This window comes from Photobacterium sp. ABD4_091 (assembly GCF_056160145.1).
Genome location: NZ_JBSWWQ010000002.1, coordinates 57,672 through 115,342, shown reverse-complemented (window position 1 = coordinate 115,342; position 57,671 = coordinate 57,672). Strand labels below are relative to the sequence as shown.

The 57,671-nt window shown below is 47.9% G+C and carries 48 protein-coding genes, 1 tRNA gene and 1 pseudogene (1 of these 50 only partly in view); 13 read left to right on the top strand and 37 right to left on the bottom strand.

From position 1 onward, the window contains the following. Nucleotides 1–28: 28 nt before the first annotated feature. Entirely contained in the window at nucleotides 29–1,750 is a 1,722-nt protein-coding gene (locus tag ACXAGQ_RS14850) for an ABC transporter permease subunit (protein ID WP_475254876.1), read from the top strand. Nucleotides 1,751–1,841: 91 nt separating this feature from the next. On the opposite strand, the gene ACXAGQ_RS14845 is transcribed toward ACXAGQ_RS14850, so the two are convergent. From ACXAGQ_RS14845 to ACXAGQ_RS14800, 10 genes are all read right to left on the bottom strand, one after another. Next, on the bottom strand, nucleotides 1,842–2,366 hold the full coding sequence (locus ACXAGQ_RS14845) for a putative 4-hydroxy-4-methyl-2-oxoglutarate aldolase (RefSeq protein WP_475256590.1): 525 nt from the start codon (nucleotides 2,364–2,366) through the stop codon (nucleotides 1,842–1,844). Nucleotides 2,367–2,374: 8 nt separating this feature from the next. Beyond that, the gene (locus tag ACXAGQ_RS14840; protein ID WP_475254874.1) at nucleotides 2,375–3,658 is read right to left on the bottom strand and encodes an allantoate amidohydrolase; all 1,284 of its coding nucleotides are present in this window, start codon (nucleotides 3,656–3,658) and stop codon (nucleotides 2,375–2,377) included. Nucleotides 3,659–3,666: 8 nt separating this feature from the next. After that, the gene (locus tag ACXAGQ_RS14835; protein ID WP_475254873.1) at nucleotides 3,667–4,905 is read right to left on the bottom strand and encodes a pyridoxal-phosphate-dependent aminotransferase family protein; all 1,239 of its coding nucleotides are present in this window, start codon (nucleotides 4,903–4,905) and stop codon (nucleotides 3,667–3,669) included. Nucleotides 4,906–4,907: 2 nt separating this feature from the next. Next, nucleotides 4,908–6,479: a gamma-glutamyltransferase family protein gene (locus ACXAGQ_RS14830; RefSeq protein WP_475254871.1), complete on the bottom strand. Its 1,572-nt coding sequence runs from the start codon at nucleotides 6,477–6,479 to the stop codon at nucleotides 4,908–4,910. A gap of 68 nt (nucleotides 6,480–6,547) precedes the next feature. Then, nucleotides 6,548–7,765 carry an amidase gene (locus tag ACXAGQ_RS14825; RefSeq protein ID WP_475254869.1) on the bottom strand — a complete coding sequence of 406 codons (1,218 nt, stop codon included), beginning with the start codon at nucleotides 7,763–7,765 and terminating at the stop codon, nucleotides 6,548–6,550. Between the two features lie 8 nt (nucleotides 7,766–7,773). Next, on the bottom strand, nucleotides 7,774–8,502 hold the full coding sequence (locus tag ACXAGQ_RS14820) for an amino acid ABC transporter ATP-binding protein (protein ID WP_475254868.1): 729 nt from the start codon (nucleotides 8,500–8,502) through the stop codon (nucleotides 7,774–7,776). Then, nucleotides 8,489–9,139 carry an amino acid ABC transporter permease gene (locus ACXAGQ_RS14815; protein ID WP_475254866.1) on the bottom strand — a complete coding sequence of 217 codons (651 nt, stop codon included), beginning with the start codon at nucleotides 9,137–9,139 and terminating at the stop codon, nucleotides 8,489–8,491. The genes ACXAGQ_RS14820 and ACXAGQ_RS14815 overlap by 14 nt, the downstream gene beginning before the upstream one ends. Beyond that, entirely contained in the window at nucleotides 9,139–9,819 is a 681-nt protein-coding gene (locus ACXAGQ_RS14810) for an amino acid ABC transporter permease (protein WP_475254865.1), read from the bottom strand. The genes ACXAGQ_RS14815 and ACXAGQ_RS14810 overlap by 1 nt, the downstream gene beginning before the upstream one ends. Before the next feature lie 9 nt (nucleotides 9,820–9,828). After that, entirely contained in the window at nucleotides 9,829–10,626 is a 798-nt protein-coding gene (locus ACXAGQ_RS14805; RefSeq protein WP_475254863.1) for a transporter substrate-binding domain-containing protein, read from the bottom strand. 93 nt (nucleotides 10,627–10,719) lie between these two features. Then, nucleotides 10,720–12,177 (bottom strand): NCS1 family nucleobase:cation symporter-1, encoded by a 1,458-nt coding sequence (locus ACXAGQ_RS14800; RefSeq protein WP_475254861.1) that lies wholly within the window; start codon nucleotides 12,175–12,177, stop codon nucleotides 10,720–10,722. Nucleotides 12,178–12,451: 274 nt separating this feature from the next. On the opposite strand from ACXAGQ_RS14800, the gene ACXAGQ_RS14795 reads away from it, so the two are divergent. From ACXAGQ_RS14795 to puuE, 3 genes are read left to right on the top strand one after another with little or no spacing between them, the layout of a single operon-like run. After that, nucleotides 12,452–13,111: a GntR family transcriptional regulator gene (locus tag ACXAGQ_RS14795; RefSeq protein WP_475254859.1), complete on the top strand. Its 660-nt coding sequence runs from the start codon at nucleotides 12,452–12,454 to the stop codon at nucleotides 13,109–13,111. A 31-nt stretch (nucleotides 13,112–13,142) separates the two neighbouring features. After that, the gene (locus ACXAGQ_RS14790) at nucleotides 13,143–13,898 is read left to right on the top strand and encodes an aspartate/glutamate racemase family protein (RefSeq protein WP_475254857.1); all 756 of its coding nucleotides are present in this window, start codon (nucleotides 13,143–13,145) and stop codon (nucleotides 13,896–13,898) included. Nucleotides 13,899–13,900: 2 nt separating this feature from the next. Continuing rightward, nucleotides 13,901–14,854 (top strand): allantoinase PuuE, encoded by a 954-nt coding sequence (gene puuE / locus ACXAGQ_RS14785; protein ID WP_475254855.1) that lies wholly within the window; start codon nucleotides 13,901–13,903, stop codon nucleotides 14,852–14,854. A gap of 13 nt (nucleotides 14,855–14,867) precedes the next feature. On the opposite strand, the gene ACXAGQ_RS14780 is transcribed toward puuE, so the two are convergent. The 4 genes from ACXAGQ_RS14780 to ACXAGQ_RS14765 all read right to left on the bottom strand — a co-directional run bounded on the left by ACXAGQ_RS14780 (nucleotide 14,868) and on the right by ACXAGQ_RS14765 (nucleotide 18,899). Then, complete coding sequence (locus ACXAGQ_RS14780) at nucleotides 14,868–16,115, bottom strand: PGAP1-like alpha/beta domain-containing protein (protein ID WP_475254854.1); 1,248 nt, start codon at nucleotides 16,113–16,115, stop codon at nucleotides 14,868–14,870. 170 nt (nucleotides 16,116–16,285) lie between these two features. Further along, entirely contained in the window at nucleotides 16,286–17,299 is a 1,014-nt protein-coding gene (locus tag ACXAGQ_RS14775; protein WP_475254853.1) for a phosphotransferase, read from the bottom strand. Between the two features lie 200 nt (nucleotides 17,300–17,499). Next, entirely contained in the window at nucleotides 17,500–18,042 is a 543-nt protein-coding gene (gene sigZ, locus ACXAGQ_RS14770; protein ID WP_475256589.1) for an RNA polymerase sigma factor SigZ, read from the bottom strand. 158 nt (nucleotides 18,043–18,200) lie between these two features. Next, on the bottom strand, nucleotides 18,201–18,899 hold the full coding sequence (locus ACXAGQ_RS14765) for a glutathione S-transferase family protein (RefSeq protein ID WP_475256588.1): 699 nt from the start codon (nucleotides 18,897–18,899) through the stop codon (nucleotides 18,201–18,203). A gap of 154 nt (nucleotides 18,900–19,053) precedes the next feature. Here ACXAGQ_RS14765 and ACXAGQ_RS14760 point away from each other — a divergent pair, with 154 nt between their 5' ends. Then, nucleotides 19,054–20,028 carry a helix-turn-helix domain-containing protein gene (locus tag ACXAGQ_RS14760; RefSeq protein WP_475254851.1) on the top strand — a complete coding sequence of 325 codons (975 nt, stop codon included), beginning with the start codon at nucleotides 19,054–19,056 and terminating at the stop codon, nucleotides 20,026–20,028. A 173-nt stretch (nucleotides 20,029–20,201) separates the two neighbouring features. Here ACXAGQ_RS14760 and ACXAGQ_RS14755 read toward each other — a convergent pair. From ACXAGQ_RS14755 to ACXAGQ_RS14710, 10 genes and pseudogenes are all read right to left on the bottom strand, one after another. Continuing rightward, nucleotides 20,202–20,531: pseudogene (locus tag ACXAGQ_RS14755) on the bottom strand (DUF3332 family protein); the annotation flags it as partial. A 331-nt stretch (nucleotides 20,532–20,862) separates the two neighbouring features. Then, on the bottom strand, nucleotides 20,863–22,194 hold the full coding sequence (locus ACXAGQ_RS14750) for a hypothetical protein (protein WP_475254849.1): 1,332 nt from the start codon (nucleotides 22,192–22,194) through the stop codon (nucleotides 20,863–20,865). 267 nt (nucleotides 22,195–22,461) lie between these two features. After that, nucleotides 22,462–24,618: a glycoside hydrolase family 3 N-terminal domain-containing protein gene (locus tag ACXAGQ_RS14745; protein ID WP_475254848.1), complete on the bottom strand. Its 2,157-nt coding sequence runs from the start codon at nucleotides 24,616–24,618 to the stop codon at nucleotides 22,462–22,464. After that, nucleotides 24,618–25,151, bottom strand: coding sequence for a hypothetical protein (locus tag ACXAGQ_RS14740; RefSeq protein WP_475254846.1), 534 nt, complete (start codon nucleotides 25,149–25,151; stop codon nucleotides 24,618–24,620). Before ACXAGQ_RS14740 ends, ACXAGQ_RS14745 begins: the two co-directional genes overlap by 1 nt. Next, nucleotides 25,151–25,972, bottom strand: a complete 822-nt coding sequence (locus tag ACXAGQ_RS14735) for a carbohydrate ABC transporter permease (protein ID WP_222549399.1) — start codon at nucleotides 25,970–25,972, stop codon at nucleotides 25,151–25,153. Before ACXAGQ_RS14735 ends, ACXAGQ_RS14740 begins: the two co-directional genes overlap by 1 nt. Further along, nucleotides 25,969–26,850 (bottom strand): carbohydrate ABC transporter permease, encoded by an 882-nt coding sequence (locus tag ACXAGQ_RS14730; RefSeq protein ID WP_222549400.1) that lies wholly within the window; start codon nucleotides 26,848–26,850, stop codon nucleotides 25,969–25,971. The genes ACXAGQ_RS14735 and ACXAGQ_RS14730 overlap by 4 nt, the downstream gene beginning before the upstream one ends. Before the next feature lie 51 nt (nucleotides 26,851–26,901). Further along, nucleotides 26,902–28,143, bottom strand: a complete 1,242-nt coding sequence (locus ACXAGQ_RS14725) for an extracellular solute-binding protein (protein ID WP_475254845.1) — start codon at nucleotides 28,141–28,143, stop codon at nucleotides 26,902–26,904. Nucleotides 28,144–28,155: 12 nt separating this feature from the next. Next, nucleotides 28,156–29,157 carry a LacI family DNA-binding transcriptional regulator gene (locus ACXAGQ_RS14720; protein WP_475254843.1) on the bottom strand — a complete coding sequence of 334 codons (1,002 nt, stop codon included), beginning with the start codon at nucleotides 29,155–29,157 and terminating at the stop codon, nucleotides 28,156–28,158. A gap of 155 nt (nucleotides 29,158–29,312) precedes the next feature. Continuing rightward, entirely contained in the window at nucleotides 29,313–32,699 is a 3,387-nt protein-coding gene (locus ACXAGQ_RS14715; RefSeq protein WP_475254842.1) for a GH36-type glycosyl hydrolase domain-containing protein, read from the bottom strand. 34 nt (nucleotides 32,700–32,733) lie between these two features. Continuing rightward, nucleotides 32,734–33,852, bottom strand: coding sequence for an ABC transporter ATP-binding protein (locus tag ACXAGQ_RS14710; protein WP_475254841.1), 1,119 nt, complete (start codon nucleotides 33,850–33,852; stop codon nucleotides 32,734–32,736). Between the two features lie 504 nt (nucleotides 33,853–34,356). Between ACXAGQ_RS14710 and ACXAGQ_RS14705 the strand changes: the two genes are divergently transcribed. Together ACXAGQ_RS14705 and ACXAGQ_RS14700 are read left to right on the top strand one after the other, a co-directional pair. Further along, nucleotides 34,357–35,388: a hypothetical protein gene (locus tag ACXAGQ_RS14705; RefSeq protein ID WP_475254840.1), complete on the top strand. Its 1,032-nt coding sequence runs from the start codon at nucleotides 34,357–34,359 to the stop codon at nucleotides 35,386–35,388. 170 nt (nucleotides 35,389–35,558) lie between these two features. Beyond that, a complete protein-coding gene (locus ACXAGQ_RS14700) occupies nucleotides 35,559–37,283 on the top strand; it encodes a sodium:solute symporter family transporter (protein ID WP_475254838.1) in 1,725 nt (574 codons plus the stop codon). Here the strand turns inward: ACXAGQ_RS14700 and ACXAGQ_RS14695 are convergent. From ACXAGQ_RS14695 to ACXAGQ_RS14685, 3 genes are all read right to left on the bottom strand, one after another. After that, on the bottom strand, nucleotides 37,280–37,660 hold the full coding sequence (locus ACXAGQ_RS14695; protein ID WP_475254837.1) for a LysE family translocator: 381 nt from the start codon (nucleotides 37,658–37,660) through the stop codon (nucleotides 37,280–37,282). The two genes, ACXAGQ_RS14700 and ACXAGQ_RS14695, sit on opposite strands and share 4 nt — an antisense overlap. A 212-nt stretch (nucleotides 37,661–37,872) precedes the next feature. Then, nucleotides 37,873–38,364 carry a MazG-related protein gene (locus ACXAGQ_RS14690; RefSeq protein ID WP_475254835.1) on the bottom strand — a complete coding sequence of 164 codons (492 nt, stop codon included), beginning with the start codon at nucleotides 38,362–38,364 and terminating at the stop codon, nucleotides 37,873–37,875. 43 nt (nucleotides 38,365–38,407) lie between these two features. Beyond that, a complete protein-coding gene (locus ACXAGQ_RS14685; protein ID WP_475254834.1) occupies nucleotides 38,408–38,830 on the bottom strand; it encodes a GNAT family N-acetyltransferase in 423 nt (140 codons plus the stop codon). Nucleotides 38,831–39,079: 249 nt separating this feature from the next. Here ACXAGQ_RS14685 and ACXAGQ_RS14680 point away from each other — a divergent pair, with 249 nt between their 5' ends. Continuing rightward, nucleotides 39,080–39,493 carry a VF530 family protein gene (locus ACXAGQ_RS14680; RefSeq protein ID WP_475254833.1) on the top strand — a complete coding sequence of 138 codons (414 nt, stop codon included), beginning with the start codon at nucleotides 39,080–39,082 and terminating at the stop codon, nucleotides 39,491–39,493. An 88-nt stretch (nucleotides 39,494–39,581) separates the two neighbouring features. Here ACXAGQ_RS14680 and ACXAGQ_RS14675 read toward each other — a convergent pair whose 3' ends face one another. Beyond that, the gene (locus tag ACXAGQ_RS14675; RefSeq protein WP_475254831.1) at nucleotides 39,582–40,313 is read right to left on the bottom strand and encodes a glutathione peroxidase; all 732 of its coding nucleotides are present in this window, start codon (nucleotides 40,311–40,313) and stop codon (nucleotides 39,582–39,584) included. A 467-nt stretch (nucleotides 40,314–40,780) separates the two neighbouring features. On the opposite strand from ACXAGQ_RS14675, the gene ACXAGQ_RS14670 reads away from it, so the two are divergent. Then, nucleotides 40,781–43,096, top strand: a complete 2,316-nt coding sequence (locus ACXAGQ_RS14670) for an arylsulfatase (RefSeq protein ID WP_475254830.1) — start codon at nucleotides 40,781–40,783, stop codon at nucleotides 43,094–43,096. Here the strand turns inward: ACXAGQ_RS14670 and ACXAGQ_RS14665 are convergent. Beyond that, on the bottom strand, nucleotides 43,093–43,230 hold the full coding sequence (locus ACXAGQ_RS14665; protein WP_475254829.1) for a hypothetical protein: 138 nt from the start codon (nucleotides 43,228–43,230) through the stop codon (nucleotides 43,093–43,095). The genes ACXAGQ_RS14670 and ACXAGQ_RS14665 overlap by 4 nt on opposite strands. Here ACXAGQ_RS14665 and ACXAGQ_RS14660 point away from each other — a divergent pair. Next, nucleotides 43,229–44,545 carry an anaerobic sulfatase maturase gene (locus ACXAGQ_RS14660; RefSeq protein WP_475254828.1) on the top strand — a complete coding sequence of 439 codons (1,317 nt, stop codon included), beginning with the start codon at nucleotides 43,229–43,231 and terminating at the stop codon, nucleotides 44,543–44,545. The genes ACXAGQ_RS14665 and ACXAGQ_RS14660 overlap by 2 nt on opposite strands. A gap of 20 nt (nucleotides 44,546–44,565) precedes the next feature. On the opposite strand, the gene ACXAGQ_RS14655 is transcribed toward ACXAGQ_RS14660, so the two are convergent. The 4 genes from ACXAGQ_RS14655 to ACXAGQ_RS14640 all read right to left on the bottom strand — a co-directional run bounded on the left by ACXAGQ_RS14655 (nucleotide 44,566) and on the right by ACXAGQ_RS14640 (nucleotide 49,225). Next, nucleotides 44,566–45,417, bottom strand: a complete 852-nt coding sequence (locus ACXAGQ_RS14655; RefSeq protein WP_475254826.1) for a LysR family transcriptional regulator — start codon at nucleotides 45,415–45,417, stop codon at nucleotides 44,566–44,568. A 161-nt stretch (nucleotides 45,418–45,578) separates the two neighbouring features. After that, a tRNA-Ser gene (locus ACXAGQ_RS14650) sits at nucleotides 45,579–45,669 on the bottom strand. Nucleotides 45,670–45,776: 107 nt separating this feature from the next. Further along, nucleotides 45,777–46,970: a mannose-6-phosphate isomerase, class I gene (gene manA / locus ACXAGQ_RS14645; RefSeq protein ID WP_475254825.1), complete on the bottom strand. Its 1,194-nt coding sequence runs from the start codon at nucleotides 46,968–46,970 to the stop codon at nucleotides 45,777–45,779. A gap of 353 nt (nucleotides 46,971–47,323) precedes the next feature. Further along, nucleotides 47,324–49,225, bottom strand: coding sequence for a PTS fructose transporter subunit IIABC (locus ACXAGQ_RS14640; RefSeq protein WP_475254824.1), 1,902 nt, complete (start codon nucleotides 49,223–49,225; stop codon nucleotides 47,324–47,326). A 414-nt stretch (nucleotides 49,226–49,639) separates the two neighbouring features. On the opposite strand from ACXAGQ_RS14640, the gene ACXAGQ_RS14635 reads away from it, so the two are divergent. Further along, the gene (locus ACXAGQ_RS14635) at nucleotides 49,640–50,485 is read left to right on the top strand and encodes an AraC family transcriptional regulator (protein WP_475254822.1); all 846 of its coding nucleotides are present in this window, start codon (nucleotides 49,640–49,642) and stop codon (nucleotides 50,483–50,485) included. A 49-nt stretch (nucleotides 50,486–50,534) separates the two neighbouring features. On the opposite strand, the gene ACXAGQ_RS14630 is transcribed toward ACXAGQ_RS14635, so the two are convergent. Beyond that, nucleotides 50,535–51,326 carry a PTS sugar transporter subunit IIA gene (locus ACXAGQ_RS14630; protein ID WP_475254820.1) on the bottom strand — a complete coding sequence of 264 codons (792 nt, stop codon included), beginning with the start codon at nucleotides 51,324–51,326 and terminating at the stop codon, nucleotides 50,535–50,537. 41 nt (nucleotides 51,327–51,367) lie between these two features. Then, complete coding sequence (locus ACXAGQ_RS14625; protein ID WP_107297288.1) at nucleotides 51,368–51,670, bottom strand: PTS fructose transporter subunit IIB; 303 nt, start codon at nucleotides 51,668–51,670, stop codon at nucleotides 51,368–51,370. Between the two features lie 260 nt (nucleotides 51,671–51,930). Here ACXAGQ_RS14625 and ACXAGQ_RS14620 point away from each other — a divergent pair, with 260 nt between their 5' ends. Next, nucleotides 51,931–52,653: a YebC/PmpR family DNA-binding transcriptional regulator gene (locus ACXAGQ_RS14620; RefSeq protein ID WP_475254818.1), complete on the top strand. Its 723-nt coding sequence runs from the start codon at nucleotides 51,931–51,933 to the stop codon at nucleotides 52,651–52,653. Nucleotides 52,654–52,738: 85 nt separating this feature from the next. On the opposite strand, the gene ACXAGQ_RS14615 is transcribed toward ACXAGQ_RS14620, so the two are convergent. Continuing rightward, entirely contained in the window at nucleotides 52,739–53,509 is a 771-nt protein-coding gene (locus ACXAGQ_RS14615; RefSeq protein ID WP_475254817.1) for an ABC transporter permease, read from the bottom strand. Next, nucleotides 53,502–54,143 carry an ABC transporter ATP-binding protein gene (locus ACXAGQ_RS14610; protein WP_475254815.1) on the bottom strand — a complete coding sequence of 214 codons (642 nt, stop codon included), beginning with the start codon at nucleotides 54,141–54,143 and terminating at the stop codon, nucleotides 53,502–53,504. The genes ACXAGQ_RS14615 and ACXAGQ_RS14610 overlap by 8 nt, the downstream gene beginning before the upstream one ends. Nucleotides 54,144–54,475: 332 nt before the next feature. Here ACXAGQ_RS14610 and ACXAGQ_RS14605 point away from each other — a divergent pair, with 332 nt between their 5' ends. Continuing rightward, nucleotides 54,476–57,671: the 5' portion of an AsmA family protein gene (locus tag ACXAGQ_RS14605; protein WP_475254814.1), read on the top strand. 851 nt of this gene lie beyond the right edge of the window; only the first 3,196 of its 4,047 coding nucleotides appear in the window; its start codon is at nucleotides 54,476–54,478; its stop codon lies beyond the right edge, outside the window.

Sequence of the window (57,671 nt, the reverse complement as noted above, 5' to 3'; positions counted from 1 at the left end):
GCGATTTGCCAACCTATCAGGTTCTCCTATGCTAAATCGCTCGCTACCATGGCTGTCACGCGCAGGTGCGCTGTCGGCCATGGTCGTGCTGGTTGGCTTATTGCCGGACATTGCCGGCATTGATCCTACCCAGGCGATTCTGCGTGCCCGTTCGGGGCAACAGCGTATGATGACACCTGAGGCCTTAGAAGCAGTCCGCCAAGATCTGGGACTGCACCGAACTAGCTTGGAGCGACTTTGGGACTGGCTCACCTCATTATTTCAGGGTGACCTCGGTGCCTCCTGGATTGACGGCAGTCCTGTCAGTGAATCAATTATGAGTGCCGCTGGTACCTCGTTACTGTTGATGGGTTGTGCATTTGGCCTAACCTTGTTGTTCTGTGCTATCAGTGTCCAGCACACCATGTGGCAATGGCGACGGAACCGACTGGATAAGCTCAATGGTAGTATCAGTACGGTACTCATCACGCTGCCTGAGTACGTGATAGCCACCTTGCTGATCTTGTTTTTTGCCATTTGGCTCAATTTATTGCCGCCTTATGGCTGGCAGGGTTGGCAGAACATCTGGTTACCGAGCCTTGCACTGGCACTGCCAGCAACTGGCCTGTTTACCAAGCTGCTCAACGATAGCCTTCGTCGGGTGTTGGATGAACCTTGGGTTATCACCTGGCTCAGTGCCAATATAAGCTCAGTACATATTGGCCGCTATGCGCTGCGCCGTGCGCTGACTAACCTATTGCCTCAGATAGCGATGATCGTCATTGGCCTGACTGGCGGGGCGGTAACTGTTGAACACATATTCTCTATCCCGGGGATTGGCCGACTAACGCTAGGGGCAACCGCTGCGCAAGATCTACCAACCTTACAGGGGGGCTTGCTGTTCCTTCTGGTGCTGTCGATAGCCATCAGTAGTTTGACCATCCTTTTCCAGCATCTATGGCTAGGACAAGGGTTGAAAAGTGGCAAGTTGATCAGCAGTAACTCACCACTCGGCTTTACCAAAAGTCGTACTAAACGTGTAGTCAGTGCTTCAATCTTTATTTTGTTAGTTGGATTTGCCTTGTGGGCAGAAATGCGTGATCCCTACACCAGCCAGTTTGCCCGCTTGATCTCACCAAGTTTGGCTGCGCCATTAGGTTCTGATGCTGTCGGCCGTGACTTGTTGGCTCGAGTTGGACAAGGGATGCTCTCCACCCTGAGCATGGGTGTGCTAGCGACACTCCTTAGCTTACTGGTCGGGCTTATCATGGGTTTCAACACCAAGCTCAGCCAAGGCTTGATTGAAGTAACAAAAGGGACGCCGTATATCGTCGCGGGCCTGCTGGTTGCCGGGCTTTCAGGTATGCATCCCAACAGCGCGTTGATTGCGGTGGTCTTGGTATCCTGGGCGCCGTTGGCTTCCCATTGTTCCAGCCTATTGCTTGAGGCTAGGGCACAGCCACATATCCGGTTAGCGCCACTTTGGGGTGTAGGTCGTTGGCGAATGTTGAGGCACTATCAACTTCCTTATATTTTACCGCCGTTACTTAAGCACACGGTCATGCGTTTTCCGCCAATCACCTTAAGCCTGACGGCATTGAGCTTCATTGGCTTGGGCGCAAAGCCGCCTCATCCAGAATGGGGGTTATTGATTGCCGAAAGCCTGCCTTACATTGAACGTGCGCCACTGGCGGTTCTAGCGCCAATCCTTGGCTTGGTATTGGTGAGCATTGCCATCAACCTGCTGTTTGAAGACCAGCAGGAAAAATAAACGGGTATAAACGACAAACCCAGCGGCAATCATTGATTGCTGCTGGGTTTTCTTTTATCAAACTAAAAAATAGTAAGAAGCTTACATGAGCCTAAACGGCTTCTACTCCTTGGGGCTTGTCTACCAACTGACCTTTGTTCACTAACAGATCTGAGCTTACCAGTACCCCGTTGAGATCGGCATAGACATACTGCCCCGTCTCCACTTCCGTCCCAGCAAGCAACAAAGAAACATTCAACTCCCCTTTGCCATGCTTGTCAGCGCGGAACGGACAAGGGGCCAACGCTTTAATACCGATAGGCATTTGGGATAATTCGGCAACATCACGCACCGCACCGTTAATGACAATCCCTTCCCACCCATTGTCGATGGCCAACTGGGCAAACTGATCACCAATCAAGGCTCTTGCCAACGAACCGCCTCCGTCGACCACCAGCACTTTCCCTTTACCATCCAATTGCAAAGTCTCAATCAGCAACTGGTTATCATGGAAGCAGCGCAGGGTGACGACTTGGCCAAAGAATACCGGCTTTGCGCCAAAGTGCTGGAAAAGAATAGGAACCAACGTGACATCGTCACCATATGCATCACAGAGATCGGGCAGTAGATCCATCAGCTCACTCATCATTGGTTCCCTCCCAGCAAACTCTCTTTATCTAAAGCCAGACCAAGTACCGATTCACTTAGCACTTCCAGGCCAGCCGCAACATCATCAAGCAGTACCGCTTCGGCTGGGTGATGGCTGATCCCTTTATGGCACCGCACAAACACCATGCCTACCGGGCAGCAATGTGCCATAGCCATCGCGTCGTGGCCAGCGCCACTTGGCAAGCTCAAAGGACTCTTCCGGGTGATCTTTTCACAGGCTGCCGCAATAATCCCAGTTAACCCAGGCGAGCAATTAACACTGGGTGCCTTGTGGATTTCCTGATAGCTCGCAACCAAACCACGTCGGGCAGCAATTGCATCGACCTGCTGGAAGATCGCACGTTCGGCCTTAGTCAGTTCAGCTTCATCCAGACTGCGGATATCCAGGCTAAAACACGCCTTGCCCGCAATCACATTTATCGCCCCGGGCGCAGCAGAAACCTGCCCTACCGTGGCGACAACATCCTTGACACTGTTAGCAACCGTTTCAATTGCCAGTATCATTTCAGCCGTACCTGCTAGCGCATCTTGCCGCTGCGCCATTGGTACTGTGCCAGCGTGGCCTGCCATCCCTGTCACTTCAAACTGATACCTTTTGGCACCGGCAATGCCCGTCACCGCGCCAACCGGTAAGTCTTCAGCTTCTAATACTGGCCCCTGCTCAATATGAAGCTCCAAATAGGCAGTAACAGGTTCTTTAGCACAACTGGCTTTTGCAGCCTCAGTTGGCTCCAAGCCAAACTCGACCATCGCCTCTCTCAGGCTGACGCCATTACCATCAACCAACTCTAGCCAATTGGGGTTCCACTCACCGGCAACGGCCGATGAGCCAATCAATGTCTGGCCGAAGCGAGTCCCTTCCTCGTCACCGAAAGCCACGATATCGAGGTGAAAGGGTAAAGCCTTAGACTGGATCTTCGCTGCAACCGCAATGCCTGCTAACACCCCCAGCATGCCGTCATACTTACCGGCATTACGGACAGTATCAATGTGGGAGCCGATAATGACTCTGGGGATCAGAGAAGTGTCTTTTGCTTGGCTTTCTGAAGCAAGCAATCGTCCCCAGACGTTGCCCACTTCATCTGTCCATGTCTGCATTCCAGCATTATGCATCCATTCATGAACCACCTGATTAGCTTGCTGGTGTTGTTTGGTCAGGTAGCAACGGGTTAGTTCAGTTGGGAATTCACTCAGCGTAGCAAGGTGCTCAGCTTGAGCCATTACGGTTTCAGCCAGTTGGCGGAAGCTTATATCTGACATCCGCCCTCCTACAGTTCAAGTGCGGCATAACAGGCCATTGCTGCCTGTACACCCACACCGGTATTGATCGCAGCTTTATGCTTGACTAATACTGCTTCCAGCGCCGCCAGTGTCGACAACACCGCTTCCTGACGGGCGTTATATCCCATGGTGCCTATACGCCAGATTTTTCCGTGTAGAGGGCCGAATGAAGTGCCGATTTCAATACCGAACAGGTTCAGCAACTCACCGCGAACCGCTTCGCCATCAAGCTGCTGTGGAATATAAACGCCCACCACATTGTTCATCTTATATTTCTGGTTACCGAACAATTTGAGCCCCATTGCTTTCAAGCCAAGTGCCATTGCTTGACCAGCCACTTCATGGCGAGCAAGCACAGCCTCTTCACCTTCTTCTAAAAACAGGCGGGCACACTCACGGGCGGCATAGAGCATCGTCGTCGCTTCGGTGTGGTGGTTCAGCCGCTCTTCTCCCCAGTAATCGAGGATCATAGGCAAATCAAAATAGTTTGAGCAGATCATCGGTTCGCTTCCCGCACTGTGCTGATCGGTACGCAAACCTAATTCAATATGGCGGCGCTTGCTGATCTCGCTGACAAAGCCATCGCTCAGCGTGATCGGAGCGCTACCTGACGGTCCGCCCAGGCATTTTTGCAAGCCGACAGAGACCGCATCCAACTGCCATTCGTCCACCTTCAGCGCATTACCACCCACTGACGCGGTAGCATCGCAATAGAACAACACACCATGCTGACGGCATATCTCACCGATTTCAGCCAACGGCTGATTCATAGTGGTAGAGGTATCCCCCTGTACCGTCGCCAATAGCTTAGGCTGAAATGCTTTGATTTCTTGTTCGATCAAAGCAGGATCGCACACCTCTCCCCATTCCACATCGATAGTCCGGATCTCTGCGCCAACACGGTGGGCTATTTCACACAGCAAGTGGCCAAATCGGCCAATGACAGGAATAAGTACCTTGTCGCCCGGCTTCAGGGCAGAAACCAATACCGCTTCAATACCGGCACGAGCAGTACCATCGATCAATAACGTGGCTTCGTTGCTGGTATTAAAGACCCCGCGGTAAAGCTGCTGGACTTGCTGCATGTAACCGGTCATCACAGGATCATATTGGCCAATCAATTGATTGGACATCGACTGCAATACCCTTGGGTAGGCATTGATAGGGCCGGGCCCCATCAGTAGACGCTGTGGTGGATTCAAAGTTTCAAAAGTTGTGTTGGTCATGGTTACTTCCTTATAAAAAACTGTCCGTCACTGCGTGGATCGGTGGCTGCTTCAATCTGGCCATCAGGCTGGCACACAATCGCGCCGGCGTGGCCCATCAGCTCTGAAAGATCATCGATACAAGCAATTTGGTGGCCTCTTCCAGCTAACTGGCCTGAGGCTTGTTGGTATAGTGATTGTTCGAGGCGAAGATGGTGGTTGTCATCACCCCAAGTTCGACCCAATAACCAGCGGGGCTTGGCAATAGACTGCGCTAAGCTGTCACCTTGGTAGTGGTATCGGCTAAACAGGCAGGCCTGGGTTTGAGGCTGGCCTTCCCCGCCCATGGTGCCGTAAACCATCCTGCTGCCGTCACTAAGCTCGGCATAGGCTGGGTTCAAGGTATGAAAAGGTTTCTTCGCGGGTGCCAGTGCATTATGGTGCGAAGAGTCTGTACTGAAAGAAATGCCCCGGTTGTTCCAGACAATACCGGTCTGCGGTAATAAAATGCCCGAGCCAAATTCCCAGTACACACTCTGGATAAAACTCACCATGGTGCCGTACTGGTCAATTGCTCCCATCCACACGGTATCGCCAGGCACCGCTAGCTCAGGCCATGGGGCTGCAGTATCGAGAGAAACCTCAGCGGCTAGCTGGGCTATCTGATCGGCCTGAAGAAAATCGGCCAGCGGTTGTGACAAGCAGTGCGGATCCGTCACCACACGGTTGCGGATCTGAAACGCTTTTTTGGTCGCTTCCACCAGCAAGTGCATATGGTCAATGTCGGAGTTTGCCGACTCAGCCAGCAAGTCATAAATGGCCAATATCAACAATGAAGCCACGCCTTGGGTCGGCGCATCCATATTGTAAAGACGCCCTTTGGAGATATTCACAGACAAAGGCGCTACATACTCCGCCTTATGTTGTTGAAAGTCAGCCAGAGACAACACACTGCCCGCAGCGGCCAAGTCCTCGGCCAGCAAATCTGCCAACTGGCCATGGTAAAAGTCATCCAATCCAACATCAGCAAGCCGGCGAAGGGTATTAGCGAGCGCTGGGTTAGTCACTCTTTCCCCCGGCTCAAGGGGGCGGCCTTTAGGCAAGTAAGCAGCCGCAAAAGCTGAATTATTTTTATGGGATTCAAACGTTTTACGGCTCGCGGCAGCCAGGCTTCCTGTTACCTCAACACCAGACTCTGCGCCTTCAATCGCTACTTGGAGCAAATCAAATAGTGACGTTCCCGAGTTGTCTATCTCCAACGCTTTTTGCCAACCAGAGACCGTTCCAGCCATGGTCAGCGCAGCACCCGCACCTGAACTAGGCAAACCGTTTTTTTCAGCCTGTTGGCAATAAGCCGAATCAATACCCAGTGCGCTGCGGCCACATGCATCAATCGTGATTGGCTCCTGCCCCGCTTTAGCAACCAACCAAAAACTGTCTCCACCCAGACTATTCATATGCGGGTAGTAAACGGCCACCGCCGCTGCGGCGGCCACCATGGCTTCACAGGCAGTCCCGCCCGCTTCTAGCACCGCTTGCCCTGCTTCAGCTGCTTTAAAATGTGGCGCGGTAAAACTCACTCCTTGCTGACTCATGCCCTCTCCTTGTTATTTTCTTGATTGCCTGGTTTTCTCAATAGCTTTTATCTAAATGACCTTTTATCTCAATGATTTGGCTGACTACCAAGACAGGCCATCAGCCTTTTCCCTTGGTTTATCAGTGCCAAATCAGTTCCTGGTAACCCCAGCAATGACACTCCATAGGGCTTGCTATCCAGCGTTCCCAAAGGCAGGTGCAACTGAGGCAGGCCGCATAAACCTGCGATTGCAGTAAAGCCCAACAAGGTTTGCCGGTAAGTCGCCAAGCTTTCCGGGCTGGCATTTCGAAGAGGAGGCAAGCCCGGAGTCGTCGGGATCAACAACCAGCCACCTAAGCCAACTAGCTCTTTTAACAAGCGTTGCTTAAACGCGACAGCTTGCTCTTGCGCCTCACTGTATTGCTGGTCGGTAATGGCAAACGCCATCTCGACCCGCTCGGCAATGCTGTCACCCAGTGTGCCTTTATGGGACTTGAGCCAATCACGGTGCTCATCAATGATGCTTCTGCCTTGGATCAACCTAAACCACTCAGCTAACTGGCTGGTTGTCACGTCGCATTTTTCTAAAATGCTGGCATAACATTGATCACGGTAGCCATCTTCGAGCTTGTCCAATGACGATTGGATCTCGTCTGCGGCAGGCTGATCAACAAGATCAAACAAGCCACGGTCTATCGCTATGCCAAATACTGTCTTTTCATCAATCTCATCCGGGCTTTCCAGCTCCGGCAACAAGGTATGGACGACTTTATCCAGTACAGCAATATCCCGTGCGAGTATCCCAGCAGTATCAAAACAGGCTGCCAGCGAAAAGGCATTGTCCAATGACAACGCGCCGTATGTCGGGCGCAACCCGAATAATCCGCAGTAACTTGCTGGCACCCTGATAGAACCACCGGTGTCAGTCCCCAAAGCAAAGTGGGCATCACCGCGGGCAACGGCAACCGCCGAGCCACTGGATGAGCCTCCCGGCAAACACTGCGGTGCCACTGGATTAACAGGGGTGCCATAATGGGTATTTTGGCCATTGAGGCTGTAGGCCAGTTCATCCGTCTGCACCCTGCCGACACATTTGGCCCCGCTAGCCAATAAACTCAAAATAAGCGGCGATGTTTGCTTGGCAGGTTGATGGGTTGCCAGCCAAGCCGGATTTCCCGCCCCGGTGATATACCCTTCAACATCAAACAAGTCTTTGAAAACAAATTCATAGCCTTGCAAAACCCCACACTGCTTTAAAGGGGGTAATTGGCTCGGGCCTTGGCTGCAATAAACGCTTTGATCCATCACGCCTCCTACAATACCGATGACAAGAACTGCTGCAGCTCAGGTGTTTGAGGGTTGGCAAACACCGCTTCACTCGCGCCGGTTTCCCACACCTTGCCCTGGTGCATAAACACCACCCTGTCACCGACATCTCGGGCGAAATTCATCTCGTGGGTCACCAGAACCAGGGTCATGCCATCTTTGGCTAGGTCTTCGAGCACCTTGAGCACTTCACCGACCAACTCAGGGTCAAGCGCAGAGGTGATTTCATCGCAAAGCAATACACTCGGCGCCATAGCCAGCGAGCGGGCAATCGCCACCCGCTGCTGCTGGCCACCAGACATACTGGTCGGGTACTGATCAAACTTCTCAGCCATGCCGACCTTCTCCAGCATTGCCAAGGCCAGTTCACGGCACTCTTCAGGGCTTTTGCCCAACACCAGTTTAGGTGCCAGCATCACGTTTTCGCCTGCCGTCATGTGCGGAAACAGATTAAAGCCTTGGAAGATCATGCCGACCTTGCGGCTTAGTTGGCGCAGTTGGTACTCGTCGTCAGTCACCGCTTGGTTGGCAACGACAATCGCCCCTTCCTGATATTTCTCAAGACCATTGATACAACGTAGCAGCGTGCTTTTGCCTGATCCCGACTTACCGATGATGGATACCACTTCACCGGCCTTTACCTTGAGATCTACGCCTTTAAGGACATGGTTCTCACCATAGAATTTATGTACTTGATCGATACTAACCAGCGACATTGAGCTTCCTTTCTAAATATTTGCTGTAACGGGTAAGTGGGTAACAAATCGCAAAGTAAAACAGGGCAACAAGGGCAAAAACCTTGAACGGCTCGAAGGTGGCATTGTTGAGCATGGTGCCTGCCTTAGTGAGTTCGACAAATCCGATAATCGAAGCCAGCGCCGTATTCTTAATAACCTGAACCGAGAAACCGACAGTCGGGGCGGTCGCAACGCGAATAGACTGCGGCACAATCACATAACGCATGGTTTGGAAGTAATTGAGCCCCAATGTACGGCTTGCCTCCCACTGCCCTTTTGGCAGGGAGTCGAGACAGCCACGCCAGATTTCACAAAGATAGGCACTTGTGAATAAGGTCAACGCCAGGCTGGCAGCAGTCCATGCACCTAAATCAATGCCCAACAATGAAAGGCCAAAGAAAGCCAAAAACAGCTGCATAAGAAGAGGCGTGCCCTGGAATACTTCGGTATAAACCCGGACTAAGCCCACCAGCAGGACATTCTTGGTCATGCGCAACATCAGCATGATGCCTGCTACAATGCCGCCGCCGATGAAAGCAATAATAGAGAGCAATACTGTCCATCTTGCGGCAAGCGCTAGGTTTCGAAAGATATCCCAGTCAGTAAATTCAACCATCAAGCTACCCTCCCCATCACATGGGTCTTGAATAACTTGTTGCTGATTTGCACCAGCGCCCAGCGCATGACCAATGCCAGCCCAAGATATATTGCCGCCGTCACCAAATAAGATTCAAAGCTCAAAAAGTTACGTGACTGAATAAAGTTAGCGGTAAAGGTAAGCTCTTCGACCGAAATCTGTGACAGCACGGATGAGCCCAGCATCACGATGATGCACTGGCTGATCAGCGCCGGTGAAATCCGGTGGAAGGCTTGCGGCAAGATCACCCGGACAAATACCTGCACGGGTTTTAGGCCTAGGGTTTTCGCCGCTTCCCACTGTCCTTTAGGAATTACCTCAATACCAGCCCGGAGGATCTCGGTACTGTAGGCGCCAAGGTTAACCACCATGGCAATCATCCCAGCTTCCCAGGCGGAAAGTTTCATCCCGATAGCCGGTAGGCCGAAAAAGATAAAAAAGAGCTGAACAATAAAGGGGGTGTTACGCACTACTTCAACGTAAGCGCCGACAACTCGCTTAAGCATCCCTGCGGGGCGGATACGAACCGCCGCCCCGAGGATACCCACACCGACACCCAGCACCGTGGTGACAATGGCTAACTGCACAGTCAGCCAGATACCCTGAATCAAATCACCGTAGTATGGTGAAAGCCCTGAAAAATCGAGTTGGTAATCCATTGCCACCTCTTATGATGCTATATCGGTAGCTAGGTCAGTTAGCAATGGCGCTTTAAGCCAGTTAACAGACATATCATTGAGCTTGCCTTCTGTATGGGCTTGCTTGATAAGGCCGTTGACTTCGCTCAGCAAGGCTTCCTGGCCTTTGCGCACACCGATAAAGCATGGCGAATTCTTGATAGCAAACTTGGTTTCCGGGTGGCGTTTAGGGAACTTGGTGGCAATTTCACTGGCAATCACATTGCCGGTTGCAATCAAATCAACCTGGCCGGACACATAAGCCGAAATCGTCGTGTTGTTATCTTCAAAGCGGCGGATAGTGACATCCTTTCCAGTCAGTTTGCTGAGCTCAATGTCTTCTACCGAGCCACGGGTCACCCCGACTACCTGGCCTGACAAACCTTCTACTGAACTAACATCGCCCCCTTCCGTACCGAATACTCCCAAGAAGAACGGCGCATAAGCTTCGCTGAAATCAATTGCTCGCTGACGCTCAGCATTTTTACCCAGGCTAGAGATGATCAAGTCAACTTTGCGGGTTTGTAGGTAAGGCACCCGGTTGGCACTGGTAACCGGCACCAGCTCCAAGCGAACCCCCATCGACTTAGCAATATACTCGGCCATATCAATATCGTAGCCTTGCAAGCTCATATCACGGCTAACAAAACCAAAAGGAGGGAAGTCCTGCTGTACGGCGACTTTCAGCACGCCGCTTTTCTTTATATCTTCTAGTTGTGTCGCATTGGCAATAATAGAAGTGGAACACAATAACAGGCTGACGACACCGACTAACGCTTTCTTGAACATAGCTATTTCCTTTTTACGTTCATTGATACTTAACTTTCCATTCCAGCCAACAGGTTATTTCTGGAGTAGTTTGTAGATATTATTTTCTTATTCTTATGCTTCATTCATGCTTACATGATTGCGCTTTTTTACATTCAATTGCCACTCGTAGCTCATCAAGAACCAATAACTCACAGCACCAAGAATACCGCCAATAAACAGTGAGAAGTTGGCCAATTCAACCACAATAAACGAAGAGAACAGTGCCGCTACCGTTGAAGGAATCAACGCATACACCGCGTGTTTGTTTACGCCACCCTGATACCAATAACGGCTGGTTTTGTCTTCGGTATATAAAGCAGAAATATCAATTTCTTGTTTTCTGATTTTGAAGTAATCAATAATAATAATGCCGTATAGTGGACCAATAACTGCTGCCAGAACATCAACCGTGTAGTGAATAACTTCTGGGTTATTGAACAAGTTCCAAGGTGTAATTAATACCGAGCCGATAGCTGCAATAAAACCACCTGTTTTAAAGCTGATCTTTTGTGGTGAAACATTAGAGAAATCAAAGGCCGGGGCAACAAAGTTAGCCACTATATTGATACCAATCGTTGCCAGAATAAAGGTAAAGGCGCCAAGAATAATGACCAAGCCATTATCTAAACGGTGAACGGTTTCAATCGGGTCAGTAATGATTTCACCAAATACCGGCATAGACGCAGCGACAATAATGACACTGAATAGCGAAAACAACACAAAGTTAATCGGCAGGCCAAGGAAGTTACCGAACTTCAATGCTTTATAAGAACTGCAGTAACGGGAGAAATCACTGAAGTTCAAGGTAGGCCCGGCGAAGTAACCCGCTACCAGTGCTGTAGCTACCGCCATTTGAGTAAATGCATCCCACCCCGTAAGTGATGACTCACTTAAGTTGAAGTCGATGTTCTGCCAGCCTGCCTTGTAGACCATCCATCCGGTCAACAATGTCATTGCCAAATATATAGCCGGGCCAGACCAATCAATCAGTTTACGGATTGCACCCATACCGAACATAAAGACCATCGCCTGAGTGATCCACATAAAGATAAAACCAAACCAACCCAATGGCGATAAGCCTAAAAATGAGCCTTCGGTATAACGTCCATATTCCGGTGCAAAGTACAGGATAAGAACAATAAAGGCACTGGATGCTAAGAAAGTTTGAATACCATACCAAACGACAGCAATTAACCCGCGGATTACCGCTGGAATATTTGCCCCTAATACCCCAAATGACATTCGGCAAACAACCGGAAATGGAACCCCTGCTTTTTGCCCCGGTTTACCCATTAAATTTGCAAAATACTGGACAATCGAAATACCCAATATTAAGCAAACAAAGACTTGCCAACTGGCCAAACCCAATGCAAACAAACTGGCTGCAAATACATAGCCACCAACGGAATGAACATCTGACATCCAAAAAGCAAAAATACTGTACCATCCCCACTTCTGCTCTTTCTCCGGCGCCAGATCATCATTAATTAATCTGGGACTGACTGTAACACCTATAATTTCCTTATCCATAATAACTCCCTCTCACAATCGTATACAATCAGTGTATACAATCATCATGCCAACATTAGAAATCGTTTAAAACAAAGGAGCAAAGGGTTATATGAAGAAAAAATAAGGCATTAGCTGCATCAACATGATGCAGGCATGCTCCTTATTGGCGCGCAAGTATTGTGGTATCGCATTTTATTATTTGTTTAATTGCTTTTTTTGTGAAAACTAAATTATGCTAATTGTATACACTCTAACGTTATATTGTATTTAATGAGTTTAATGGATTACTACCATGATTCAATACGATGCTATTTACCTTAAAATTCGTGACGCGATTGTGGCCCAGCAATTAGAGCCAGGTGTTCGCCTACCAGAAGATAAGCTGGCTGAAAGGTTCAAGGTTAGCCGTACCGCAATTAGGAAAGTCCTCCAGCAACTAGCGATAGAAAACTTCATTACTATCCAGCCCAACAAAGGTGCTGAAGTCAGGACACCGTCAGCGACGGAGGCGCAAGAAGTCTTCGAAAGCCGTATCTTGGTCGAGACAGGCTTGATCTCAACGATTGCCAACTATTGGCAGCCACACCATGCAGAGGCCTTAAGAAAGGTTATTGAACAAGAGGACAAAGCCAAGGACAACAATGATTTTGCCGCCACTATCAAATATACCGCCTTGTTCCACATTGAATTGGCCAAGGTCGCGAATAACGACACCCTGACCCAGTTTGTCGAGCAGCTGGCCTTTCGATCTTCATTGATCATTGCCGTATTCGGCACAAAACACAGTGTCGGCTGTGATTGCGGCAGCCACATAGAATTAATTTCACTGCTGGACAAGGGCGAAGTGCAAGCCGCCACGATATGGATGAAGCACCATCTAGAAGTGATACAAGATAGCCTCCAATTCGACAGTGACAATAAGCCTGTCGATTTCGATGCCCTTTTTCATTAGACCCGAATTTTTATTTATTAGGAGCCCACGGATGCGGATCCAGCTTATCAACCCCAATACCTGCCAGGGAATGACAGATAAAATCGCCCTATGTGCCGAGCATATTGCCCTGCCAACAACCCAAGTTATCGCCTGCTCCCCACAGCATGGTCCAGAAACCATCGAATGTGCCCGTGATGAAGTATTGGCGTCCGCCGGGTTACTGGAAGTGATCAGGGAGTGCGAACAAGAGGCAACCAAACCTGATGCTTATATCGTGGCCTGTTTTGGCGATCCCGCACTCGATGCTGCCAAAGAGCTTACCGAAGCACCCGTGATCGGTATTGCCCAAGCGGCCTTTCATACTGCCAGCTTAGTTGCTCACCGTTTTTCTGTCGTCACCACCCTCGCGCGCACTATTCCAACAGCTGAGCATTTATTGCAACGCTATGGCTTGGCAGAACGCTGCAGTGCTATCCGAGCTATCGAGTTGCCGGTTATGGCATTGGAGCAAACTGACAATGCGACCTTCCAGCAGTTGTTAGCCGCTTGCCGGGAAACCCTGCACTACGATGGCGCGGAAGCGATTGTACTCGGCTGCGCGGGTATGTCTGATCTTGTGTCGGATTTACAAAGCGAACTAGGTGTCCCAGTCATCGACGGCGTCACTGCAGCCGTGAGCCTGGCAGAATCACTTCATCGGCTATCCTTATCTACACCCAAGATTGCAACCTATGCCCCACCGCCAGCTAAACATTTCACCGGGCGCTACCAGCATTGGTCAAATACTGTGGGCAAGGAGAAATAACCATGAGCAATGATGATGCACTACTGTCACGCAATGCCACCCTTAAGCCGCGTGACATGGCAGGCTATGCCGGAAAACCGCCGCACGCCAACTGGCCCAATAATGCAAAACTTGCGGTGCAGTTTGTGCTGAATTTCGAGGAAGGTGGTGAGAACTGTATCCTGCATGGTGATACCCACTCCGAGACATTTTTGTCTGAAATCGCCGGGGCGGAAGCCTACCCTGATCGCCATATGAGCATTGAATCTTTGTATGAATACGGCTCGCGCAGCGGGGTGTGGCGTATTTTCAACGAGTTTGAAAAACGTCAGTTGCCGTTAACTATCTTTGCTATCACCACTGCGCTAGAACGCAACCCTGCCGTTACCCAAGCCATTATCGACAATGGCTATGATGTGGTATGCCATGGCCTTAAATGGATCCACCACCAGAATATGCCGGTAGACGAAGAGCGTGAGCATATGGCACAAGCCTTAACCCGTTTGGAAGACCTGCTCGGAAAGCCTGTAGTTGGTTGGTATACCGGACGGGACTCGAAGCATACCCGCCAGTTACTTGCCGAGCACCCATCGATTCTGTTCGACTCTGACTACTATGGTGATGACCTGCCATTTTGGACTTCGCTTGATACCCCGTCTGGTGAAAAGCCACATTTAGTGGTGCCCTACACCCTGGATGTCAATGACATGCGCTTTTCCTCACCTTTCGGCTTTAGCCATGGCGAAGAGTTCTATCAATATTTGAAAGACACATTTGATTGCTTATACGAAGAAGGGGAAACCTCGCCAAAGATGATGTCGATAGGCATGCATTGCCGGATTTTGGGCAAGCCCGGGCGGATTCAGGCACTCAAGAAATTCCTCGATTACATTAATGGTTTTGACGATATCTGGGTGACCACCCGCACTGATATCGCCAAACATTGGATGGCCCATCACCCTGCTGATGGGAAGTGAAGCCAGTTAAGCCTTAGCGCAACCACATTTCAAGTTGTTGGGTGATCTGCGGATCGCTCAACAGCTGGTTGTGGTTCATGTCATGAAAGACTTTCTGGTTTGAGTCGGCAAACAGGAGATGTCGCTCTTTTACTGGATGCTCCCCCAACGCACTATTGAGTGGAACAAGACCATCCCCAATCAATCGCTCAGCTAACATACTTCTTTGACTGGCAGTTGTCGCTGCAATAGTGAAACAAGCGATATCCTGGGGCAAAGGCACACCTGTCCGTTCGTCGGGTTTATTATGAAAACGGTCAGTACCTTGCCAATCTTCATCAATGACATACCCATAACGGAGATCGGTGATCCCCGAGCTTCGAAGGTTACTAAGCAGATTAAAAGGCGCGGTATATGGCGTTTTGCTAAGGATAATGCCCAATTTATTGCCGTAACGCTCTAATGGCGCCCCATGGTGGGGAGTCCCCAGAAACACCATTTTTTTCAGCTTATCAGGCCAATTCATTTCCTGCTTCTGGCCATAATGAACGGCACTTCTAGCCACCAGCCCGCCCATACTATGAGCGACAATCGACAGCTCCTCTATAGGGACAGGCCATTTTTGGACGAATTGCTCAATGAGCTCAGAGAGTTGCCGTCCATTTTGCGAGGTATGCAAGCCGGTATTATAGCGAAGATAAACAGGGGTATAGCCCAGCGAGGCGGACAACTGCTGGCCATGATCGACCTCAACCCCGTCATGCTCCCCTCGCCAGAGACGATCATTCATACACAGCCCATGGATCATCAGGATAACTTTCGTTGTCGCTTTCGTAATGTTGAAGGGTTGCAAGTCGTCGAATGGCAACCGCTCTTGCTGGTGATAGAAACTCATCGGGATCGCAAATTGACTGTTCTGCTCGACCAACCTATCCCCCATCACACCGTTAAGGGCTGACAGCACTGAAATACGCTCAAAAGTCTCAGGCTTGTCTTCATCGAAGGACTCGAGCCAAGGTTGATATTTCTCCAGAACTTTATCGAACCCACTCCCCACTAGCTCGGTTATTTTATAGATGTTCTTGTACACAAACCCTGTGATACCGCGGGTTCTGTCCGGGGTTGAGCCACCCGGCACGCCCATCGTACGCCAAACTGACTGATGGACACCTTCAGCGATTCGGGTTGCACTCACTGTTGCTTGCGTTGCTAGTTGCCCGACCCCTCTAAGATCGGAGGCGTAGAAATGCTTAAAGCGTTTTTTTAATACTTGAGTAACCACTAAGAACTCCATTTCGCGTAGTTATAGGGGGAAACGCGGGGAATCAGGCTTAGCTTTACGCAATACCACTCAGCGTAAACATAAAATTAAGCCGCAAAGCTCATAGTGGGGAAATAGTTTAGAATTGTGAACCTAGATAAACCAATTACCGCTCTTTCGCCCCAAACAGTTTATTGCTCAGCCTGAGTTTCCAGCCATTGCAATGCAGTCTCAGTAAGTTGTTCGGTATAAGGATTGATCTTCCAATGATCCGGGCACCAGCCTTTCATAAACCGCTGGAAATCAGCCCATGCGACGCAGTACATTGGGCGCCATTGCTGCTCAACATCGTTGCCGTCTATATCTGGCTGGTATTCTTGCAATGCCTGCTTCAGCGCCGCAAAGTACTCATCAAGGTACCCTTCAACTTTACGCTGATTGCTCTCCACGCTTTCACTGAAGTCCAGCACACTGCTGAGGAAAAGGCTGACATCCTTCATACCACAGCCCCCGCCCACATATTGGAAATCAACCGCGGCGACAGCTGTACCCTCAGGGGTAAAACAGCAATTAGCCAGCTTGGCATCACCATGCACCAGTGTCTGGTATCGGCTATTTGCTAGCGTGCTGTCTAAACGCTCAGCAGCGGCTTTAAGGGCTGGGTCTTCAAGCACAGCTAACTCATCCGGACGGGTAGCCAAATGCCAATATGTTCCCGTTTGCCAGAGTCCTTTGGTTTCAATGGCTTTGTCTTGAACCAGATATTGAGCATGAAACTGAGCCAGCCAGCGCAGGCAAGCCAAAATACTAGTCTGCTCAACACGCTTATGTACCTCGCAATATCCCAGCGTGTTCAAATCCTCCAGCACCAACAAAATTTCATTCTCTTGTTGTTCCATCAGCAGGCACTTTGGTACTGGGACATGACAGCCGTTGGCGTTATCTTGATACCAATTCACTTCAACTTGGTAAGAGTCCAATTTGCGCTGGTGTGAACGTGAGGTATTCCAGCCTCTTGGGTGATCCTTTGGCTGAGGCAACAGAATGTATTTCACAATAACAGAACTGTAGCGGCCACCTTCAAGGTGTAACCGCACCAACTCCCCATAACCGCCCCACAGGCTTTGGATATGCTCAACATCCGCGACGTTGTTAGCGCCGATGGACTGAATGACTTTTTCAATGATATTTGATGGGATATTCATAATTAAAAGCAGGTTATAGATCCTAGTTACTGGTTCCTAGTTCATGAGTTCTGGGTACTGCAACTTGTGTAAAAGCATTTCATATCAGGCTCTTGCTTTTCACTCTTCCTAGGCACTAAGCTCTTTAGCTCTTATTCTTTTCCCAGGAACTAGGATCCAGGATCCAGGATCCGCTCTTCCCAGGCTCTAAGTTCTAGGGCCTAGCATTTATTCCTACACTTCTTCCTCTGTTCGAAGTCGATAATATTACCATGGCTATCGACCTTCATCTCACAGCATTCACTAAACAGACGGCTAAGCTTTTCCCGGCTCTTCTGGACACGTGATTTCAGTGTCGAGTACTTCATTCCATGCTGCTCGGCATAATCTTTTTGCGAGGTGCCACTGATTTCAATCGCACTCAGCAGCTGCGCGTCCTCTTCTGGCAAAGCTTGGATAAACGGCAGAATACAATGGGAGAGCTGGCGGTGGACACTCTCCCCACCCTCGGTATACCAGAGCTCGTCTTCGGTAACACCTATACGCCGGGCTCGCTTGCGGTAGAAATCAATAATGGTGTTATTGGCTAGCTGAAACAGCCAAGACTTCAGCTTGTTCCTGTCTTTTACCGTACTGATCTGCTGGTAGGTCTTAATAAGGATATCCTGCAGCAAATCATCCACATCATCCGGGCACGAAACGTTCGACTGCAAGAAACGCTTAAGGCTTGTCTGGTATTGCTGCCACACATCCTCAATGCGAATTGCACTTTCCGGCAATACACTCTCAGGCATTTCTTTCTCCAGCACAGCTATTCTCCAAGGCAAATGGTCTCCAAGGCTACTCACCTCCAACGCGGAAAGGTTATGGGAATCCCCATAACCTTAATATTGTTAATAGTAAATTAAGATATGGCTACACGTTAGCCGCAGCAACTGCTTGAAGCGCAAGTTGAACGGCTTTGCAGCTCATTACCTGTCTTTAGGTATGTCTCGGACAAGTAGAAACTGGAGAAGTGCAGTTCAAAATCCTCGGCAACGGTTTTTTCAACCAGACCTGACTCCATAACAGCCTGCTGCCACGCCTGTGCTTTCGGCAAGCCACACAGAAAATCAAACCCCGTATGCTGTTTGATGATATTCGCACGGTGCAGCAAAGGTAGCCATGCAATATCCACATTGCTAATGCTATCTGATTTGAAGAAGCGCGATTTGCCAGACAGTTGCTTCTCTACTTTGGCAAATGCCGTCACAAATTTTTCGTTGCGCTGCTCGAATGTTGCCTTGTCTTTGCTACTCATGGTGCCGCACTGGGTCATGTAGTTCTTCGCCCCCAAATAACTCCAAGCGCGATCAAGTGCTCGCTGCTCGTTGCTGACACCTTCTTCAAGCGGGCCATATTGATCTTCAATGTATTCAATAATGGCATCGGATTCGAATAGCGCCGCACCTGACTCAGTAATCAACAAAGGCACCTGGCCGTTTGGCGAAATATCCAAGAACCACTGCGGCTTGTCCTTCAAGCTAATATATTCAATTTCATAAGGGATATTCCGTGCAGCCAATGCTGCAGTCACACGTTGGACGAATGGGCAAATTTTAAAACTGACAACTTTAAGCATCACTAAATCTCTCTTCAGTAGTTTGTATACCCGTAAGACGGGCACCATTTAGAAAAGACGAAAAAAAGATGAAAATTGTTGTCTCCAGGCCATTCAGTTAACTTCAAGGTGGCTTAGCATACAGTGCCATTATCATTCACCACGTTTATGGAACATGAGTTCACTACCCGTTTGCCGCGCAGCCCTTAGCGCCCCTTTTCTTCAGTTTCTCGACGAGCATGATCGGGATCCTTCTGTATTGCTGAAGAACTTCAATGTTGATAGGGATACCTTGGTCAACCCAAAGCTATACCTTCCTTCGCATTTACTCGGGCACATTGTGGCTTCAACTGCGAGTGCGACACAGTGCAACTATATTGGCTTTCATGCTGCGCAATATGTCGACAACCGAGGGATCCACCCGCAATTCCAAGAGCAACTGTTAAGAAGTGAAGGAGTAACGGACTTACTCAATGTTTTACTCTCGCTTCAGCACCTCCAAGGCTCACACTTCAAACTATGGTTGGAGTACCAAAACGGTGAAATGCGGATTTGCCATCAAAGCTCCCTCAAGGCGACAAGCAAAGGCTACGAGCACTCAAATGAGTTCACTGCCTTTATCATTATCAATCAGCTAAAAAGACAGCTGGGTGAAACATGGCAGCCTAAATACCTCGCTTTTCATCATCTATCAGCTCCAAAAGCCAAAATCGTCGGACAAACCGCCGAGAAGAAAGTCTTTTATGGGACAAAGCACAACTATGTACCCGTCGATATTGATATGAGGGACATGGAACCCATGTCGTTGTTCCCCAAAGAACGTCCTAGTTGCTCCATAACCAGAGTAAAGGGAGTGATTGATACCTTTTGGCAGAGTGAAAGTTTCGGGATTGATTTCGTTGCCCAACTTTTTGGCGTGTCCGAAAGAACATTGCAGCGCTTGTTCATCCAGCACGATACTTCATTCAGGGACTACTTAAACCAAAAGAAGGTTGAGAGATCACTCAAGCTATTGCAGCAGGGATTGAGCGTTCAAGATGTTGCTGAAAAGCTTAATTACTCCGACCCATCCAATTTTTCTCGGGCAATGAAAAAGCACCTGAACATGACGCCCACCCAATACCTCAAACAAGTTGCGCAGGTCGCCTAAGTTAAATAAAAATCATCACATAAAAAAAAGCCCCTACATATCAGTAAGGGCAAAGACCTAAGAGTACTACTTTATTATTAAAATAAAATCGACAATAACGATCTTCATTGCTTATTAATCTGATACAGCACAAAGATTATTAATTGTTGATTTTATTCAGATGCACTTATTTTTATAGGAGCAGAATGTAGTGATTCATCAATACTGCTATTGACTTCCAACCACGTTTCAGTATCGGTATCAAAGATATGAGGCTGACCGCTAATTGGGTTCTCACCTGTCCAAAACTCCAATGAGTTCAGTACCAAGTAATCGGCTCCTACAGTTACCGCATACAATGGCGACATCACCATATTCAGGCCACCACGGGCATACCGGTTATCCACTGCTTTTACGTTATATTCCATTAACTTACTGGTTGCCACATTACTGCCCACACAACCAGTTAACAGCGCAGAAGCGATACCCATCACTACACATCGTTTAATAATATTGATAGCCATACAACTTATAATTAAAGGCAAATTTATCGACGAGGGGAATACTACTGACTGCTCAAATATGATCTAGCGATAATCACAATATTTGTTAGCCAGCTAGCAATTTTTCCAATTAAAAAACAAATGTCGTAAAATGACCTGTACAAGATAAAAATATAAATAGTGAATATTGATTTAATTAACAACCCAAATATATCTATACTAAAAAAATCACTCGCAATGCATCAGGTATTAATACTTCATCAATCGAAAGTGTATTTTATGATGCTTCATTAATATTATTTACAGAAGCAACAAAAGCCTTGCTGAAGCAAGGCTTTTCCCTTTAAGTTATTTATTCACTATCAGGAGTGAATGATTGATACATCTCGACGACATGCTCATAGTAACCTTTATGCTTAAGGTAATTATCAACCTTCTCATTGATGCTTGGAGACAAGAAAGAGCCAATCATCATACCTTGATCCAAAGAGAGTATCTTGGTTGAAATCTTACCTTCAGTATCGACAGAGTCATACCAACCGTACGGCGATTCAATATTTGGATGCTGCTCTTTTATTTTATTAAGCAAGTTCACTGCATCCCATGAATTTACCATATACGACAATGCAGTCGCATGTGGTGTACCAGTGAACTCACCCGGACTTTCATGACCAAAACGAACATAGGCTTCAGATATATCATTAATGCCAAAAGCAGCATAACCATCATCAGTTGTCGCAGCCGAAGAAACAAATGGAATATTGTGCTTCTCAGAATGCATTTTCTGCATTTTGGTCATATCTTCAATGATAGAATAATCTGGAATCAAATTTCTCTCATTCAATAATACTGAAGGTAACATCCCCTGGAAATAAGCTCCATCCCAAGTCAGCATTGGATAGTAATTTCGCTCATCAATCGTATAGTTTCCGGTATAGAGTTCCATATCACTAAATGCAGTTTTAGGAACTTCCTTTTCAGAACCCTTTGTTACCAGATGAGCCCAAACCGGTGCTAGGCGGCTTTCGTTGGCTTTACGGTCAACATAATATTCAAGTGGCTTTTCATCTTTTGCTGACCAGCCTGCATATAACAACCCTCTTTTCGGATCATAGATTTTGTACCACCCTTCAACTTGACGAGTGATAATTTCTTCAACTTTTTCAACAACTTTTTTCTCACGCTTGTTATTTGAATCTAGGTAAGCGCCAGCAACCCCTGCAAGAGAAAAAGCAAGGTTGGCATTATCAACAGCGGGAACGATCCCTTCTTCAGTTGGTTGCAACTTCCCACCCACAATATCATATGGCCAAAAATACAAACCATTCCAAGTTGGCGTCTCCAGCAGTACATCCAGTGTTTCAATGATCCGCTTTAACGCATGATTACTACCATTTTTGTGGGCTTCGACCAGAATATTTAAATAAAATCCAATTTCTGTTGTGTTGACATAATATTGGGGGTCGACAATGCCATCCCTGACAAAAATAGTATCGTAAGGGACTTTGGCTTTTTGGTCGACACCAACACCATCAAGGAAAAAATCTAAATTATTTTGAAACTCTTGCTCAAAGCCATATGGAATAAGTTGGTCACTAACTGATAGTTCTTTTATTGTAACATCAGAATAAGCAGAAAAGCTCGACGATAATATAATCGCAGATAGCAATGATTTCTTAATCATGGTAGACCTTTAATTTCAATAAATAAAAATATATAGGGAAGAATACAATTTGTTTGATTTTCATATTATGCCTAAATAATTAGGCGATTTGTATACTATAAGAGCCTTTATATTAATAATGAGATCTTGATACGAATACAATGAAATATAAAACAACAATACAATTCATTATGTGACTCTATCATCAGCAAGCTCACCAAATAAAATAATAAAAAAAGCCACCTTTACGGTGGCTTCACTTAATGCACAGATATAAAAAGAAAACGATTAAATAATTTCAAATGATGTCGAAAAATCTATTTCAGAGCTACCACCAATATAAATATCAATAATGCCTTTTTCATTTTCAAATTGTTTACTCGCCCCGTAAAACGCTAATTGCTCCGGGGTAAGCGTAAACTCAATTTTTTGGCTCTCTCCTGGCTCTAAGAATACCTTGCTGAACCCTTTTAGCTCTTTGAGCGGGCGAGTTGTACTCCCTGCCCGGCGATGGATATAGCACTGTACTGTTTCTGCAGCCGCAACATCGCCTGTATTGGTAATAACAACGCTGACCTTTTGTTCACTCTCTGCTGACACAGCAGTTTGCTCAACGGCAGGTTGCCCATATTCAAACTGGCTGTAGCTCAAGCCAAAGCCAAACGGGTACAGCGGAGATTCACTCAAGTCTTTGTATGGCATGTAATCAAGGAAATCACGCTTCTTGCCAATTTGCTTACGGCCGTAATACATCGGGATTTGGCCAGTTGAGCGTGGCACTGTCATTGGCAGCTTCCCGCTTGGTGAAACCTCACCAAACAAAATCCGTGCAACCGCAGTGCCTGTCTCTGTGCCCGACTGCCAAGCGTACAAAAGGGCATCAGCGTATTGCTCTACGGCAGCAGATGGCACCGGGCGGCCAGTACATTGAACAACGACCAAGGGCTTGCCAGTGTTGCCAATTGCTTGGATAAGCGCTTCCTGGCCGGCAGGCAGCGTCAACTCAGCAATATTGCGTGCTTCACCGGTACGGCGATGGCTTTCGCCAATACACAAGACCACCACATCGGCACGGTGGGCGCACTCGACCATCTCGTCACTGAATGCCGCAGATTCGGTCAGCACTTCTGCCCCAGGGGCTACTTGGCGGATCCCTTCAGCAATACTGGTGACATCTTCAGCATCGCCATCAAGGCACCACGAGCCAAGGTGTTGGCGTTTTGAGTCTGCGTGAGGGCCAATTACTGCCACTTTTAGCTTGTCAGACGCCAGCGGCAAAATACTCTCTTTATTCTTGAGCAAGACCATACTCTGCTCAGCTAGCGCCAATGCCTTATTAATATGCTCTGGATGGCGCAGGATCTGGCTATGAATACATGGGTCGACATAAGGGTGCTCGAATAAGCCAGCACGAAATTTAGCGGTCAAAACGCGAGAAACCGCTTCGTCTAGCTGCTCACTGCACTCAGGGTGATCAGCAATAACCTGGGCAAGATGATCCTCATAAGCCTCATGGGTCATTGCCATATCGATGCCGGCCTCCAGTGCTTTCTTCGCTGCGCCTTGGGCATCAGCCACAACACCAAAATAGGCCAGATCAGCAATCGAGCCCCAATCACTGACCACCATGCCATCAAAAGCTTGATCCTGCTTTAGCCAGCCCTTAATTAGCTTCTGGGCAGATGTCGTCGGCGTTCCTCCCAAATCGTTAAAACCCGACATCAAGGTTGCCACACCGGCCTTAACCGCTGCAGCAAAAGGAGGCAGGTATACATTTTGGAGTGTATTGTCGGTGATCTCTGTCGTGTCGTAGTCACGCCCGCCCTCAGCAGCCCCATAGCCGATAAAGTGCTTGGCACATGCCAGCAGGCGGCCAGGTTTGCTTGGATCGTCCCCCTGAAAGCCCTTAACAACAGCCTGGGCAAAACAAGATGATAAATATGGGTCTTCACCACTACTCTCTATAACCCGCCCCCAGCGAGGATCACGGACAATGTCAAGCATAGGGGCAAAAGTCCAGTTAATACCTAACGAAGCTGCTTCGCTCGATACCGCCTGATAGGCACTTTCTACCAATTCAGGGTTCCAAGAGGCCGCCTGGGCCAATGGGATAGGCAACACAGTCGCCTGCCCATAAATAACATCCCTGGCAAAAATGACCGGGATGCCTAATCGGCTCTCCTCGACAGCCGCGCGCTGGATTTCATTGATTTGTTCTGGGTTTACCGATTCACCCGGCGCATTGCCAGCCCAAGCCGTATCAGCAAGGATCCGCGAACCCCAAAGACCATGGCGAACCTTATCAAGGTAACGCTCACGGTTGTCATCGTAATCAAGCATCGGTGACTGGCATAGCTGGCCGATTTTCTCGGCCAAGGTCATACGCGGCAAGAGATCCGCCACACGCTCATGAACAGTAAGAGAAGCATTCTGATATGGGTGCATTAGGGTGTTTCCTTGTTCGCAGGACGTGTAACTACTTCAACCGATTGGCTATTGAGTGCATCTTTGTAAAAACGCGGGAAGGCTTCTTCCAGGAACTCTTGCATCTCGAGAGCCAGCTCCATCTCGCCTTGCTGCTCGGCACGGCTGAGTAACTCTAGTGCAGCCTCAGGGACATAGCGCATATCCAGCTCAACGTAGATCTCAATAAACAGCAGCAGCTCTTCGTTGGTTAGCTCTGGCAGCATTTTTGGTGCCAGCTGTTTCGCCTCAAAGTAAAACGCCGGTTTTGGCCCCCACAAGGCATTCTCCCACGTTTCAATCACCTGCTGATATCCACCCAAGTAGACATCGTCGCGGCGCAGCTCGAGTTTATTCATGCCTTTGAGGGCAACCATATAATTGCCTTCGGCTTTCTGCTGCTCGGCAAAATCAAAATAGTCGGACGACATGTTGTAGGTCTTGACCCAAGCAACGGAAAAAGCCGCTAAAACCAGGACTGACAATACCGATAGCTTTAAAAGTGTCTTTTTCATTATTTCACTCCCACCCCGGTGAAGGCTTTAATGAAGTTCTTCTGCAGGCAGAAGAAGACAATCACAACAGGAATAGCAATCATGGTGGTCATGGCCCACAGCTGTTCTAAGTTAGTTGATGGTATTTCAGCCTTGAAGTTGTAAAGCGCCAACTGCAGCGTCATCAATGAATCATCCCGGACATAAAGCAGCGGCCCCATAAAGTCGTTCCACGCCCCCATGAAAGTCAGGATCCCCACAGTAGCCAAAGCCGGGCGCATCATAGGCAAGACGATGCGGGTGAAAATACGGAACTCACCAGCGCCATCAATACGCGCCGCTTCCAGGTAGGCATTGTCAATTTGCTTCATGAACTGGACCAGAAGGAAAATGTTATAGGCACTGATCGCACCCGGTATGATCAATACACGGTAGGTGTTAATCCAGTTCCACTCATACATCATGATGTAGGTAGGAATGGTAAACAGTATTGCAGGGATCATCATTGAGCCCAAAATCAGCTTTAACCAGAACTCACGGCCAGGCAGATTCGTTTTCACAATCGCATAAGCAACCATCGATGAGAACAGCGTATTGAGAAACGTCACTGACACCGAAATAAAAATAGTATTGAAGAATACTCGACCTAGATTTACCGTTTCGAAGACTTTCAAATAGCCGCTGAACGATAGGCTCGTTGGCAAAGAGTTAGGCGAATGCAAAATCTCCGGCCCAGTCTTGAACGAGTTCATAATCATATAGAAGAACGGGTAAATCACTAGCAAGCTCGCAATGATAAGCGCACCGTAAATCAACGCGTCCTTTTTCATTTTACTGCTCATTCATCTGCTCCTTTGCTGGTAATTTTCAATTGCATGATAGTTAGCAGGTAAATAACGAGTGCCAGCATCAGACCAATCGTCGAAGCCTCACCCATCTTCATTTGCTCAAAACCTGTCTGGTAGAGGTAAAGCACTGGTGTCAATGCTGACTGGTAAGGACCGCCGCTAAGATCGAAGTTCATGAAGACTTCGATAAACATCTGCAAACCATTGATGATATTGATCGTCATAACAAAGATAATCTGAGGTTTAAGCATCGGCAGGGTAATTTTGCGTACCTTCCGCCACCAGGAAGCGCCATCAATGTCAGCGGCCTCAAAGAGTGATTTATCGATACTGGCAATACCGCCTAGGAAGATGATCATCTGTACACCAAACCATTTCCATGCGCTGAAAACTGCGATGACAGGCATAGGCAGCCACTGCTCAAACTTCCAGAACACTGGCTCAGCCAACATGTTGGCATTAACCATGACATTCTGAACCGGACCAGTCGGGCTTGAGACAAACTCAAAGATGATCATGGCAACGGTAATTGAGGTGATCACCGGAATAAACATGATGGTACGGAACAGGCTTGAGCACCATTTAATTTCATTCAATAGCAGTGCCAAACCCAATCCCATGATGAAACTCAATAAAACGAAAATCACCTGGTTAAATACCACATTGAATAGTGACTTCCAGAATAAGTGGTCCGATACCACACTTATCCAGTTATAGAAGCCAACAAAACGGGTATTTTCCGGGGTTAGGATATTCACATCCAAAAAACTACTTTCAAAAGAAAGATAAAATGGGTAAAGCAAGAAGACAAGGAAATACACTATCCAAGGTGCGAGAAATATATATCCCACGCCGATATTTTTCAGCTTCATAATAGAACCTTATTTCAGATAACAATTAAAGAAAGAATGAATTATGATTATTTATTTTCTCAACACCTTTCTTGCTTTTTCCCCTGCTTCAATAACAGCATCTTCAGGCGATATGGATTTTCTCAGTACAACTTGTGAATATTGATCCAGAATAATATTGGCAACATCAGAAACTTGGGCAAAGGGCTCACTGCTCAAACTATATTGCAACTGTTCAACAAACGGTTTGACATCATCTTGCTGGTAATACTCACGGTCACTGAGGGATTTCAACACCGGCAATTGCGCAAGCGCTAAATTTGCCTTGTGGTTGAGCTCGTCTTCCATCAGGAGTTGGACAAATTCCCAACCTAGCTGTTCTTTCTCTTCTGTACTCTTGAACAACATCAAGGCACGACCATCAAGTGTTGAGTATGACGTATCACCGAGGTTCCGAGTAGGAATAGGTGCAACACCGATATCCTTGCCAATCATCATTGGCCTTTCCGCTGCCTCAGGGAAATTAGCCTTCCAACCAAAACCAAATTGCGGCCACATACCAATGGTACGGGAGAAGAAGCTTTTCTCCATGGTCATCGGAGCAAACTGCTGGGCTTTTTGCATCGTTGCCAAGAACTCAGCCATGTTGGCTTCTGGCCGGTCAAATACTGGGTTGGTACCAAAACGGTTCAGCAGTTGGTACTCACCGCCATTGAAGTTGTAATACATCTGCGCCAGCATATTCCAGTACCAGCTACCGGTTGACAGTACCTCGTTCCAGGCAACGGTACCGTAGACCGGGCTGCCGTCAGCCCGTGGTGGTAGCTGGCTGATTTTCTCTGCTGCATGCAAGAACTCATCCCAAGTGCGTGGCGGCTGATCAGGGTCAAGGCCAGCCTCACGGAACAGCTCTTTGTTGTAAATCATTAATTGTGTGGTGGCATTCCACGGGATGTAATAGGTTCGGCCGTAGTTTTTGCGCAAGAACAATGGGTCGATGCGCTCAATCAACTCATCATAGCCTTCGAACTGATCAAGGTAGACCAGCCGTCCCATCTTGGCATAACGAGCAGGTTGGTAACCAAACACCCCAGCATAGAGATCTGGCAAGTCGCCAGCGGCAATTCGGGTATCGAGGTTTTCATCGTTGGAAAGCACAACCCTTACCCCGGGATGCCGTTTCTGGAATTCAGGGATGACTTCCTGTCTCATGAAATCCATATAGTTCCCCACTGGCGTCATGATTTCCAGTTGGGTAGCGGCAGCCGCTTGGCTGCCAAGTAGCATCAATAATCCACACAACCACTTTTTCATATCAACAACCTTTTACAAGGTATCCCTTGTGATCATTTTGGTTGGCAGCATTCTTAAATCTTCTGGCTCTTTACCGTTCATCGCTTCAAACAATGTTTCTGCCGCGATTTGGCCCATTTCGTGCTTTTGATGGGAGACGGTGGTTAGCCCAGGCATAATCAATTCCGCCAAGCGGATATTATCAAAGCCAACGACTTTCATCTCTTCCGGAATATTAATTCCATGTTCATTAGCCGCTCGGATAATACCAATTGCCATCTCATCATTAGCAGAGAATATTGCCGAAGGTACCTTCCCGGATGCCAGCATATCTTTCATTTGTTGATACGCTGTTTTTTCAGTAAAGTCAGATGAAATTAATAAATTGCTGTCAAAACCAATTTTATAATAACCTAATGCAGCGATATAACCTTCAAGCCTTTTTTGGTTGTCATAGGCGTCTTCCGGACCACCAAAAAAGTGTACGTCTTTACAGCCGGCTGCAATTAGTGCCTTCGTTGCGGAAAAAGCGCCACCAAAGTTATCAATCAAAATATTGTATATATGCGGTGCTGATATTTCTCGGTCTAACACCACCAGCGGCAAGTCTTTGCTTGCTGTCGCCTTGAGGAACTCATCATCAAGAGAGTTAGTCAGGACAATCGCACCATCTACCATGTTGTCGCGCAAGTATTTATATGCCGTTGAGTTCTCATCCCCATAAGAGCTACAGGCAACCAAATCATACCCTTGCTGGTGCACAACTTGCTCAATACCCCGAACCAGTTCGCTATATACCGGACCAAACCACGAATTGAAAAACAGACCTATGGCTTTGGTTTTCTTTTGTTTTAATAACTTGGCGTTGCTATTGGCAACATAATTCATGTCGTTTGCTACCTTGAGCACGCGATCTCGGGTTTCTTCACTGATCCGTTCACTGCCGTTGATGGCGTAAGAGACAGTCGATATCGAGACATTGGCTTTTTTAGCCACATCTTTAATCGTTACCTTCACTCTCTCATCTCCTTTCAATCATTTCCCATCCAAACAGTGGATAGCGTTGTTGAAACGATTCTATCAATTTACGGCAAGAAGCTAAATAAGAACCCCGAAGATCGGCCTAGTTTTTGACATCGCACAGCTTTTATTTGTCGAAACCAATCACCAGGCCGAGGCCTAACTCGCTATTACAAGGTGACAACTAGGGTGTTATTTGTTTCTAGAAGCTTATCTTTCAATAGGTTACTTGAGATAACAGCACCACCGGTACGGTAACGGTTTGATTCAAGTTCAAATGGCAAAGTCTCACCATTCAGTTCGATAGATTTCGGTGTGTACTCGCCCTGGTAAGGTTGAATGACAATATTCACCGGGCGGCCATACAAACGGAACTCAAGCGTTACTTCACCCTGCTCACGGTCGATTACCGGATCGAGGATTAAGTCTTGCTGGTCATAACGAATACCCAATACGCTAGCGATAACCTGGTTGATGTAGATCCCCGGGCCACTAGAGTAGATACGCCATCCGCCTTTCACCTCTACCTCGCCGCTCATCACCTTATCCATGGCCCCGTATGCCTGGTAACGGTCATTGAAACGGGCATCCGAGCTTGAGAAGTAAGCGTTAGACTGGCGCAATGCCGCATTCGGTACTGAAGATTCAATACCCATAGGCACAATCTTGAACAGGTTTTCGAACACAGACTTGGCGCGGCCCATCTTACAAAGCGCCTCGATAAAGCGAATGTGCGCGTGGCAGTACTGTAGGCCTACTTCACGGCCCAAGTTGGCAGCAAGCTCGGCACGCTTGAAGTAAGTCTGCTGGCCAGCTTTGTACTCGGCCATCTTGTCCATCAAACGTACACCATCTGGATAGACCAGCTTGTCTTCGATCACGGCTAGGTGCGACTCAGCCATTTCTGGCGAGAAGGTTTCAGAAATGATCGAGCGGCTTGCAGGCAGCAGGCGGTGCTTGATACCCGTTTTCTTATCGGCTGGATGCAGCAAGTACTCGATCTCTTCGACGTCACCCTGCTCGTCGCGGGCAAAGTGGATAAAGCCTGCGATGGTTTCGTCTTTGATCAGGTAGGCATGGTAGTCACGCTCCATGTTCTCTGTCAGCTCAATCAATTGGCCGACGAACTCAGCGTACTGCGTGTTGCCAGCCAAGGCTGTTGTCATTGTCTTCATTGCTTGCAAAGTCAGCGGAATCGTCCAGCCACTCACCATATTTTCGCGCAAAGACTGATTTGCTGGTTGCAGGGTGTCATCCCAGTCACCATCGCCATAGCATGACAGGAAAGTACCTGGAACAAGGTTATCGATGATGTGTTTCACTTGGCGCTGAACATGCTGGAACAACGTGAAGGTTTCATCGGTAAAGCCAAACTGCTTATCGATACTGGTAAACGGCAATTGGGTTTCAAGAATTGACACATTGCCTGTTGCAGTGATGTAGTCTGCCAGAGCTTTCAGCGGCCATACCACGATATCGCCGTGGGCTTCTTCCTGCTGGATAGTGCCGTAGTTATCAAACATGAACCACTGCGGCCAAGTACCTGTTTCTTGGTACTGGTGGCTGTAGATAGTCTTCAGCAGATCTTCAACCTTGGTGTACTCATGCATCGCCATGAAGAACTCGAATGGCCCCTGTGATACATCGCGAGTCCCCCATGCAGCCCCCGAGTATTGCTCTAGGCCATGTGGTGTGCTGTAGTGAACCAAGGCATTGTGCGAGAACCACTGCATTACATCATTCAGTTTCTGGCCGCTCTCTTCGTTGTCGCTAAACTTGATCGCAAAGTCATTGACCAAGGCATTTTGGTTGTCTTGGTAGTTGGCTGTTTCAGCAGCAAAGTCCAATACCTCCCCTTGGGTGTCAGCGCCGTTAAATACACCACCAAAGCTAATTTGAGCAGCTTGATCAACCTTACCTTTAAGCAGGAGATATTGAACAGAACCGGTTTCTGCATCGGTGATCAGTTCTGCTTCTGCCAGTTCGGCACTAGGCGTAATGGTGAACTGCAGCTCAGGGCTCTTCGCTGCAATTAATTCATCATCACCATTTACCACAAAGCCTTTTTCGCTGTGGGCAACATTCACTTTGCCAGTGTTTTCGTTATTACCGAACACCAACTGATGAGAGACGACCACTTCCAGCGGCTGTGCCAAGTTTTCTGTTGTAATGTTTAGCTGAATAGCTGGAGATGCCGCGCTGCTGAATGAAGTCACAACAATATAGCCAGCTTGATATTTATAGACCCAGCGGGAAAAGTTCAAGCCGACTTCGTAAGCAGATGGCATTGCCAGCACGTTGAAACGATCGCCCTCTTTTACCCAGATACGCTGGCCGCTGTGCTTGAACTGATTCAGCGAATTACGGTTAACACCCAAAAGCTTGTTAAATGAAGTATTACCTAGGGTTAGCTGAGAGTTGAACACACCAAAAATATGGTGCGTTGAGCTCATGATTGGCTGGTTGCAATCGTGGTTGTTGCCCGATGCCACAACATGACCCGTTGCGCGCTCTAGGTGTTTTTCTTTCTCTTGCAGGGTGACGTAATGGTTTTCACCATAGAAGAAAGAAAGCAATTCACCGTCTTTCTGATCATTGAAGCGACGAGCACTAGGGGCACAGAAAAAGCGCTCGAGCTCTGCTGTTGAAAGTGGCTCACCAGTAATAACACCCGAGTTGAATTGCTCTACATTATCCAGAACAACAAGTTCGCCACCCGCAAAATCAGTTACCACGTACGCTTGCTTAACCGTCTCTAGCGCCAAAGGCTGCTTGACGTTGGCATTTGGGCAATTGCCTTGGTAAACACCGTAAAATACCGTGCTTTCATTCTGCCCTTTGGCAAGAGTAGTTTCCGCTGTCTGCAGGGCAATATAGCCCATCTCATACTGGTACTTTTCATTGGCCAGTTGCGGTTGTTGCAGTACTGGCAGTTGTTCATTGACTTTGTATTCTGTTCCGAAAAACTGGTAACCATCTGTGCTGTAAGAAACAACAGGGCTGAATGAGCCAATTTGAATTAATGGGTTGCCGGTGCTTTGCGGCAGGTTTTGACGGCTACAAACCACATAGCCAGCATCATCAGTATTGAATACTTCATGATCAAGGTACTGACAGCAGTAGGCTTCATTGGTTTTGACCGCACCTTCGTCAGCCAACGCTACATCCTGACCATATACCAAGTCGTAAGTCAGTGACGCTTCACCTTTAGCTTCAACATTTACCGTATAGAAATATTGCGGGCTGGTTGGTGAAACAGAAGCAATAACCGTTGCTACCCATTCGCCGGTTGTTGTTTTCCAGCCGATACGGCCATCTTCAAACTTGAATGTTTCAATATCATTGTTGAAAAACAAAATCGGTGTAACGCTATATCCGTCATCACCTTTGACCCGCAGAAAGATATTTGAAATCGCCTTTTCTGTGGCCGGCGTTTCAAACTGTGTCACCATCACACCACCAGCACGGATAGTATGAAGGGTATTGTTGGCATTGAATTCAAGAGCCAGATGACTATTTTCAATCCGGTGTCTCTGGTTTGATACGCTATACAACATTGCGGTTAATTCTCCCAAATAGCTTAATCAACAATTACTTGTTGTAAAAAATATTAAATTCTGTGGACTCGTCAAATAGATGGCATTTGTCCATCTTCAGACGCAACAAGCAGGTGTCGCCAGCCTTTAGCTGCTTCTCATTGTTCATGAGCTTGCAAATCACATCATGGCCGTAAACGTGGGTATGAATGAATTTCTCAGAACCCAGTTCTTCAACCGCGGTAATGGTTGCCGCCAGTGTATTTGCTTCACCGTCTTCGGCGAGTTCAAGGTGCTCAGGGCGAATACCCAAGAAGACGTGGCGGTCTTCCCACAATGCAGCTTGGGTCTGCTTATCCTTAGGAAGGACAAAATCGCTGCTGCCGATATGGAAAACCAACGTTTCATCGCGCTTTTGAAGCTGGCCAAACAGCATGTTCATGGATGGTGAACCGATAAATTCCGCTACAAACTTGTTTTTCGGGTTGTTGTACACTTCCATTGGTGTATCAACCTGCATCAGATGGCCTTTGTTCATGATGCAAACCCTGTCGCCCATAGTCATTGCCTCAACCTGGTCGTGGGTAACATAAATCATGGTTGCTGGGTTACCAGCCGACTTGAGCTGTTGATGCAATTTGCTGATTCGCATTCGCATAGAAACACGTAGCTTTGCATCCAGGTTTGATAACGGCTCATCAAACAGAAAAACATCTGGCTTCCGAACCATGGCACGACCCAGCGCTACACGCTGGCGCTGGCCACCCGACATCTGCTTTGGCTTACGTGAGAGCAACTCAGTGATTTCTAGCAACTCAGCCGCTTCCTGAACCCTTTTTTCAATCTCTTGTTTCGGTTTTTTCGCCGTTTCAAGGCCAAATGCCATGTTTTCATAAGCTGTCATGTGTGGGTATAGTGCGTAGTTTTGGAATACCATCGCAATACCACGGTCCTTTGGCGCAAGATCGTTACAAACGGTATTGCCAATAGACAGCTCACCATCGGAAACACTTTCCAACCCGGCAACCATACGCAACATGGTTGATTTAGCACAACCTGAAGGACCAACCAGCACCATGAACTCACCGTCATCAATATCAAGATTGATATCGTGTAGTGCATGGAAGCCGTTTTCGTAAACTTTATTGATTTCTTGCAGTTTGACTCTCGCCATTATCTGCCCCACCCCTGTAGAAACGTTTCAACTAAGATATCGTTTATTTCGACAGGGTCAATGAGTAACAAACTGAAAATTACAGTTTCGTGACTGAGATCTCGTCGACAAAGCGCCACTATCATTCACCCTAACAATAATGCTTTTTTGTTTACCACCAATGACTTAAATGTAATTTTAGCGTATTTAAACCAATTCACATTATCTGATAAGCCATTGTTTAGATGGCTCTTTTTTATTTCGACAGCGAGTAACCTATTGACCAAAAACGAGAATAATTTTGCTTTGTCACAACATGTATTTTTAGCTTAACCCTTGCTGAATACAAAACAAATACATTAAAATCAATAATTTAAAACAAAAACACCAACCTAGTTCAAAAATAAACTAAGAGCCAGTTCACATTTCCCCAAAGTGCCATTTGAAATATTGATGAAATATATCAATCATTCCTACCGAAACGTTTCAACAGTCAAATCTAAATATACAAGAAGCGGTTAGCACATGAACAGAATGAACAAATCTTTGATCTACCCAATGGCCCTCTTCTCGGCAGTGGCTTTTGCCGAGAATACCCAACAAACAGAACCTGAGCTTTACAATCCACTACTGACAGCAGCTGAAGAAGAACAAAAAGGATCACCACAGGTAGAGCCTGTAGATATCAAGCCCGTTCTTCTAGCATCTACAGATGAACTAGAAAGTCGCTACATTTCAGAAAGCTTCAATAATGAGCCTCAAATTGAACGGGTGGAAAACCGGGATTTTCCTAAACGCACCCGTGCCCTTACCGGTATTGAGTATGAAAATATCGACTTCAAGGGTGGCGGTGATATGGAGTACCTGCACTTCATCTATGCTGATGGTTTCACTAAGGTAACTGATTATTTCAGCATGGGTTATGTGTTGAAAGAGATCCATTTCTACAATGATGGAAAGTCGACAGGCCAAGCGAACTACTCTGAAATCATCCCGGCGTTCTTCTTCCCGATTACCGATACTATTCGTGGTAACGTCTTTATGTCGTACGAGAAAGTGATTGGTAATGGCAGTGGCTGGAATTACGACAAGTACATGATCAAGCCAGGCCTAGATTTTGACCTTGGCCAGCACTTCCTCCATGTAAACTTGGAGATGGGTTATGAAGATAGCCATGGGGATAATGGTTCATTTATCGAAACTGAACCGCTGTACCTCTACAAGATGAACGATAAGGTTAATCTTGGTGCCAAGGTGATCTATGTCGATGTGAACAATGATTGGGCATACCGAGAATTTGCAGTTAAACCACTGGTGCAATTCAATTTTGATAACGGCAACTACCTTGAACTTCGCTACGAAAATGGCAGGGTAGAAGGCAATGGCGGCAACCAGCGCCACGACTATGACATCTACGCGCTTTATACTGAACTGCCTATCAATGACACCTTCTCGGTGCTGGCTGATATTCAGTACAAGATGCTAGAAACCAGCAAAGGCGATGCGGCTGATCAGGATATCTTCTTCTCCAAAGTCGGCCTGGTCTGGAAGTTTTAATTTACTTCCCTCCTTGTAATTAGCAATCCTTAAGCCCTACACACCTGAGTAGGGCTTTTGCTATTTGGCTCCTTGCCAGCAAAAGCATGAAACAATAATTGAATTGGCCAACCATTAAAAATGAAATACAATTTCATTGTATAACCATCGTTCTGCTGGCAGGTATTGGCGTGACATATCTAGACTGGGCCATGATTGGCCTATATTTTGTTTTTATAATCAAGGTGACACAAGCATTCAGGCACCAGGCCTCTAATGCGGAAGGTTTTATTACTGGCGGTGGGGCGATGACCTGGTGGATGGCAGGAGCAACGGCCTTCATGACCCAGTTTTCAGCCTGGACATTTACCGGGGCGGCTGCCAAGGCCTATGCCGACGGGCTCAGTATTATGTTCGTTTTCTGGGGTAATGCGCTAGGTTTCTTCATCTCGGCCCTGTACTTTGCCAAACGCTACCGCCGCTTACGTGTTAGTACGGCAATGGACGTTATAAAACTTCGTTTTAATAAAACTTCCGAGCAAACCTTTACTTGGTTGAGTTTTCCTATCACGCTGATTGGTGCTGGTATTTGGCTTAACGGGCTTGGGGCGTTCTTGTCTGCAACATTCGGGATCAGCATCGATGTCACCATCATTGGGATCAGCCTACTGGTCACCTTCATCGCTATCTCGGGCGGTGTGTGGACAGTCTCGGCAACCAATGTCATTCAGCTCGTCCTGCTTATTGCCATTACCATGATCGTAGGACTTACTGCTGCAAATGAAGTCACGTCGCTACCTGTCGAATCGTTATCTCATACCATCATGGGTGAAGGCATCGCCATCTGGCAGATCTTTGTGTTGTGGATAGGGGCAATGCTGTTGAGCCAGACCCTCAACACCAACAACGCCCTGAGCAGTTACCGGTTCTTAATCACCAGCAATGAAAAAGAGGCAACCCGGGCGGCAACACTGGCTGGGGTGCTGTTTTTATTCGCTCCTCTTCTTTGGTTCTCCCCACCTTGGTTTGTTGCCTCGCTGGATATCAATCTCGTCGACAGCTACCCAAACCTGGGGGCAGGCGCTGACAATGCCGCCTACCTCTATTACATCGACCACTATATGCCAAACGGCCTGCTCGGGCTGGTCATGGTCGCGATGCTAGCTGCAACGGTTTCACCGATGACAACTGCCTTAAACCGCAATGCAGGCATTGTGGTGAACAACATCTACCTGTCTCTGATCAACCCTAAAGGGACAAACCGGCAGCAAATGCTTCTTGGTAAATGGGCAACACTATTAACCGGCGTCATGGCCTGTGTTGTGGCACTGTTCTTTTCACGGTTAGAAGGCTATAGCTTATTTGATATCATGATGCTGTTTACCGCCATGATTCAAATGCCAATTTCAATCCCATCGTTCTTGGCACTGCTCAACCTTAAAACACCGGGTTGGTCTGGCTGGGCAACGATCTTAGTTGGCCTTGTTGTTTCTTTCACCGTCCATTTTGGCTTTAATCCCCAGTGGTTTGCCGCCCTATTCGACCACACATTGACAGGCCGAGAGCAGGTTGACCTGAAAATTGCCGCTACCTTCATTTCCCATGTCATCTTTACAGGAGGTTTCTTCATGCTGACACCTTGGCTATCGAGCAAGAAAAAAGACAGCAGTGAAATTCGCCGCCGCCTATCAACGCCAATGAGTAGTGAGGAGCAAAGCCCGATAGATCATACCAACGGTATTTTTATGGGCCGCGCCTTGGCTGTACTGGGAGTGCTGGTAAGCTTGATTGCAATGTCTACCGAGACGTGGCGTGATGCCTCAATTTTCCTCGCAATAGGCGGGCTGATTTTGATCTGTGGTTTCGGGCTGGCCTATAAATCGAGCCGGTTGCATAAGATTGCAATGGCTTCCTAACCCTGAGTAGAAACAAGCAATTTAACGCCAAACACGCCGAACAGGCTCGCTGCAAGGCGGCTAAACCATTTGCGAGCCGATTGACTCGCAGATAGTTTGCGGCTCATTGATGACGACGCCCAGGAGATAAAGTGGCACCAGATCACGCCGGTAAAATTGAAAATCATACCGAGTACCATAAAGGCGAGGGCCTTGTTGTCGCTCGAGCTTGTAATAAATTGCGGCATAAATGAAAGGAAAAACAGCGCCACTTTGGGATTGAACACATTAGTGATCAGCCCCTGGGTATAGATACTCAGCAGTGAGCTCTTTTTTGAGACGGCAGATGCCGACTCAGTAAACGTCGATTCAGCCTGCAAACTACTGTCTTTGAACATGCTAAAGGCCATATAAAGCAGGTAGAGCCCGCCCTAAAGCCCTGACTCGCTGCCCTACCGGCAATCAAAATAGAATCAGGCCCGGGGATCATGTTAAGTACAATCCCAGAAACCACAAACAACCACAGATTCTCTATCCCAAACACTGCCTCAACTCCTCTTCCTTGCAATACTTGTTCGTTGTTAACGGGCTAGCAGAAGCTAGATTCTACTCAGGTGACTTTTGACGAAAACTGACCACTCAGCTCATCGATATCAATCAGATCGACATCTCTACCCAGTACCCGCTTGTATCGTATTAACTCGGCAACCGGTATCGTTGGCACTTCAACGCCCAAATAACGTCCAACAACAGATTGGGAAAAATCAGTTTTAAGCTCAATCCAATTACCAATGCCAGCTGCTTTGATTTTGGTTCCAGGTGACAATCCAATTTCGATTTTCTGCCCCTGATATATCAACTGGAAATATTCCAAATCCCATCCACCTTCAACATAGTGGGCTATAGGCTTAGAAATATAGGTACTCACTAAAGGTAGGATTTTGTCGGCATCAGCTCTTCGAATGTATAGGTCAATATCGGCTACCTCCCTGCTACCACCATGAATGGTTGCAGCAAGACCGCCGACTATCTGGAACTGCACCTGCTGCGAATCGAGTGTATCCTTTAACCACACCAGTGCATTTTTTACTTTTTCGCTCATCCTAAACCTGTCTCCTATTTGCCCTAAACCCCTTCAATAAGTGCTACGAACCGGCTTCAAACACGCACTGAGATTTTTTCCTCTTAAACCCGATAGCTTCGTAGAATTGATGAGATTCAAGCCTTTTATCATTGCAGCGTACTCTTAACTTTCCCTTGTTTGTTGCTACTGCATAATCGACTAACGCACGGGCAATTTCATTGCCGCGAAAATCAGGGTTAACAACAAGCCCACCTATTTCGAAAAAATCGTCTGATGCTAACCGGCGGGCATAAAACAAATGTAGCCAACCGACCACCAACCCGCCCAACTCGCAAACATAAACTTCATCAGACATAGAGGCGCACATCTGATACAGCTTGTCCCTTACTTCATCATCTGAAATCCCAGAATAGCCAAGATACTTTGAGACTTGGTTGATCCTTTCAGCATCAGCTATTGTTGCTAATCGACATATGGCGTTCAATCTAACCTCCTTGTCAGTCTCGCCAAACAACCTGCGCTATACCTGCCCAATAGCTTTCATTCGGGGCAAGGGGAAATGACATTTACCAGCACATTATCAGAACCTTGTTTTTTATTGCCAAGACAGAGTCTCATTTAGAGGCTGATTAGTCGATATATTTAGGGATGGAAGGTTTACTCTGATAGAATCCCGAGCCCATACCAAATAGCCCAGCCAATCTTGGTTAAGTTAGAAACTTAGGAACTCGTTATGATGACCGATGAAGAAAGAATTGAATTACAACAGAACAACCCATTGCATGGTCTTAAGTTAGAAACCTTACTGCAAGAGTTGGTGGACTTCTACGGCTGGGAAATCCTGGATACGGCGATGCGTATCAACTGCTTTCATACCAACCCGTCGATTGCGAGCAGTGTGAAGTACCTCAAGAAGACAAATTGGGCGAGAGAGAAGTTAGAAAACTTCTACCTCTACCGCTTCAAACGCATGCCTCGCGCTTCCGCAGAAGAATACGACCTGCCACCGCGTGCACGTACCTTCCCGCATGGCCTTAAGCCCAAAGAGCCGATGGAGCTAACCGTGGAGTCGATCTTGAAGTCACAGGCCAAAGCAGCATCAGCTCACAAAGAGCGTTCATCTCGTGGTGGCCGCCAACGCCGCTGATGGCTTGAAATCATTTGCACACCAATACAAAAAAAGCCAAGCAGGGAAAACCCTACTTGGCTTTTTCTTTTAACGATTTATTTATCGATTACTTAGCTAGGAAAGCTTCAAGCTCTTCGCTGCCACCGATGTGCTGACCACCGATGAAGACCTGGGGCACAGTGCTGCGGCCAGAGATTGCACGTAGGCTAACGGTTGTTGCGTCTTTGCCTAAAACAACTTCTTCATAGTTCAGACTGTTATCGATCAGGTTCTGTTTCGCTTTAGTACAGAATGGGCAACCAGGCTTGGTAAATACCGTGATTGATTGCTGCATTTTGTGCTCAGGAGCCACGTAAGCCAGCATAGTATCGGCATCAGAAACCTTGAACGGGTCGCCCGGCTCGTCGTTTTCGATAAACATTTTCACTACCACACCATCTTTAACCAGCATGCTGTAACGCCACGAGCGATCACCGAAGCCTAGGTCATTTTTAGCAACCAGCATACCCATGCCTTTCGAGAAGTCACCGTTACCATCTGGAATGAAAGTAATGTTTTCAGCTTCTTGGTCAGCTTTCCATGCATTCATCACGAATGTATCGTTTACAGAAACACATAGGATGTCATCAACACCGTGCTCGGCAAATACTGATGCCAACTCGTTGTAGCGAGGCAGGTGGCTAGAAGAACAGGTCGGGGTGAATGCGCCCGGCAGTGAAAAGACGATAACGGTTTTGTTGGCGAATAGCTCTTCTGTTGTCACGTCTACCCACTGGTCACCTTGGCGTGTGTGGAAAGTAACCTGAGGTACTGCTTGGCCTTCTTTTGATTCAAACATAATGGATTCCCTAAATATAAATAAGTCGTTGTTGCAACTGGAGCCTTTTCTTCATTGCTCCCTGTTGATGAGTCCATTATGCCACGTTATTGGAACAGGTCACGCGGATTACATTTATCGTTTCAATAGGTAATATCTATTAATAATTACAGATATTAGTACTTTTCCTTCCGTACCATACATTCTGATCCTGAGTGGTTTTCCCATTTCATCAATTACGGCGAGTGATCATTTGCTAGTCGCTACTTATCACAATATTCATAGCTTCAGACTATGAATTGTATTGTTGCTACTCCCTATATCTATTGTGACCCACCATTAAAATAGTGTTCACCCCCTTCACATCGATAGTCGGTACAAAGTCGTATTTTTCCTATTGAGGGGGCAAGTGCCTGTCTGAGCATTCCTATTCACAACTTTGAAGCAATCAGTTTTGTTAATTATTTTTATCAACGTTGGTCATTGATATGAGAGATAAATTCTTACTTACAGCAATAACACTCGCGCTACCATTCAGTTCATACGGTGCAGGAAGCGTTCTGCCACACGAAATCCCAGAATTTAACGGGAAGATTGGACGCACTATTGCACAGTCGCAGGAAGACTACCCACAACCCGTCGAAGCGCCTGAGGGGGCACCAAATATTATAATGGTCATTCTTGATGATGTTGGCTTTGGTCAAGCCTCCACATTGGGAGGACCCATTCCGACTCCAGCTTTGGATGAGTTAGCAAAAGAAGGGGTGACGTACACTCGTTTCCACACAACCGCCGTTTGCAGCCCAACTAGAGCCTCGTTGCTCACTGGGAGAAACCACCACCAGCTTGGGTTCGGTACCATTTCCGAGATGTCTTCCGGGTATCCGGGATATCACAGTATCTGGGGGAAGGACTCTGCAAGCGTTGCTGAAATACTAAGGCAAAATGGATACAACACGGCAGCTTGGGGTAAGTGGCACAACACGCCTGATTGGGAAACTAACCAAACAGGGCCGTTCGATCGCTGGCCAACCGGGTTAGGGTTTGAATATTTCTATGGCTTCATGGGTGGAGAAACCAGCCAGTATGAACCTCAGCTATTTAAAAATACGGTGCCTGTAGAGCCAGAAAAGAAGCCGGGAGAGACTTACCACTTGACCGAAGATCTCGCAACGGATGCCGTCAAGTGGATTAAGCAACAGAAATCCCTAAATCCAGATAAGCCTTACTTCGCGTATTTCTCGACAGGTGCTATCCATGCACCATTCCATGTCGGTAGCGAATGGATAGATAAATTTAAAGGACAGTTTGACGATGGTTGGGATGCGATGCGTGAACATACTTTTGAAAGACAAAAGCAGCTCGGCATCATTCCGCAAGACACCAAACTAACCCCAAGACCTGATGAGATCCCATCATGGGATGAGCAGTCGGAGGAAGAGAAAAAACTCTTTGCTCGTCAAATGGAAGTAGCTGCTGGGTTCCTTGCTCACACCGATCACTGGGTCGGCAACTTAATCGATGCGGCAACCGATATTCCCGGCGCAGAAAATACCATGGTTATCTACGTTGTCGGTGACAACGGAGCCAGTGGTGAAGGTACGCTCATCGGTACAACCAACAATATGATGGTGCAGAATGGATTCCCCGATACCGTTGAAGATCAACTTGAGGTACTAGATGGCATCGGTGGAAAAGATTTTGAAAACCACTATGCCGTGCCTTGGGCTTGGGCGGGTAGTTCACCTTTCCAATGGATGAAACGCGTGCCGTCTCATTTTGGTGGAACCCGCAATGGACTGGTTGTTTCCTGGCCTGAAGGGATCGAAGCAAAGGATGAGAAACGAACCCAGTTCCACCATGTGGTTGATATCGCGCCAACGATTTACAAAGCAGCGGGTATTGAAACTCCAACTGAGGTAAATGGCGTTGAGCAGTCTCCAATGGCGGGGGTTCCTATGAACTACTCTTTCGACAACGCTGGTGCAGAAGGTAATAGAAAAACACAGTACTTTGAAGTCGCTGGGCATATGGCTATTTATCACGAAGGCTGGGTTGCCTCTGCTTTCCATGGTGTACCTTGGGCATTTATCGGCTCGAAAGGGTTTGATGATGTTAAGTGGGAGCTGTACAACATCGAAGAAGATTTTTCTCAGGCAAATGATCTTGCTAAGTCTCACCCTGAAAAGCTCGAAGAACTGAAAAAAGTGTTCGACGAAGAAGCGAATAAGTACGGGGTATATCCGTTGGATGACCGGTATGCAGAGCGCGTAGTAAACCCAAATCGTCCGTCGATTACCCGAGGTAAAAAGCACTTCAGATACTATCAAGGCACAGTGCGTATTCCGGAAGGGGGCACACCTCCGGTTTATTCTCGTAGCCATACGATTGAGTCAGAGCTGAATTACAAAAAGGGTGATGAAGGGGTTATTGTCGCTGTCGGAGGGAATGTAGCTGGCTACACCCTATATGTTAAAGATGGCAAATTGCACTACCACTATAACTTCTTCAACAAGGGGCGTTTCCATGTGACATCAGCAGAACCCCTGCCAAGCGGAACCCTAAAGATCAAGATGGAATATAAACAAGAGTCTGATGAACATGGCGGCGGTGGTACAGCAACCCTCTATGTGAATGGCCAAGAGGCGGGTTCAGGGAAAATAGGAAACACAGTACCGCTTCGCTTTGCCGTTACGGAAACCACCGATATCGGTATGGATCTGGGCTCTCCGGTTACACCGGAATATAAAGCGCCTTTCGAGTATACCAACAGCATTGAGTTTGTTGATTATACCCTGAACTAACGGTCGTTCTTTGGCAATCTATCGCTATCATCTGGGTTTGTATGAACCCGGTTGATAGCGACGTAGAACTGCCACTGACTACGGTACGACATCACCCCATCGCAAGCCCCCCACCGGTCATGAGGAACCTTCATGCAAACACCTACGAGTTGCCATGTAATGGCGAAGCCAACGGGCTCAGTCTGCAATATTGACTGTGACTACTGCTTCTATCTAGAAAAGGAAAAGCTCTATCCAGAGCGTAGCCAGAACTGGCGTATGAGCGATGAGACACTGGAAGCTTACATCAGGCAAACCATTGAAGCGCAGAAGGATGGCTACGTTCAGTTCACATGGCAAGGGGGTGAGCCGACGTTAATGGGGCTGGCGTTTTTCGAAAAGGCAGTAAGCCTGAGTAAAAAACATGCTGGAAATAAACAAGTTGAGCATAGCTTCCAGACGAATGGCTTGTTGCTCAACGATGACTGGTGCCGTTTTTTTAAACAGAACGATTTTCTTGTCGGTTTATCTGTTGACGGGCCTGCTGACCTGAATGACTGCTACCGTAAAAATCGTGCTGGTAAGCCAACTCACGCTAAGGTGATGGAGGCAGTTAAACTCCTAAAAAAACACAGCGTAGCATTTAACACGCTGACTGTGGTCAACCGGGAAAATGTAAAACATCCACAGCGCGTCTATCAATTTCTTAAAGATATCGGCTCTACTTATATTCAGTTTATTCCACTGGTTGAGCGGGAAGCAAGGGAGGAGAATGACGATCAATTGCGACTGGTTCTGCCTAACGAAACATTGGCGGATGTGACAAAATGGTCGGTGCCAGCGCGTCAGTATGGCGAGTTTTTGAATGTCATTTTTGACATGTGGGTACGCAAAGACATTGGCCGCGTCTATGTAAATATGTTCGACAGTGCACTGAGCAGTTGGTTTGGTGAGCGCCAAGGCATCTGCCATTTCTCAGAGCGTTGCGGGCACGCATTTGCGCTGGAGTCCAACGGGGATCTCTATAACTGCGACCACTATGTTTACCCTGAGCACATGTTGGGCAACATTCATGATAAATCCATCTCAGAGTGTAATGCGAGTGCTAAAGCGATACAGTTCGGAAAGGACAAGCAGGAGACGCTAAACTCTGACTGCAAGCACTGTAAATACAAATTCGCTTGCAATGGTGGATGCCCGAAACACCGATTTGCGGTTAGCCCGAACGGCTTACCCAATCACAATTATTTTTGCACGGGCTATAAATTGTTTTTTGAGCATACCGCCATTTATATGCAGGAAATGTGCAATTTGCTCAAGCAAGGCCGTGCTCCCGCAGAGCTGATGTGGACACTGAATTACAGGCAGCCAGTAACCAAAGTTATGCCAAACGGTTCTGTAGGCCGAAACTCACTTTGCCCATGTGGAAGTGGCAAAAAGTACAAACGTTGCTGCGGGCAAAATAGCTAGGATTTGGAATCCGATAGCAATTACTTCGTAATTCTTCGCAGAATATTCGCTCTGAGCGACTTGTGTTGCTCATTGTTGGCATATCGTTTGTGGTAAGCAAAGCTATAGCTAATGGCGCTAAGCTCAATCGGACAAGCAAGTAGCTTCAATCCTAGGGTGTGTTGCCAATATTTTGCAAAGCCTTCAGATACAACCGCTATTGCATCCGATTTAGATACCAGCATTAACTTAGCAGAAAGCGAACCGACTGTACTATGGATCTTACGTTCTTGTACTATCGATTTAGCACCATGCTCAAAGCCTGACATTCTTTCCCATTTGGTGGAGAGAATGACATGTTGCTGCTGATAGAACTCCTCTGCCGTCAATACATCTTCGATTGATGGATGATCAGCCCTGCAAATGACGACAGCTTTTTCTTCAACAATAGGCTCAACAACCAGAGATGGATCTTTGATAGTAATAACGGATAGAGCGAGATCCAATGATTGGTCACGCAAACGTTCTATAATGTGTATCTGTTCGGCAGGGGTTTCTTGTATCTGTGTATGTGCAAGATCCACAACTTGGTGAAGGAACGCCTCACTAACATGGACATCAAAGCTAATCTCGTCAGCCACCGCATTAATGATTTCATTAAACCCTTGCTGACAGCGAGCAGCGAGCTTGTGCGCATTCGCTGTTGGACTGATGCCTCTGCCTTGCTTAACAAAAAGCTGGTAGCCAATGTCCACTTCCATTTTTCTAATCGCAGCACTCACTGAAGGTTGGCTTATCCCTAGGTTGTCTCCCGCTTTGGTAAACGAGCCCGTGCGATAAACTTCAAAGAAAGTCCTGATTAAGTTTAAATCAAATTGGTGAGTGGTTTGCATAGGCTAAGATTTCAAAGGAAAAGTTATCTCGCCCGTTATATTGCCATAAGAGTGTACAATATGCCGAGATAATTTCTAGGACAGAGCCCTGAATTGATTGAGGTTGTGGGTAGGCTAATAACGAAAAAAGCCCAACATTTCTGCTGGGCTTTTTCTAAATGTGGCGGAGAGATAGGGATTTGAACCCTAGATACGCTACAAACGTATGCCGGTTTTCAAGACCGGTGCTTTCAACCACTCAGCCATCTCTCCGTAAGTGCGGCGAATAATACGGGCTTACTCGGGTGATGTAAAGGATATTTCAAGCCTCTTATCACCAACCGGACAACAAGCCCGCATCCCGCTCAAATACACAACGATTAATTGTAGGCGCGGGCAAACTTACCGTTTGATGTCGCCAAATACGTACCTGCATTGGCCGGGATGAAGACAGACTCGCCTTTGGCAATCGTCAGTGTTTCACCGTCCGCATGGGCAACTGTCAAAGGTGCATCCACTGCAAGCAGGATTTCTGCACTGTTTGTTTCTAGCGCCACATTGTCCGCCTGCTGGTATACGCTGAACTTGAAGTCAGGCACTGGGATTGGGTAGTGCAAAGCGCCTTCTTCAACTTGTGGGGACATCAATAGCGAATCAAAAGGAATTGGCAGGCAGGAAGTACAAGAAACCAACTCTGGCACGTCCATATACTTAGGTGTCAGGCCAGCACGTAGCACGTTGTCTGAATTCGCCATGATTTCAAGGCCAGTTCCCTTAATGTAAGCATGTGGGGTGCACGCATACAGGAACATAGCTTCGCCTGGTTGCAGGGTCAGAGTGTTTAGCATCAGCGGTGCAAACAGGCCGATATCACCCGGGTATTGCCCTGCCAAATCCAAGATAAGCGCAAACAACTCTTGGTCTTTGTGTGCTTCGGCATAAGCCAGTAGCTTGGCAACGGATGACTCTTTGATTTCACCGTCCAGTGAAAGCATTGATTCAAAGAACGCCTCTAGACCCGACTCATTCTGGTTCGCTTCAAGAGCGTCAACCAACGCATTGATCTCGGCAATATCCAGTTTGCGGAAATTAGCGACAATCTCAGCAAAGCCACGGAAACCGTTCATTGCCTGGTAAGGTGTCAGAGCATAAACCAGCTCTGGCTTGTGGTTTGGATCTTTGTAGTTTCGGTTACCTGCCGAGCGAGGTACGCCCTGCTCTTCCTCTTTGGCAAAGCCCGTTTCAGCTTGGGCTTTGCTTGGGTGCACCTGGATAGACAGGGCTTTTTCAGCAGCCAGCACTTTGAATAGGTAAGGCAGCTCGCCAAATGTCTCGGCAGTCTGCGGCCCAATCAATGTTGCTTTATCCGCATCAATAAAATCAGATAGTAAAGTTGGCTTACCATCAACGTCAATTTGCGAGCAACCATTCTGGTGTGCGCCCATCCAGATTTCCGCTTGCGGCTTACCTTCAGGGTTTTCAGTACCAAACAACTGGCCAATCGAGGTTGTGCTGCCCCATGCATAATCTTGAATGACATTATGCATACGATAAAAACGAGGGGAGGTAGACATAGCTTTCCTTATTTCTAATGCAGATTTCATCAAGGCCCCAACCTATCGTTGAGGCACTGATGGAATCCGATTAAGCTTCTTCGTCTTTTCCTGTTTACTTGGTTACCTGTTTAGGCCGTCGCCATGCCAGCAGCGCATACTACCAAAATACGCAAGTAAAAAGAGGCTTTTCATTACTTTTCATCGATTATTCATGGTTAATCAAACTAACCAATCTTGAATAACAAATGAAACTATAACAACTGAAGCCATTCGAGGAATAAGTCTTCAAGCCAAAAAGCTCCCTCGATAAAGGGAGCTTCAAGGACACAGTCACTCAGGTTTACTGTGCAGTGCTATTGCTAGCGGGGGAATTAAGCAACAGCAGTTTGTTGTGCTTTACCCTGGCGCATCTTTTTCAAAGATACTGCAACCAGTGCTGTTACAACGGCACCTGCTGCCATACACGCTAGTGCCAGAACCGGTTTGTTCATCGCGCCCAGTAGAGCCACAACAGGACCACCGTGAGCAACGCTGTTGGTAATACCGAATGAGAAGGCCATTACCGCAGCAACCATAGAGCCCAGCACGTTCGCAGGGATAACAGACATCGGGTCTTGCGCCGCGAATGGAATCGCGCCTTCAGAGATACCCACCAAGCCCATTGCACCAGAAGCTTTACCGGCTTCAATCTCAGACTCTTCGAAGATATTAAACTTGCGACCGATTACAGTGGCTAGCGCCATACCTAGCGGAGCAACTGGGATTGCACATGCCATCGCACCCATAAATTGAGTCTGGCCACTGGCAATCATACCTACAGAGAATAGGAAAGCTACCTTGTTGAATGGACCACCCATATCGAAGCCAGCCATACCACCCAATACAATGCCTAGCAGTACAACGTTACCTGTACTCATGCTGGTCAGTAGTGCGTTCAGGCCATCCATCAGGCTCGCAATCGGTGCACCGATAACGAAGATGAACAAGCTCGAGATGAACAAACTACCGGTTATTGGCGCAATCATAATTGGCACAAGTGGCTGAATGAACTTGTGGTAGTTGCGAGTGACGATAAATTTAACGAAGTAACCGACCAACAGACCCGCGACGATAGCACCAATGAAACCTGTACCGGCTTCCGCACCGTAGAACGAACCGTTGTTGGCAATCCAGCCACCAATCAAGCCCGGGGCAAGTGCAGGACGGTCAGCAATGGCATAAGCGATGTAACCTGCCAGAATTGGGATCATCAATGTGAATGCAACGACACCGACATCCAGTACCTTGTTCCACATGCTGCCATCAGGAATGGCCATGCCCGCTTCCGTTGGTTGGCCACCAATCGCCAGCGCCAGGGCGATCAACAGACCGCCGGTAACAACAAACGGGATCATATGCGATACGCCGTTCATCAGGTAGCGGTAGAGATCCGAACGAGCCTGGGTCACTTTACTTTCTTTCTCGGCTGGCGCGTCATCGCCACACGCTTGGTATGCAGGCGCAGCCAGCGCTTGGCCAATCAGACCTTTGGCATCTTTGATAGGCGCTTTAACACCGGTTTTAATCAAGCGTTTGCCAACAAAACGGGTCATGTCCACTTGCTTGTCACAGCTGACAATAATTGCTTCAGCGCGCTCGATCTCTTCGGCTGTCGGGCTATTCTTCACCCCGATAGAGCCATTGGTCTCGACCTTGATTTCGTAACCTAGCTCTTTCGCACCTTTTTCCAGCGCTTCCGCTGCAAGGTAAGTGTGGGCAACGCCAGCTGGACAGCCGGTTACGCCGATGAGGAAACCATTTTCAGCCGCTGGTGCTTCTGCGCTTTCTGTTTTTTCCAGCAGCAGAGCCAGGGCATCTTTTTCAGATTTTGCTGCAAGGAAAGCGTCAATGAAGCCGTCCTCGATCAGCTTAGAAGATAGCTCGGCCAGTACTTCGATATGGTGGTTGGCGCCACCGTCTGGAGAGGCAATCATGAAGAAAAGCTTAGAAGGCAGGCCGTCTTCTGCGCCGTACTCGATACCGCTGCGGCTGATACCGATAGCGACAGCAGGCTCGCACACAGCGCCACTTTTCGCATGTGGTAGGGCAACGCCATCTTCAAAACCGGTATTGCCTAGCTCTTCACGGGCATGGATGTCTGCCAAAAACTGTTGCTTGTCGCTGACTCGACCCTGCGCGTGCAGGATATCGATCATTTCAACAAACACCTCTTCTTTCGTTGTTGCCTTAAGGTTTAGGCAAATCAACTGCTCATTAATCAGATTGGTGATCATGAGTGTTCCCCCTTTGATTATTTATATCGGCATACTGTTTGTTGCCGTTGGGGATATTTTCGGCTTTTTAGCACACCTCTTATAGTGTACCAGAGGGGCATTTACTGGATATTTGTAACACCTGCATTGTTGTGTGATCGTACTCTCACAATGATAAGGTTAACAAAACCCAACCTAAAACCCAATATAACCAATTAAAATCAGCAATTTAAATGCAAACAACCAACTATAAACACTGCATATAAAAAATTAAAAATGAATAATAGCTAGACTTAAGTAACACGTTTTTTCATCCTAGCACTGTTGGTTTTAGTGATCAGCTTCACGGTATCTCACCGTGAACAAGGACAATAGAGGCAAGAGCAAAAGATAATAACGGCAATCAGCACACTTAAGCGAAGGCCAGTTTGTACCATGAGCCAAGTTTTCCACCAACTACTCGAAACCCTGCTTGCCGAACGGGAGCACTTCAATCGAATTTGGTTTGCCAGCGATCATGTCACCCCGCCGCCATTTAGCTACCAAGTAAACTTCCCGCGGTTGGAAATGGTCATCAGCGGTGAGTACCTCAATGAGCTGGAGGATCCTGATCATGGCATCACCGAAGTCAAGATCATGGCCAGCGATGCGTTGTATATCCCGCCGAACAGTTGGAACAAGCCCAACTGGGATACCGACTGCTCGGTACTCAGCCTGCTATTTGGTAAACGCCAACTCGGGTTCAGCCTGGTTAGTAAAGCCAAGGGGCAAGCGAGCTTCTATGATGTGCAAAAGCACAGTATCCAGACCCGAACCGGTTTTGCCATCGACCATATTCTCGCGGCACTCAATGCGTTGGCCAAAGAGCCTGTGCAAAAACCGATGGATGAGCACCTGCTGCAGGCCTTAATGAGCTATTGCCAGCAGATGCTTGCAGCCCCAAACAACACCAACAAAAAGCGCAGTGAAGATCTCTACCAGGGGATCTGTATTTATATTCAGGAGAACTTCCACCGCCCGATTACCCGCGACTCGATCGCTAAGCGCTTCAACATTACGCCCAACCACCTGTCACGGCTGTTTCGCCAGCAGGGCCACATGCGAATGGCCGATTACATCACTTGGGTAAGGATTGAACGGGCAAAGTTCATGCTAAAAAAATACACCTTCCGTTTGAACGAAGTGGCGACCCGTTGTGGTTTTCAGGATGTGAATTACTTCTACCGGGTGTTCAAGAACAAAACCGGCATGACCCCGTCAGACTACCGGGGAAGAGAGTAGTTTACCTAAACGCCTTTTTACCTAAACGCCTTTTCATCTAAACGGCTTTTTACCGAAACGGCAGGGACAAGCTATCTAGGACAACAGCTCGCAGTACCTCTGGGCGTGCGTTTTCAGTAAGCAGTTGACAAAAATCAGGCTCTAGCAACCGCTTGGAGAATGACGAGAAAGCGAGTAAATGCTCACGTTGTGGAGGAGCAGGTAGTACCAATCCCACAATACTGGTCACAGGACCGCGCTTTGAGCCCCAGTCTAAAGGTTGTTCTAAAGTCGCCAAGACCAAGGTTGGCACCTCGACATCTGGGGTTAAGATATGTGGCAATGCAACACCATTGCCCATTGCCGTTGATGAGATAGTTTCCCTCGCATGCATTTGCTCTAACAACCGGTTGGCTTTATCGGGTTGGTTGGGGGCGCACTGGCGGCAGATCTCGGTAAGGACATCTGCTTTTTCAAACGTGCTGACTGATAACTGGGAAAGCGGCGGCAAAAAACTCAGTTCATAGTCAAACGGTAGGGTGATGCGCCCCGTCCCTTCACGCTGGCTGATGTGACGATGGCCAGTGCAAATCAAATGGCAATGCTCGGAGACAAAGTCGGTCAACACCATACAGGCCAGCTCGGCATCCGAGCCTTCAATCATCAGCTGGCATAAATCACCCGGCATCGAGCCCAAGCTCATCACCCGCATCGCCTGCTCGGCATTAGCCATCCTAAGCTGAGAGATATTTTGTATCACTACCACAGAACGGAAAAAACCCGCCAAGGTTTTTAGCCGGTTGAGTTTCCAAGCAGGCAAGCCCTCTTCATCGAGAGTGAAGGTGATACGGCGTTCAATCATAAGTCGTTTAGGCGATTAATCATCAATAAGTAGGTGTTTGATTACAGCTCTTTGCAGCGGTTGATCACCCCTACCGGGTCGGTCAGCACCTCTTCAATAGTCACGCAGTGGATCTTGCTACCGGTAAATCGAGCACGGTGTTCGATTTCGATATCTGATGCAATCAGAACCACATCAGCCCGACCGATATCCTGAAAACTCAATTGGTTTTCGATTCCCATCGCGCCTTGGGTCTCAACCATCATCTGCACCCCCAACTGCTGGGCGGCCTTGGTCAGTTCAGAAGCAGCCATGTAAGTATGGGCAATCCCAGTAGGGCACGCGGTGACAGCAACAATTTTCATTGGTATCTCTTCTCTTTATTTTTCTCTGTTTTTCACAATACCCAAGAGACTTGAGCCTTTGCTTTGTACCGTTTTCACCGTGAATAATCTAGCGACAGAGAAAAGATTGGTGCAAATTTCAAAACAGAACTTGATCTACCCCACCAATCACCCGCCTTTTAACCCGTCTTTCAAGCTATAAACCCTAGCCAGACCGCCTTGGTTACTGATAAAATCCGCCTCCAACAGAAATCCCAAATATCTAAAAGAGAGTGATTCCTATGGGACGCAGTTTCGAAGTCCGTAAAGCCTCTATGGCAAAAACACAGGGCGCAAAGATCAAAGTTTATTCAAAGTACGGTAAAGAAATTTACGTAAGTGCGAAAAACGGTGGTATTGATCCCGATAGCAACCTTTCCCTGAAACGCCTAATTGAAAAAGCGAAAAAAGATCAGGTTCCAAGCCATGTTATCGAGAAAGCGATCGACAAGGCGAAAGGTGGCGGTGGTGAAGATTTCGCAACAGCTCGCTATGAAGGTTTCGGTCCTGGTAACACCATGGTGATCGTTGACTGTCTAACAGACAACAACAACCGTACGTTCATGGACGTTCGCCAAGCGTTCGTTAAGAACAACGCAAAAATCGGCTCTCCAGGTACCACTGCTCACATGTTCGAGCACCAGGCTGTTTTCCAGTTCAAAGGTGACGACGAGGAAGTAGTACTTGAGAACCTAATGATGGAAGATGCTGATGTATCTGATATCGAGTGTGAAGATGGCGTGATCACTGTATTTGCCCCACACACTGAGTTCTTCAAGGTGAAAAACGCACTGGCTGCGACAATGCCTGAAGTAACACTAGACGTTGAAGAAATTTCTTTCGTTCCTCAAACCATGACTGAAGTTGCTGGTGAAGACGTAGCGAAATTCGAGAAATTCCTTGATGCGCTAAACGATTGTGACGACGTTCAGAACGTTTACCACAACGCAGAAATTGCAGAATAATTGCTTATTCTCGAAAAAAACAGCCGGCAATGCCGGCTGTTTTTTTATCCACGCTTTTTACCGTCATCTCTTAGAGATTCAACCATTAGAACTTCAACTGGCCATAGCGGTTGAAGGCAGAGCGGCTGGCAACCGTCAGGGTCGTGGTGACTGACAGTGTGGCTGAGATAAATATCGCCACCATAATCACCAATTGGTATTTCACTGCCAGCAAAGGCTCGGTACCACCGAGGATCTGACCTGTCATCATACCTGGCAAGCTGACGATGCCCAGCGTCGTCATCGACGCTAGCTGTGGGGCCAAGGCGGCTTTTACCGCCGTACGGATAAATGGTTGTTCTGGCTTAGGTGCACCCATCGCCAAGTAAAACTGGTATTCGTCCTGCTTGTCTTTCAAGCTGCTGTACCAACGCTCCAACGCCAATACATTCGCGGCCAAGCAGTTACCCAACAGCATTCCAGCGACCGGAATCAAGTATTGTGCCTGCCACCAAGGCTCAGCCTGGATCACACCCGCCAGTAACAAGGGCAATACCACCAGCAGCGCAACGACATGGCCACTCAGTACAGCCGGCAACACGGATTTCGGCGGTACGCCTGCACGTCGGCAAATACTGAACCCGGCCACAATTACCATCACTGACAGCCACAAGGTGTTGAGCCAGGGGTTCTGGAAAGAAAACAGGGTTTGTAAGTAAATACCTACTATCGAAAGTTGGATTGTCATCCTTAGCACGGCTGACACCAAGGTCTTGCTCAGGCCAAATTCCCAACGGTGAAATAAACTTAGCGGAATGAGAAACAACAGATAAAAACCAGCCAATGCCCAGTTGCTGATCACCAAGGTATCACTCATCGCTTACTCCCATCACATGCTGTCGCTGTGCCGAGTTAACCCATACCGGATCGTGGGAAACCGAAATCACGGTAAGTGACTGCTTGGCAATGAGCTCAATCACCTTATTCCGGCTGGCAGGATCAAGCGCCGAGGTCGGCTCATCCATCAACCATAAAGTACGCTCCATCAGCACTGCACGGGCAATCGCCAAGCGCTGCTTCTCCCCACCAGAGAGTTTGTGTGTTGGCTGCTCGAGTGAATGGGTAATCCCCAAGGATACCAATACCTGTAGGCACTTTTCATGTGTGGGCTCTGGAAGGTTAAGGGCTTTAAGCTGCCAAGGCAGCAGTAGTGCCTTTAAGATTGTCTCACCGCCCATCACGGCTTGCTGCGGCAAATAGCAAAACTGCTGGCGCCACCAAGGCAGGTTCTGCTCTTTAATCATATTTTGTTGCCAGTGAATGGCGCCACCTGCAGGGGGACGCAAACCGGCAATGACTTGCAGCAGGCTTGACTTGCCGCAACCAGAAGGGCCACTGATTGCCAAATGCTGCCCGGGCTGAAGGCTTATTGTCAGGTGCGCATCCTGATCGGCTTCAAAGCCAGATCCTAGCCGCTCAGCGGTGAATATTTCTGTACGTTGATCTGTCATACACTACTCCAATCGTACAGAGATTTTACGTCCCTATTCCCTATCACTCAAACCGTTGGGAATCATCGGAAACATTAATTCTAATAATGATATAGCCAAGCTACTTCAAGATGCAGGTTCAGGGAGGCTATCAGCACTTTTAGGTAGCTTGGGTATATTACCGATTAACAGTCTGAAATAACCGTCAGTGGTGTGTAAATTCCGTCGGCGCTTATCCCTTCGAAAGCTATTTCATGGTATGGTTGCCGGTGCTAATAAAACAACATCCAAAATAGCGCGCAGACAGTTTTTCTGTGCTTTTCCTTTTGTCTTTCGCCTTCTTTGCAATCATTATGCGCCCAGAAAAAAACAAACATACCGCCAACAGGCAGACCACGTCGACAGACGCACCAGATGCACTAAACAGCACCGCGTCAGCCCAAAAACAGGCTTCGACAAAAACGGTAAAGTCACCCCTTAAGAAGATCAGCAAATGGGTAGGCCTTGGCCTGCTTACACCTGCTGCCGTTATCACTGCTGCGCTCGCCGTAGGCATAAAGGTTGACCTCACCCCGTACCGAGATGATATCAATCAGTGGCTAACCACCAACCTTGACCGCGAGACCCGAATTGACGGGGAAATGGGCTTGGTGCTGTCATTCCGCCCCGAGGTACACCTTGAAGGGGTGCACGTTGACAATATTGATGCCTTCAACTGGCAGCCGATGCTGACCTCCGGCAAGATCAATGCAAAAGTCGCTGTGCTGCCACTGCTCAAAGGCACATTGGCTGTTGACTATCTCGAGCTTGAAAATATTAATCTGCACCTCGCCAAGGCCCATGACGGGCAAGCGAACTGGTTGCTGGGTCCTCAAGCTAAAGCCACTAGCCCAGATGACGATTCCGAAAATGAAACCGATAGTGAAAACGCCTCTGACGAAGAGGCTGTGGCTGATGGAAACTCATCGCTGCAGTTAGCACTTACCGACCAAATCAGAGCCAGCAACCTCTCGGTTGTCTTCGAAGATCAGAGCCAAGGACAGTATTTCGACTGGTACCTTGATTCACTTAACCTGAGCCAACCCAATGAACAATGGGAGTTTACGGCTAAAGGGGCAATGATCGGCCAAGCCTATGATATTAAACTAACTGGCGATCTGGAGCAGCTCGTCAACCAGCAAACCGGTAAGGTTAAAGCCAAAGGCTCATTCGCCGGTGCCGAGTTGAATATCGAGGCCGATGCGTCAGATATCGTCAACGCTGATATTAAACTGCAATGGCAGGATACTGGCCCGATTGAAGCCCTGTTCGGCTTAGATGTTAAACACGTGGCACCATTGACAATTTCCACCCACGTCAGCGCGGCCGCCAACACTATCAAGGTCAGCGATCTTGTCATTGATAGCCCAATCACTCATGGGGCTGGCTACCTGGATATCGAGCTTGGCGATTACAATGTCATCGACGGCGAACTGAATATCCCATTGATTGACCTGCGCCCATGGTTGCAGCCCGAGCCGCAGCCTATGATGCGTGCCTTTGCCGCTCCACCTCAGCAGTCCCCCCTGCAACGTGCGCTTGAGCAATGGCTGGAAAAAACCACCACCCGTGTCGATCTCTCCATTGATGAGATCAAAGGGCTGGGTACCCCTGTTGAAAACCTGTCCCTGTCAGTCAATGGCAAGGCTGGCGTGCTATCGGCCCCAATGACAGCAGATATTGCCGAAGTGCCTTTCCGAGGCCAAGCGTCGCTCGATGCCACTGGCTGGGTGTCTAACCTAGATATCCGTTTGGGTGCCGAGCAATCCCCATTGGGCGAAATGGCCCGCTGGCTAACCGGTATGCCCTACTCCCGCGGCCACCTTGACCGCGCTGAGCTTGCCGTCACCACCAACGGCACCAAGCTGACCGAATGGCTGGAGCGTGCCGAGCTCTCCCTTGCTATCGACAAAGCCTTGGTCGAATGGGGTAGCGAAGCCAGCTTCAGCATTGACCAAGCTAGGCTTAACGCCGGTATCAGCCGTCCGTTTCAGTCAGATATCCAAGGCCAGCTAATGGGTATCCCGGCCCACGTCCAAGCCGAAGCCGGTACCCTGCAAGATATCATGATGGGCCGTGACTGGCCGACAACGCTGACCTTCGATTCACCAGCGATCTCTGTCGAAGCCAAAGGCTTGCTCAAACATACCCGCTGGGAAGAAGGCAGCTGGTTTGATCTCAAGGTCAACAGCAAGAACGCCAGCCTGCTCAACCCTTGGCTGGGCACCCAAACCAACATCTCCGGCACCATCAATATTGACGGTAAGCTCAGCTACCAAAACGGCTGGATTGATCTTGCCATACCAGATCTGGCCTTGCTGGAAAGCTACGGCGATGTCACCCTGCGTTGGCAGCCTGATCAGCTACGTCCATTCCTTGTGATGGATGCCCAGTTCTCACAGCTAGATTTCACCCAGTTCGGCCAGTTCATCAATGATGAAGAGCTGCCACAGGTCGAGCAGACAGTACCGACCCAAGGGGTCAACCTTGATGTACCGCTGTTAGGCAGTGAGCTAGTCATTGCCGATGCTGACCTGATCTTCCGAGCAGACAAACTGAAATGGGCTGACCAGCAGCTAGACAAGTTGTCTTTCAATGGCAAGGTTCGTGACGGTCAAATGAGTAAAGCGCCTATCAGCGCAAGCTTTGCTGGTAGCACTTACCAAGGTGACTTGAGCTTGGGTGTCAATGCAGCCAATATCGAAGCCAACCTCAACCTTGCCGTAAACCAGCCGGATATCGGGGCTATCCTGAGCCAGTTCGATGTGACCGATGATTTTGATATGCGCCTTGACCGTGCCAAGCTCGCCGTGTCTCTATCGGGCCGCACTATCTTGGAGCTGATGGAACACACAGAAGTCGATGCGGCTTTGATTGGCGGACAGGCCAATATTGCCGACAGCTACACCGGCAAAGCGCTGGCCGTTAAATTGGATCAAGGCCGTTTCGTAACAGGCCCTGACACTTCAACCCACTTGGCCATCAATGGCATGGCAGCGGGAAAAGCAGCCTCTTTCAAACTGTCATCGTTATCTCTCAAAGAAGCCAATGACGGTCGCTCGACGCTACCGGTCACATTGGCAGCCAATCTGGGTGACATGCGTTTCAATGCCAGCTCTAACCTGACTCTGCCGATTAACCCGCAAGCGCTCAATCTTACCTTCGAGGCATTTACGCCAAACCTCGACCGACTCGAAGCCTTCAGTGATATTGATTTGCCGCCTTACGGCCCCATCACACTGGCAGCCAGCATGTCGATGGATGCCAAGGGATATCACCTCAACAATATGAAGGTTCAGGTCAACGACAGCCAGCTGACTGGCAAGGGAGCATGGTTACCACCGCTCAAAGCGGATCAACGTCCTCGCCTTGAACTGGCTTTCCGAGCGCCATTTATCCAGCTTGACGATTTCAAGGTTGGTGACTGGCAGGCTTGGGAGAAAGCAAGCACAGAGCAAACAGCTGGCAACGAGCAACCAACTGACGAGACGGTGAAAACTGACGACCTTC

Coding starts and splice junctions, on each gene's coding strand:
- ACXAGQ_RS14725 (WP_475254845.1), bottom strand. CDS start 28,143: ATGAAAAAGTGGTTGTGTGGATTATTGATGCTACTTGGCAGCCAAGCG.
- ACXAGQ_RS14730 (WP_222549400.1), bottom strand. CDS start 26,850: ATGAAGCTGAAAAATATCGGCGTGGGATATATATTTCTCGCACCTTGG.
- ACXAGQ_RS14635 (WP_475254822.1), top strand. CDS start 49,640: ATGAGCCAAGTTTTCCACCAACTACTCGAAACCCTGCTTGCCGAACGG.
- ACXAGQ_RS14775 (WP_475254853.1), bottom strand. CDS start 17,299: ATGAATATCCCATCAAATATCATTGAAAAAGTCATTCAGTCCATCGGC.
- ACXAGQ_RS14610 (WP_475254815.1), bottom strand. CDS start 54,143: ATGACAGATCAACGTACAGAAATATTCACCGCTGAGCGGCTAGGATCT.
- ACXAGQ_RS14795 (WP_475254859.1), top strand. CDS start 12,452: ATGATTCAATACGATGCTATTTACCTTAAAATTCGTGACGCGATTGTG.
- ACXAGQ_RS14625 (WP_107297288.1), bottom strand. CDS start 51,670: ATGAAAATTGTTGCTGTCACCGCGTGCCCTACTGGGATTGCCCATACT.
- ACXAGQ_RS14830 (WP_475254871.1), bottom strand. CDS start 6,479: ATGAGTCAGCAAGGAGTGAGTTTTACCGCGCCACATTTTAAAGCAGCT.
- ACXAGQ_RS14615 (WP_475254817.1), bottom strand. CDS start 53,509: ATGAGTGATACCTTGGTGATCAGCAACTGGGCATTGGCTGGTTTTTAT.
- ACXAGQ_RS14630 (WP_475254820.1), bottom strand. CDS start 51,326: ATGATTGAACGCCGTATCACCTTCACTCTCGATGAAGAGGGCTTGCCT.
- ACXAGQ_RS14705 (WP_475254840.1), top strand. CDS start 34,357: ATGAACAGAATGAACAAATCTTTGATCTACCCAATGGCCCTCTTCTCG.
- ACXAGQ_RS14670 (WP_475254830.1), top strand. CDS start 40,781: ATGAGAGATAAATTCTTACTTACAGCAATAACACTCGCGCTACCATTC.
- ACXAGQ_RS14850 (WP_475254876.1), top strand. CDS start 29: ATGCTAAATCGCTCGCTACCATGGCTGTCACGCGCAGGTGCGCTGTCG.
- ACXAGQ_RS14735 (WP_222549399.1), bottom strand. CDS start 25,972: ATGAGCAGTAAAATGAAAAAGGACGCGTTGATTTACGGTGCGCTTATC.
- ACXAGQ_RS14760 (WP_475254851.1), top strand. CDS start 19,054: ATGAGTTCACTACCCGTTTGCCGCGCAGCCCTTAGCGCCCCTTTTCTT.
- ACXAGQ_RS14800 (WP_475254861.1), bottom strand. CDS start 12,177: ATGGATAAGGAAATTATAGGTGTTACAGTCAGTCCCAGATTAATTAAT.
- ACXAGQ_RS14740 (WP_475254846.1), bottom strand. CDS start 25,151: ATGAAAAAGACACTTTTAAAGCTATCGGTATTGTCAGTCCTGGTTTTA.
- ACXAGQ_RS14790 (WP_475254857.1), top strand. CDS start 13,143: ATGCGGATCCAGCTTATCAACCCCAATACCTGCCAGGGAATGACAGAT.
- ACXAGQ_RS14810 (WP_475254865.1), bottom strand. CDS start 9,819: ATGGATTACCAACTCGATTTTTCAGGGCTTTCACCATACTACGGTGAT.
- manA (WP_475254825.1), bottom strand. CDS start 46,970: ATGTCTACCTCCCCTCGTTTTTATCGTATGCATAATGTCATTCAAGAT.
- ACXAGQ_RS14695 (WP_475254837.1), bottom strand. CDS start 37,660: ATGTTCAAAGACAGTAGTTTGCAGGCTGAATCGACGTTTACTGAGTCG.
- ACXAGQ_RS14690 (WP_475254835.1), bottom strand. CDS start 38,364: ATGAGCGAAAAAGTAAAAAATGCACTGGTGTGGTTAAAGGATACACTC.
- ACXAGQ_RS14745 (WP_475254848.1), bottom strand. CDS start 24,618: ATGCACCCATATCAGAATGCTTCTCTTACTGTTCATGAGCGTGTGGCG.
- puuE (WP_475254855.1), top strand. CDS start 13,901: ATGAGCAATGATGATGCACTACTGTCACGCAATGCCACCCTTAAGCCG.
- ACXAGQ_RS14710 (WP_475254841.1), bottom strand. CDS start 33,852: ATGGCGAGAGTCAAACTGCAAGAAATCAATAAAGTTTACGAAAACGGC.
- ACXAGQ_RS14675 (WP_475254831.1), bottom strand. CDS start 40,313: ATGTTTGAATCAAAAGAAGGCCAAGCAGTACCTCAGGTTACTTTCCAC.
- ACXAGQ_RS14835 (WP_475254873.1), bottom strand. CDS start 4,905: ATGACCAACACAACTTTTGAAACTTTGAATCCACCACAGCGTCTACTG.
- ACXAGQ_RS14825 (WP_475254869.1), bottom strand. CDS start 7,765: ATGGATCAAAGCGTTTATTGCAGCCAAGGCCCGAGCCAATTACCCCCT.
- ACXAGQ_RS14765 (WP_475256588.1), bottom strand. CDS start 18,899: ATGCTTAAAGTTGTCAGTTTTAAAATTTGCCCATTCGTCCAACGTGTG.
- ACXAGQ_RS14750 (WP_475254849.1), bottom strand. CDS start 22,194: ATGATTAAGAAATCATTGCTATCTGCGATTATATTATCGTCGAGCTTT.
- ACXAGQ_RS14715 (WP_475254842.1), bottom strand. CDS start 32,699: ATGTTGTATAGCGTATCAAACCAGAGACACCGGATTGAAAATAGTCAT.
- ACXAGQ_RS14655 (WP_475254826.1), bottom strand. CDS start 45,417: ATGCAAACCACTCACCAATTTGATTTAAACTTAATCAGGACTTTCTTT.
- ACXAGQ_RS14640 (WP_475254824.1), bottom strand. CDS start 49,225: ATGATCACCAATCTGATTAATGAGCAGTTGATTTGCCTAAACCTTAAG.
- ACXAGQ_RS14660 (WP_475254828.1), top strand. CDS start 43,229: ATGCAAACACCTACGAGTTGCCATGTAATGGCGAAGCCAACGGGCTCA.
- ACXAGQ_RS14820 (WP_475254868.1), bottom strand. CDS start 8,502: ATGTCGCTGGTTAGTATCGATCAAGTACATAAATTCTATGGTGAGAAC.
- ACXAGQ_RS14805 (WP_475254863.1), bottom strand. CDS start 10,626: ATGTTCAAGAAAGCGTTAGTCGGTGTCGTCAGCCTGTTATTGTGTTCC.
- ACXAGQ_RS14815 (WP_475254866.1), bottom strand. CDS start 9,139: ATGGTTGAATTTACTGACTGGGATATCTTTCGAAACCTAGCGCTTGCC.
- ACXAGQ_RS14680 (WP_475254833.1), top strand. CDS start 39,080: ATGATGACCGATGAAGAAAGAATTGAATTACAACAGAACAACCCATTG.
- ACXAGQ_RS14840 (WP_475254874.1), bottom strand. CDS start 3,658: ATGTCAGATATAAGCTTCCGCCAACTGGCTGAAACCGTAATGGCTCAA.
- ACXAGQ_RS14665 (WP_475254829.1), bottom strand. CDS start 43,230: ATGAAGGTTCCTCATGACCGGTGGGGGGCTTGCGATGGGGTGATGTCG.
- ACXAGQ_RS14620 (WP_475254818.1), top strand. CDS start 51,931: ATGGGACGCAGTTTCGAAGTCCGTAAAGCCTCTATGGCAAAAACACAG.